This window comes from Caulobacter sp. Root343 (assembly GCF_001425745.1).
GTDB lineage: Bacteria > Pseudomonadota > Alphaproteobacteria > Caulobacterales > Caulobacteraceae > Caulobacter.
Genome location: NZ_LMDF01000009.1, coordinates 108,693 through 165,533, shown reverse-complemented (window position 1 = coordinate 165,533; position 56,841 = coordinate 108,693). Strand labels below are relative to the sequence as shown.

Annotated in this window: 48 protein-coding genes, 2 tRNA genes and 2 pseudogenes (2 of these 52 running past the window's edge); 20 read left to right on the top strand and 32 right to left on the bottom strand. The window is 68.8% G+C overall.

The features are described 5' to 3' along the window. The 4 genes from ASC70_RS24640 to ASC70_RS20790 form a co-directional block, all read right to left on the bottom strand. A protein-coding gene (locus ASC70_RS24640; RefSeq protein ID WP_047403845.1) for a DUF1328 domain-containing protein crosses the window boundary here: on the bottom strand, positions 1 to 101 show its 5' portion. Its footprint begins 76 nt before the window's first position; 101 of the gene's 177 nt are visible here — the first part of the coding sequence; its start codon is at positions 99 to 101; the stop codon falls past the left edge of the window. A 112-nt stretch (positions 102 to 213) separates the two neighbouring features. Further along, positions 214 to 834, bottom strand: a complete 621-nt coding sequence (locus ASC70_RS20800) for a superoxide dismutase (protein WP_082539564.1) — start codon at positions 832 to 834, stop codon at positions 214 to 216. Positions 835 to 1,050: 216 nt separating this feature from the next. Beyond that, positions 1,051 to 1,443 (bottom strand): hypothetical protein, encoded by a 393-nt coding sequence (locus ASC70_RS20795; RefSeq protein ID WP_047403847.1) that lies wholly within the window; start codon positions 1,441 to 1,443, stop codon positions 1,051 to 1,053. Further along, positions 1,440 to 1,790 carry a hypothetical protein gene (locus ASC70_RS20790; protein WP_047404102.1) on the bottom strand — a complete coding sequence of 117 codons (351 nt, stop codon included), beginning with the start codon at positions 1,788 to 1,790 and terminating at the stop codon, positions 1,440 to 1,442. The genes ASC70_RS20795 and ASC70_RS20790 overlap by 4 nt, the downstream gene beginning before the upstream one ends. A 200-nt stretch (positions 1,791 to 1,990) precedes the next feature. On the opposite strand from ASC70_RS20790, the gene ASC70_RS20785 reads away from it, so the two are divergent. Further along, positions 1,991 to 3,829 (top strand): HWE histidine kinase domain-containing protein, encoded by a 1,839-nt coding sequence (locus tag ASC70_RS20785; protein WP_056054045.1) that lies wholly within the window; start codon positions 1,991 to 1,993, stop codon positions 3,827 to 3,829. A gap of 138 nt (positions 3,830 to 3,967) precedes the next feature. On the opposite strand, the gene ASC70_RS20780 is transcribed toward ASC70_RS20785, so the two are convergent. Further along, positions 3,968 to 5,164, bottom strand: coding sequence for a CaiB/BaiF CoA-transferase family protein (locus ASC70_RS20780; protein WP_056054042.1), 1,197 nt, complete (start codon positions 5,162 to 5,164; stop codon positions 3,968 to 3,970). Positions 5,165 to 5,282: 118 nt separating this feature from the next. Here ASC70_RS20780 and ASC70_RS20775 point away from each other — a divergent pair, with 118 nt between their 5' ends. Then, on the top strand, positions 5,283 to 5,915 hold the full coding sequence (locus ASC70_RS20775) for a DUF4142 domain-containing protein (RefSeq protein ID WP_047403851.1): 633 nt from the start codon (positions 5,283 to 5,285) through the stop codon (positions 5,913 to 5,915). Here ASC70_RS20775 and ASC70_RS25700 read toward each other — a convergent pair. From ASC70_RS25700 to ASC70_RS20760, 4 genes and pseudogenes are all read right to left on the bottom strand, one after another. Continuing rightward, a pseudogene (locus ASC70_RS25700) lies at positions 5,912 to 6,031 on the bottom strand (hypothetical protein); the annotation flags it as partial. The gene ASC70_RS20775 and the pseudogene ASC70_RS25700 overlap by 4 nt on opposite strands. A gap of 3 nt (positions 6,032 to 6,034) precedes the next feature. Beyond that, positions 6,035 to 6,463 (bottom strand): PaaI family thioesterase, encoded by a 429-nt coding sequence (locus ASC70_RS20770; RefSeq protein WP_056054039.1) that lies wholly within the window; start codon positions 6,461 to 6,463, stop codon positions 6,035 to 6,037. After that, positions 6,460 to 10,050 carry a M1 family metallopeptidase gene (locus ASC70_RS20765; RefSeq protein WP_056054036.1) on the bottom strand — a complete coding sequence of 1,197 codons (3,591 nt, stop codon included), beginning with the start codon at positions 10,048 to 10,050 and terminating at the stop codon, positions 6,460 to 6,462. Before ASC70_RS20765 ends, ASC70_RS20770 begins: the two co-directional genes overlap by 4 nt. A gap of 14 nt (positions 10,051 to 10,064) precedes the next feature. After that, the gene (locus ASC70_RS20760; protein WP_047403855.1) at positions 10,065 to 10,943 is read right to left on the bottom strand and encodes an ABC transporter ATP-binding protein; all 879 of its coding nucleotides are present in this window, start codon (positions 10,941 to 10,943) and stop codon (positions 10,065 to 10,067) included. A 201-nt stretch (positions 10,944 to 11,144) separates the two neighbouring features. Here ASC70_RS20760 and ASC70_RS20755 point away from each other — a divergent pair, with 201 nt between their 5' ends. Genes ASC70_RS20755 through ASC70_RS20745 form a run of 3 tightly spaced genes read left to right on the top strand, consistent with a single transcriptional unit; the run spans position 11,145 to position 13,096 of the window. Beyond that, a complete protein-coding gene (locus ASC70_RS20755; protein ID WP_056054034.1) occupies positions 11,145 to 11,825 on the top strand; it encodes a fumarylacetoacetate hydrolase family protein in 681 nt (226 codons plus the stop codon). 11 nt (positions 11,826 to 11,836) lie between these two features. Next, positions 11,837 to 12,469 carry a maleylacetoacetate isomerase gene (gene maiA, locus ASC70_RS20750; protein WP_056054031.1) on the top strand — a complete coding sequence of 211 codons (633 nt, stop codon included), beginning with the start codon at positions 11,837 to 11,839 and terminating at the stop codon, positions 12,467 to 12,469. Continuing rightward, a complete protein-coding gene (locus ASC70_RS20745) occupies positions 12,470 to 13,096 on the top strand; it encodes a carbonic anhydrase (protein ID WP_056054028.1) in 627 nt (208 codons plus the stop codon). Positions 13,097 to 13,229: 133 nt separating this feature from the next. Here the strand turns inward: ASC70_RS20745 and pbpC are convergent, their stop codons facing one another. The 4 genes from pbpC to ASC70_RS20725 form a co-directional block, all read right to left on the bottom strand. Next, positions 13,230 to 15,308: a penicillin-binding protein 1C gene (gene pbpC / locus ASC70_RS20740; protein WP_056054024.1), complete on the bottom strand. Its 2,079-nt coding sequence runs from the start codon at positions 15,306 to 15,308 to the stop codon at positions 13,230 to 13,232. Between the two features lie 121 nt (positions 15,309 to 15,429). Next, positions 15,430 to 20,490, bottom strand: a complete 5,061-nt coding sequence (locus tag ASC70_RS20735; protein WP_056054021.1) for an alpha-2-macroglobulin — start codon at positions 20,488 to 20,490, stop codon at positions 15,430 to 15,432. A gap of 94 nt (positions 20,491 to 20,584) precedes the next feature. Next, on the bottom strand, positions 20,585 to 21,415 hold the full coding sequence (locus ASC70_RS20730; RefSeq protein ID WP_056054019.1) for a carbonic anhydrase: 831 nt from the start codon (positions 21,413 to 21,415) through the stop codon (positions 20,585 to 20,587). Between the two features lie 74 nt (positions 21,416 to 21,489). Next, positions 21,490 to 21,963, bottom strand: coding sequence for an Lrp/AsnC family transcriptional regulator (locus ASC70_RS20725; RefSeq protein WP_056054117.1), 474 nt, complete (start codon positions 21,961 to 21,963; stop codon positions 21,490 to 21,492). Between the two features lie 120 nt (positions 21,964 to 22,083). Between ASC70_RS20725 and ald the strand changes: the two genes are divergently transcribed. Next, positions 22,084 to 23,196, top strand: coding sequence for an alanine dehydrogenase (gene ald, locus ASC70_RS20720; protein WP_056054016.1), 1,113 nt, complete (start codon positions 22,084 to 22,086; stop codon positions 23,194 to 23,196). Positions 23,197 to 23,275: 79 nt separating this feature from the next. On the opposite strand, the gene ASC70_RS20715 is transcribed toward ald, so the two are convergent. Continuing rightward, positions 23,276 to 23,980, bottom strand: coding sequence for a glycosyltransferase family protein (locus ASC70_RS20715; protein ID WP_056054013.1), 705 nt, complete (start codon positions 23,978 to 23,980; stop codon positions 23,276 to 23,278). Between the two features lie 163 nt (positions 23,981 to 24,143). Beyond that, on the bottom strand, positions 24,144 to 25,022 hold the full coding sequence (locus tag ASC70_RS20710) for a bifunctional regulator KidO (RefSeq protein WP_047404111.1): 879 nt from the start codon (positions 25,020 to 25,022) through the stop codon (positions 24,144 to 24,146). Here ASC70_RS20710 and ASC70_RS20705 point away from each other — a divergent pair. Continuing rightward, entirely contained in the window at positions 25,015 to 26,109 is a 1,095-nt protein-coding gene (locus tag ASC70_RS20705) for an XdhC family protein (RefSeq protein ID WP_082539522.1), read from the top strand. The genes ASC70_RS20710 and ASC70_RS20705 overlap by 8 nt on opposite strands. Here ASC70_RS20705 and ASC70_RS20700 read toward each other — a convergent pair. Further along, complete coding sequence (locus ASC70_RS20700) at positions 26,106 to 26,861, bottom strand: creatininase family protein (protein ID WP_056054007.1); 756 nt, start codon at positions 26,859 to 26,861, stop codon at positions 26,106 to 26,108. The genes ASC70_RS20705 and ASC70_RS20700 overlap by 4 nt on opposite strands. A 175-nt stretch (positions 26,862 to 27,036) precedes the next feature. Between ASC70_RS20700 and acs the strand changes: the two genes are divergently transcribed. The 6 genes from acs to ASC70_RS20670 all read left to right on the top strand — a co-directional run bounded on the left by acs (position 27,037) and on the right by ASC70_RS20670 (position 35,869). Then, positions 27,037 to 28,980 carry an acetate--CoA ligase gene (gene acs, locus ASC70_RS20695; RefSeq protein ID WP_082539565.1) on the top strand — a complete coding sequence of 648 codons (1,944 nt, stop codon included), beginning with the start codon at positions 27,037 to 27,039 and terminating at the stop codon, positions 28,978 to 28,980. Between the two features lie 34 nt (positions 28,981 to 29,014). Further along, positions 29,015 to 29,572 (top strand): SRPBCC family protein, encoded by a 558-nt coding sequence (locus ASC70_RS20690; RefSeq protein WP_056054112.1) that lies wholly within the window; start codon positions 29,015 to 29,017, stop codon positions 29,570 to 29,572. After that, positions 29,569 to 29,991: a thiol-disulfide oxidoreductase DCC family protein gene (locus tag ASC70_RS20685; protein ID WP_082539523.1), complete on the top strand. Its 423-nt coding sequence runs from the start codon at positions 29,569 to 29,571 to the stop codon at positions 29,989 to 29,991. Before ASC70_RS20690 ends, ASC70_RS20685 begins: the two co-directional genes overlap by 4 nt. Further along, positions 29,988 to 31,631 (top strand): DUF4166 domain-containing protein, encoded by a 1,644-nt coding sequence (locus ASC70_RS20680; RefSeq protein WP_056054001.1) that lies wholly within the window; start codon positions 29,988 to 29,990, stop codon positions 31,629 to 31,631. The genes ASC70_RS20685 and ASC70_RS20680 overlap by 4 nt, the downstream gene beginning before the upstream one ends. Positions 31,632 to 31,732: 101 nt before the next feature. Then, the gene (locus ASC70_RS20675) at positions 31,733 to 34,600 is read left to right on the top strand and encodes a pitrilysin family protein (RefSeq protein ID WP_056053998.1); all 2,868 of its coding nucleotides are present in this window, start codon (positions 31,733 to 31,735) and stop codon (positions 34,598 to 34,600) included. Positions 34,601 to 34,642: 42 nt separating this feature from the next. Beyond that, a complete protein-coding gene (locus tag ASC70_RS20670) occupies positions 34,643 to 35,869 on the top strand; it encodes an FAD-dependent oxidoreductase (protein WP_056053995.1) in 1,227 nt (408 codons plus the stop codon). On the opposite strand, the gene mscL is transcribed toward ASC70_RS20670, so the two are convergent. The 6 genes from mscL to aroA all read right to left on the bottom strand — a co-directional run bounded on the left by mscL (position 35,866) and on the right by aroA (position 42,675). Continuing rightward, positions 35,866 to 36,282, bottom strand: coding sequence for a large-conductance mechanosensitive channel protein MscL (mscL, locus tag ASC70_RS20665; protein WP_056053993.1), 417 nt, complete (start codon positions 36,280 to 36,282; stop codon positions 35,866 to 35,868). The two genes, ASC70_RS20670 and mscL, sit on opposite strands and share 4 nt — an antisense overlap. A gap of 82 nt (positions 36,283 to 36,364) precedes the next feature. Beyond that, complete coding sequence (locus ASC70_RS20660; RefSeq protein WP_010921415.1) at positions 36,365 to 36,655, bottom strand: integration host factor subunit beta; 291 nt, start codon at positions 36,653 to 36,655, stop codon at positions 36,365 to 36,367. 117 nt (positions 36,656 to 36,772) lie between these two features. Then, a complete protein-coding gene (locus ASC70_RS20655; RefSeq protein WP_056053990.1) occupies positions 36,773 to 38,734 on the bottom strand; it encodes a DUF3857 domain-containing protein in 1,962 nt (653 codons plus the stop codon). 110 nt (positions 38,735 to 38,844) lie between these two features. After that, complete coding sequence (gene rpsA / locus ASC70_RS20650) at positions 38,845 to 40,554, bottom strand: 30S ribosomal protein S1 (RefSeq protein ID WP_056053987.1); 1,710 nt, start codon at positions 40,552 to 40,554, stop codon at positions 38,845 to 38,847. A 134-nt stretch (positions 40,555 to 40,688) separates the two neighbouring features. Continuing rightward, a complete protein-coding gene (gene cmk / locus ASC70_RS20645) occupies positions 40,689 to 41,339 on the bottom strand; it encodes a (d)CMP kinase (protein ID WP_056053984.1) in 651 nt (216 codons plus the stop codon). A gap of 4 nt (positions 41,340 to 41,343) precedes the next feature. Next, a complete protein-coding gene (gene aroA, locus ASC70_RS20640) occupies positions 41,344 to 42,675 on the bottom strand; it encodes a 3-phosphoshikimate 1-carboxyvinyltransferase (RefSeq protein ID WP_056053981.1) in 1,332 nt (443 codons plus the stop codon). Positions 42,676 to 42,793: 118 nt separating this feature from the next. Here aroA and ASC70_RS20635 point away from each other — a divergent pair, with 118 nt between their 5' ends. The 4 genes from ASC70_RS20635 to ASC70_RS20620 all read left to right on the top strand — a co-directional run bounded on the left by ASC70_RS20635 (position 42,794) and on the right by ASC70_RS20620 (position 44,513). Next, positions 42,794 to 43,261, top strand: coding sequence for a TIGR02300 family protein (locus ASC70_RS20635; RefSeq protein WP_047403884.1), 468 nt, complete (start codon positions 42,794 to 42,796; stop codon positions 43,259 to 43,261). Positions 43,262 to 43,488: 227 nt separating this feature from the next. Further along, positions 43,489 to 43,564: transfer RNA gene (locus ASC70_RS20630), tRNA-Ala, on the top strand. Positions 43,565 to 43,733: 169 nt separating this feature from the next. Beyond that, positions 43,734 to 44,159, top strand: coding sequence for an Hsp20 family protein (locus tag ASC70_RS20625; RefSeq protein WP_047404120.1), 426 nt, complete (start codon positions 43,734 to 43,736; stop codon positions 44,157 to 44,159). 84 nt (positions 44,160 to 44,243) lie between these two features. Beyond that, positions 44,244 to 44,513, top strand: a complete 270-nt coding sequence (locus tag ASC70_RS20620; protein ID WP_047404122.1) for a DUF1150 family protein — start codon at positions 44,244 to 44,246, stop codon at positions 44,511 to 44,513. Positions 44,514 to 44,561: 48 nt separating this feature from the next. Here ASC70_RS20620 and ptsN read toward each other — a convergent pair whose 3' ends face one another. The 9 genes and pseudogenes from ptsN to ASC70_RS20575 form a co-directional block, all read right to left on the bottom strand. After that, positions 44,562 to 45,026, bottom strand: coding sequence for a PTS IIA-like nitrogen regulatory protein PtsN (gene ptsN, locus ASC70_RS20615; RefSeq protein ID WP_047404124.1), 465 nt, complete (start codon positions 45,024 to 45,026; stop codon positions 44,562 to 44,564). 87 nt (positions 45,027 to 45,113) lie between these two features. Next, positions 45,114 to 45,746, bottom strand: a complete 633-nt coding sequence (gene hpf / locus ASC70_RS20610; protein WP_056053979.1) for a ribosome hibernation-promoting factor, HPF/YfiA family — start codon at positions 45,744 to 45,746, stop codon at positions 45,114 to 45,116. A gap of 62 nt (positions 45,747 to 45,808) precedes the next feature. Next, entirely contained in the window at positions 45,809 to 46,423 is a 615-nt protein-coding gene (locus ASC70_RS20605) for an exopolysaccharide biosynthesis protein (protein WP_056053976.1), read from the bottom strand. A 48-nt stretch (positions 46,424 to 46,471) separates the two neighbouring features. Next, entirely contained in the window at positions 46,472 to 47,977 is a 1,506-nt protein-coding gene (rpoN, locus tag ASC70_RS20600; RefSeq protein WP_056053973.1) for an RNA polymerase factor sigma-54, read from the bottom strand. 202 nt (positions 47,978 to 48,179) lie between these two features. Next, positions 48,180 to 48,938, bottom strand: a complete 759-nt coding sequence (gene lptB / locus ASC70_RS20595; RefSeq protein ID WP_047403892.1) for an LPS export ABC transporter ATP-binding protein — start codon at positions 48,936 to 48,938, stop codon at positions 48,180 to 48,182. Positions 48,939 to 48,947: 9 nt separating this feature from the next. After that, positions 48,948 to 49,526, bottom strand: a complete 579-nt coding sequence (locus tag ASC70_RS20590) for an LptA/OstA family protein (protein ID WP_056054109.1) — start codon at positions 49,524 to 49,526, stop codon at positions 48,948 to 48,950. 62 nt (positions 49,527 to 49,588) lie between these two features. Then, positions 49,589 to 50,253, bottom strand: a pseudogene (gene lptC / locus ASC70_RS20585) (LPS export ABC transporter periplasmic protein LptC). Continuing rightward, positions 50,220 to 50,837 (bottom strand): ribonuclease D, encoded by a 618-nt coding sequence (locus ASC70_RS20580; protein ID WP_056053970.1) that lies wholly within the window; start codon positions 50,835 to 50,837, stop codon positions 50,220 to 50,222. The pseudogene lptC and the gene ASC70_RS20580 overlap by 34 nt, the downstream one beginning before the upstream one ends. 163 nt (positions 50,838 to 51,000) lie before the next feature. Beyond that, positions 51,001 to 51,087: transfer RNA gene (locus ASC70_RS20575), tRNA-Leu, on the bottom strand. 170 nt (positions 51,088 to 51,257) lie between these two features. Between ASC70_RS20575 and ASC70_RS20570 the strand changes: the two genes are divergently transcribed. Beyond that, positions 51,258 to 52,223, top strand: coding sequence for a complex I NDUFA9 subunit family protein (locus ASC70_RS20570; protein ID WP_056054105.1), 966 nt, complete (start codon positions 51,258 to 51,260; stop codon positions 52,221 to 52,223). Positions 52,224 to 52,304: 81 nt separating this feature from the next. Here the strand turns inward: ASC70_RS20570 and ASC70_RS20565 are convergent, their stop codons facing one another. Next, the gene (locus tag ASC70_RS20565; protein WP_047403896.1) at positions 52,305 to 53,108 is read right to left on the bottom strand and encodes an undecaprenyl-diphosphate phosphatase; all 804 of its coding nucleotides are present in this window, start codon (positions 53,106 to 53,108) and stop codon (positions 52,305 to 52,307) included. Between the two features lie 228 nt (positions 53,109 to 53,336). On the opposite strand from ASC70_RS20565, the gene ASC70_RS20560 reads away from it, so the two are divergent. Together ASC70_RS20560 and gltB are read left to right on the top strand one after the other, a co-directional pair. Then, entirely contained in the window at positions 53,337 to 54,785 is a 1,449-nt protein-coding gene (locus ASC70_RS20560) for an NAD(P)-dependent oxidoreductase (protein WP_047403898.1), read from the top strand. 19 nt (positions 54,786 to 54,804) lie between these two features. Beyond that, a protein-coding gene (gene gltB / locus ASC70_RS20555; RefSeq protein WP_047403900.1) for a glutamate synthase large subunit crosses the window boundary here: on the top strand, positions 54,805 to 56,841 show its start. 2,487 nt of this gene lie beyond the right edge of the window; only the first 2,037 of its 4,524 coding nucleotides appear in the window; the start codon lies at positions 54,805 to 54,807; its stop codon lies beyond the right edge, outside the window.

The window sequence follows — 56,841 nt, the reverse complement described above, 5'->3', positions numbered from 1 at the left end:
AGGATCTTGGCGATCCCCATCGCCGTCCCCGCGATGCTGGTGAAGCCCAGCAGGGCGGCGATCAGGGCGATCACCAGGAAGGTCACGGCCCAATTCAGCATTGGCCTCTCCGGATTGGCCCCAGATGCCGGGGCGGTTGTCTCGATCGCGGCCTCACGGCCCCGCTTCGAGACAACGCACCCGACTCCCGGGCGTTCCGGAGCGTGGCAAAGCCTATTCCGGAGCCGGATAGGCCCAGCCCGGGGCGCCCGCCTTGGCGGCCGCGTACTGGCTGTCGGCCAGGGTCCAGTTCGGCAGGTTGTCGAAGAAGGCTTCCAGGAACGCCTTACGGACGTTCTGGTAGTCCAGGTAGTAGGCGTGCTCCCAGACGTCGGCGACCAGCAGGGCGGTCACGCCGTGGGTGACCGGGCTATCGGCGTCGTGGGTCGAGATGATCTTCAGGGCGCCCGAGGCGTCCGAGACTAGCCACACCCAGCCCGAGCCGAAATGGCCGATGCCTTCGGCGACGAACTTTTCCTTCAGGCCGGCGAGGCCGCCGAAGGTGGAGTCGATGGCGGCGGCCAGCTCGGCGCCCGGGGCGGTCTTGGTCGGGCTCATGCCGTCCCAGAAGAAGGCGTGGTTCCAGGCCTGGGCGGCGTTGTTGAACACCTTGCCGGGGCCGGCGCTCTTGATGACGTTTTCCAGCGAGCCCCGGTCGTCGCCGTTCAGCAGGCCGTTCAGGGCCGTGACATAGGCCGCGTGGTGCTTGTCATGGTGGAAATGGAGGGTGTTGGCGGAGATCGTCGGCTCCAGCGCGTCGTAGGCGTAGGGCAGGTCCGGCAGCTTGTACATGATCACTCCATGGGAAGGCGTTCCCATGGAGGGAGGAGGTGGGAACGCGCGGAAGGCATCTAGAACGCGCGGGGCGAAAGCGTAAGCGGTTTCGCGAGCCCGACACGCTCAACTTTAGTTGAGAAATTCCCTTTGAAACTTGGGGTTTCCAGGAAATCTGCGAACGCAAAACGCCGCCGAGAGGGCCCGGCGGCGGTCGGCGATCAGAATAACGCGCGATCAGCGCTGAGGTGGCTTCGGATCCAAAAAGGCCTTAGCGACGGCGGCGGTCAGGGTCGGGTTCTTCAGGGCGAAGATCCCGGCGGCCAGGCCAATGCCGATCGACATGATCGGCCGATCGCGGACGATCTCGACGATCTTGCCGGTCATGTCGAAGCTCTGCGGCGGGGCCTGCGGGCCGCGATGGCCCTCGACCTTGCGCGCGGCGATCATGCCGGCGACCGCGACGATCAGGGCCGCGACGGCCGCGACGATCGCGGCCGCGCCCGCGGGCGAGACCAGCGGGACCAGCACGGCGTAGATCGCGAAGGCGGCGGAGACGACGCTGACCGCGGCGGCGGCGGCGATCGCCGCGGCCGCCGCCAGCGTCATGAGGGTCTTTTCGAAGATCACCGGTTGTTGCTACGGCCGCCGGCGAGCAGGAGACCGATCAGCACGCCCACGCCCAGGCCGGCCATGGTGGCGGTGATCGGACGTTCACGGACCCGCTCGGAGACATAGCGCTGGGCGTCTTCCAGCTGCTGGCCGGCGGTGTCGGTATAGGCGCGGCTCTGGGCGCGCAGGGTCTCGAAGCCCTCGGCGACCGACTTCTCGACGCGCTTGGCGGCCTCGGTCAGCTGGGCGCGAGCGATGTCGGCGGCCTGAGCGAAGCTGCGCTCGGCGTGCTCGACGGCTTCCAGGGTGGCGCCCTTGGCCTTGTCGGCTTCCTTGGCGGCGGGATTCAGGGAATTGGCGGGCATGGTCATCTCCTGTTCGCGACGCGACCGACTGCGAGAAGAAATCTGGGCGCGGAAGCTGCGCCCCGTCAACGCCGAGCTTAGCGCCGCGGTTCCACGATACTCAAGGTCGGCGGGCCGCACCACAAGCGAATCCCGAAGGGGCGCCGGAAGCCGATCCAAAGCCGCTCGCGCCAAACGCGAAGCGGGTCTAAGGTCGAATCATGGAGGACGCCCCCATCGTCAGCGACGACCGCCAGGAAGCCGCCCGTCTCAAGGCCTTGAAGGCCTTGGACATCTTGGATGGCGCGACCAACGAACCGCAATTTCTGAGGTTCGCGCGCGTCGCCGCCAAACTGTTCGACGCCCCGAAGGCCGCGGTCGCCCTGGTCGACGCCGATCGGGTCTGGCGCAAGGCCTATGTCGGCTACGCCAGCCCCGAGAGCCCGCGCCAGGACGATCTGGCCGCCCAGGTGGTCGCCGCCAACGGTCCGGTCGGCCTGGCGGTTCCGATCCGCGACGGCGAGGGCCACGTGCTGGGCGCCCTGGTCGTCGAGGGTCCGGGCGCCAGCGGCCCCGCCTCGGACGACGACCTCCAGGCGCTGGAGGATCTGGCCGACCTCGCCGCCGCCAGCCTCGCGGCCGAGCCTTGCGCGGCTCACAACTTGGAAAGCGAGCGCCTGAACCTGGCCATCGCCGCCGCCAGCCTCGGCGAGTTCGAGTGGGACATCAAACGCGACGTCTTCAAGATCAGCCCGCGCCTCGCCGATATTTCCAACATTCCGCCCGGCGAGATTCCCGGCGAGAACGGTCAGGCGCTGTATCGCTTCCTGCATCCCGACGACCAGGAATGGGTGCGCGAGTCGATCACCGAACAGCTGCGGGAGACCGGCCGCTACGACGCCGAGTATCGCCGCCCCAACGGACCGGACGGCCGCGAGGTTTGGAACCACGGCTCCGGCGTCATCCTGCGCGGCGAGGACGGCGAGCCGGCCTATCTGATCGGCGTCGTCCAGGACGTCACCGAGCGCCGGGCCGAGGAAGAGCAGCGCGAGAACCTGGTCCTGGAGCTGGACCACCGCATCAAGAACCTGCTGGCCGTCGTCCAGTCGGTGGCGGCCCAGTCGGCGCGCAAGTCGGCCTCGCTGGACGTGTTCCTGAAAACCTTCGCCGGGCGGCTGAAGTCGATGAGCTCGGCCCATGACCTGCTGACCGCGGCCCGCTGGCGCGGCGCGACCCTGGCCCGCATCGCCGCCGCCGAGCTGGGCGGCCTGGCGCCGACCCAGACCCGCTGGGACGGGCCGGAGCTGTTCCTCACGCCCCGCGCCGCCTCCGCCCTGTCGCTGGCGCTGCACGAGCTGGCGGTCAACGCGATGCGCTACGGCTCGCTGTCCACCGAGAACGGCAAGGTCGAGGTGGTCTGGCGGCGCACGCCGGACGGCGGCTTCGCCCTGGAGTGGCTGGAGACCGGCGGTCCGCCGGCCAATCCGCCTCAGACCAAGGGCTTTGGCGCCACCTTGATCGAAGAGGTGGCCGGCCGCGAGCTCGGCGGCTCGGCCAAGATCAATTACCGGCCCAGCGGCGTCACCGCCATGATCCAGGGCGCGGCCGAGGCCCTGGCCGACGCCCCGCCGATCGAGCCGGTCAGCGCCGCCCCGGAACGCATCGTCGAGACCGTGGTCGCCGCCGACGAGACCATCCGCTCGGGCGCCATCGCCGGTCTGAAAGTGCTGATCGTCGAGGACTCGCTGCTGCTGGCGCTTGAACTGGAAGCGGGGCTCGAGGACGCCGGCGTCGAGGTGGTCGGTTGCGCGGCCGAACTCAGCGAGGCCCTGTCGATGGTCGAGCTGGACTTCGACGTCGCCGTGCTGGACGCCGACCTGAACGGCCAGTCGGTCGCCCCGGTCGCCGAGATCCTGCGCACCATGGGCCGCCCGTTCGTGTTCGCCACCGGCTATGCCGACAAGGCCGCCCCGATGGGCTTCGACGCCCCGATCGTGCGCAAGCCCTACAACGTCCACCAGATCGCGCGGGCGGTGGCCGGGGTCACGGGGCGGGTTTAGGGCGCTGAACCAGATACTCCCCCGCGCTGCGGGGGAGCTGTCGCGGAGCGACTGAGGGGGCGAGCTGGACGCTTGCCGCGCTAGCCCCCTGCGGCCCTTTGGGCCACCTCCCCCGCAACGCGGGGGAGGATCTTGAACTCACACCACCCCCTTCGTCCGCAGCCGCTCGACCGCCTCGACGCTCATCCCCGCCACCTCGGTCAGCACCGCGTCCGTATGCTCCCCGAGCGTCGGCCCCGGCCAGCGCACCCCGCCGGGCGTTTCGCTGAGCTTCGGGAAGGCGTTCTGCATCTTGATCGCGCCAAACACCGGATGCGGCACGGTCACGATCGACTCCCGCGCGACGAACTGCGGATCCTCGATCATGTCCGGCGCGCGGTAGATGCGGCCGGTGGCCAGGCCCGCCGCCTCCAGCCGGGGCAGCAGGTCCTCGATCTCGTGGTCGGCGGTCCAGGCGGCGATGCGGGCGTCGAGCTCGCCCTGGTGGGCGCCCCGAGCGGCGTGGTCGCGGTAGCGGGGATCCTCGGCCAGGTCCGGCCGACCCATCAGGTCGCACAGCCGCTTGAACAGGGTGTCCTGGTTGGCGCCGATCAGGACGAGCTCGCCGCTCTTGGTCGGATAGACGTTGGACGGCGCGATGCCCGGCAGCACCGCCCCCGAACGCTCGCGGACATAGCCGGTCAGGTCGTATTCGGTGATCAGGTTCTCCATCACCGTCAGCACGCTCTCGTAGATCGCCGCGTCGACCACCTGGCCCTGGCCGGTGCGCTGACGGGCGTGCAGGGCCATCATCACCCCAAGGGCGGCGTTCAGGCCCGACAGGCTGTCGCCGATCGAGATGCCCGCCCGGGCCGGCGGCCGGTCGGGTTCGCCGGTGATGTGGCGCAGGCCGCCCATGGCCTCGCCGACCAGGGCGTAGCCGGCCCGCTTGGCGTAGGGGCCTGTCTGGCCAAAGCCGGAGACCCGCGCCATCACCAAACCGGGATTGGTCTTGGCCAGGGCCTCGTAGCCCAGGCCCCACTTCTCCAGCGTGCCGGGGCGGAAGTTCTCGACCACCACGTCGGCCTTGGCGATCAGGGCGCGGGCGACGTCGCGGCCCTCGTCCGTCCGTAGGTCGATCGTCACCGATTTCTTGTTGCGGCCGATCACCGGCCACCAGGGCGACAGGCCCTGCGGCTTGGACCGCCCCCACTGGCGCATCGGGTCGCCGACCTTGGGATCCTCCAGCTTGATCACCTCGGCCCCGAAGTCGCCCAGCACCTGGCCGCAGAAAGGCCCGGCGATCAGCGAGCCCATCTCGATCACCCGCAATCCAGCCAGTGGCCCCTGTGTCATTTGACGATCTCCCCCCGGAACCGTTCACGGCCCCGTGATGTTTTGTCGATCACACGGCGCAGCGCGACGCCGAGTCTTCCACGACCTCTAAGAAAATCGCGCAGGGAAAGACAGAGCCATGACCCGTCACATTCTCATAGTCAGCGCCGCCGTCGCCGCCCTCAGCCTGGCCGCCTGCGGCCAGAAGGCCGACGAAACCAAGGGCGCCGCCACCCCGGCCGAGCAGGCCGCGACCCCGGACGCCAACCCCGCCGCCACCGTTCCGACCCCGTCGGACGAGACCAAGGCCGACGTCTTCGTCGCCAAGGCCGCGGCCAGCGACATGTTCGAGATCGAGGCCGCCAAGGTCGCCGCCAAGCGCTCGACCAACCCGTCGATCAAGAAGTTCGCCGCCGAGATGGAAAAGGCCCACACCAAGACCACCGAGGAGCTGAAGGCCGCCATCGCCGCCTCGGGCGCTTCGATCACGCCGCCGACCGCCCTGCCGGCCGATTTGCAGGAGGACCTGGACGACCTGAACAAGGCCGACGCCAAGGACTTCGACAAGAAGTACGCCGACAGCCAGGTCGACGCTCACCAGGCCGCCCTGAACCTGCTGCAGCGCTACGCCCAGGACGGCGACACCGCCGCCATCAAGGCTTTCGCCGCCGCCACGGCCCCCAAGGTCCAGGAACACCTGAACATGGCCGAGGGTCTGAAGAAGGGCTTCGACACCGGCGAGGACGTGGCCAAGGACAAGGCCGCGCACTAGCGCCCCTCTCCGCTGTCATCCCGGCCAAGCGCGAAGCGCGCCGAGCCGGGACCGCCGGAAGCTCCGAGTTTGCGGCGGTCCCGGCTCTCCGCTGCGCTGCGGCCGGGATGACAGCTTTTTTACGGGATGGCGTAGGCGACCGTCGCCTTGGCGGCGGCCCGCTCGCGCCCTTCCGTCCACAACAGCACGTCGGCCGTCGCGATGCGGCGGCCGAGCTTGAGCAGGGTGGCCTCCGCGAAGAGGTCGCCCGGCTTGCATCCGCGCAGGAAGTGGATGTTCAGCGAGGTCGTGACCGCCATGGCCACCTCGCCGATGTGCGCCAGGACCAGCGCATAGGCCGCCACGTCCGCCAAGGCCATCAGGGTCGGACCCGAGATCACCCCGCCTGGCCGCAGCTGCCGGCTGGCATAGGGCAGCCTGAGCAGCACGCGCCCTGGCTCGACTTCTTGGACCCGAGCCATGTTGTCGCGATCCGCCTCGGGAAAGGCCCGCCAAAGGAACGCGTTCAACGCGTCCGCGTCCATCTGGATCGCTGGCCCGTCTATCATCCGCCGACCTTGGCCGTGTTGTCGTCGCCGTTGCGGTCGATCACCGTGTTGTAGGGATCGATGCCCGCGAACTTCGGAGCCTTGGCCGTCGTGAAGGTGAAGGTCTGCACGCCCGAGCGGATCGGCCGGCGCTCGTAGGCCACCACCGCCTTGGCGTCGAAGCCCTTCTTGCCCGGTTCGGCCGTGAACAGGCCGATGTCCATGGTCTCGTTCAGGGCGGCCGGCGTCTCCTTGCCCTTGCCGTCGGCGTACTTCTTCTGGGCGTCGACCGTGACCGTGACGTCGAACCTGCCGTCGGCGCGCTTCTTGACCGACGCGCTCTTGGTCTTCAGGTCGTAGAGCGTGATTTTCTCGAATAGGTCGGTGATCAGGGCCTGCTTGTCGGCCGGCGCCTCGGCGCGGAGGATGGTCAGGAAGTCGGTGGTGATCGGATAGGGCGCGCCCTTGAAGGCGTGGTCGGCGATCAGCTTGCGCAGGGCGCGGTTGACGGTCTCCTCGCCCAGCTCGCTCTGCAGTCGGTACATGACCAGCGAGCCCTTGCGGTAATAGACGTAGGGCTGGTTCTCGACCCGGGCCAGCGGCTGTTCGTCGATGACGTCGCCGCCGCGCGCCCGCAGATAGCTGTCCAGCTCGAACTTCAGGAACTTGCGGATCTGGGCCTCGCCATAGGTTCGCTTCATCACCATCAGGGCCGAGTACTGGGCGAAGGTCTCGCTCAGCATCGCCCCGCCCTGCTGGTCGGCGCCGATCACCTGGTGGGCCCACCACTGGTGGCCGATCTCGTGGGCGCCGACATAGGTGACCATGTCGATCTTGGTCGGGTCGCGGTAGTCGGAGATGAAGAACATCCCTTCTGACCACGGGATGGTGTTGGCGAACGACTGGGCGAACTGCGCGTAATCCGGGAACTCCTGGAAGCGCAGCTGGCGGAACTGGTAGGGGCTGAAATTGGCCTGGAAATAGTCCAGCGACCGCTTCATCGCGGTCTTCATCCGCTCGATGTTCCAGGTGTGCTGGGCGTCGTAATAGACCGCCAGCTGGACACCCTTGTAAGTCTCGGTCGCCACCCGGTAGCGGGCCGACTGGATCGAGACGAATGGCATGATCGGCGCCTCGGTCACGAAGCGGGCGATCCTGCGGCCGTTCTTGACCGTGTCCGAGACCTTGTAGCCCGGCGCGACCGGCGTCTGATCAGCCTCGGTCGTCACGGTGATGTCGGAGCTGACGAAGTCGGCGTCCTTGCGCAGGCCGTTGAACTGGCGGGACGGGATGTCGCCCAGCTTGGCCATGCGCCGCTCGGGCGGCAGGCCGTACTTGCGGCGCTTGGCGCGATCTTGCAGCAGCCCGTCGCGGGCCATGCCCAGGATCGGCGCGATCTCCATGTTGTTGACGAACGTGCCGTTGTCGACGACCCGCTGCTCCTGGTCGCTGTTGGGGAAGCCGCGCTGGGCCCGCAGGGTGATGAAGCTCATCTTGCGCTGCTCGCCCGGCGCCATCGGCGTGTCGAAGGCGAAGATCCGGTAGTTGAACTTCTCGTAGGTCTTCTTGGGCCGCGCGCCCTCGATCGACAGGCCCTTCACGTCGAGGTCGCGATCGAAGCGGACGTGGATTTCCTTCAGCGCCTGACCGGTGCGGTTCTCAAGCACGTACGAGCCCTTGGTCTCGATGCTGGGCGCGTGCGGCTGCAGATCGACGTCCAGGGTCATGGCGACGATCTTGGGCTGGGGCGTGTTCTCGAACGGCAGCAGGGTCTTTTCGTAGTCGGCCTGCCACTTCTCGTTGTCGATCTTGGTGCGGTACGGATTCCAGATGTTGGTGTTCAGGTAGATGAAGCCGCCGAGCGCCACGAAGACGGCCAGGGACGAAGCCAGCAGGATCCCGGCCTTGCCGCGCAGCCGGACCGGCAGGCGACGCAGGCGCGGCAGCAGCCGGCTCTCGGTCCCGCGCCGCCACAGGCCATAGGCCAGCACCAGCAGGATCAGGGCGAAGGCGGTCCAGTAGGCGCGCAGCCACCAGGCCCCGATCCAGAACTTGCCGAGGCCATTCATGTCCGAGAATGGCGTGTCGGTTGTGGCGCCGTAGTTGTAGAGCTTGTGCTCGAAGCCCAGGTTCACGAACGTGATGGTGGTGACCATGTAGATCACCATCAGGCCCCAGCCGATGAACTTGTGCGGGCTGATCGCCTGCAGGAATACGGCCAGCACCGCCAGCAGGATGAAGTCCACCGACTGCGGCAGCACGTACCAGATCAGGTACTTGTCGAGCTCGAACTTGAAGTAGCCGTGGAACACCTGGCTGAGGATCGCCGCGATCACGCTGACCAGCAGGGTCGAGACCAGCACCAGGCCGATGGCCACGGTCTTGGGCGCCACGAAGGCCCAGTCGGGCACGGGGGTGGCGTCGATGATCTCGTGGGTCTTCCGCTCGCGCTCGCGCCAGACCAGCTCGCCCGAATAGTAGATGGCGATGATCATCGGGATCAGGCCGAACGAGCCCAACAGCGGCTGCAGCAGCACGCGGGTCACCGGATAGACGACGCCGCCGTAGCGGCCCGCCTCGGTGGCGAACCACAGCGCGCCCATGGCGTTGGCCAGGCCCAGGGCCAGCAGCACGAAATAGGCCGGGCTCTTGAACACCTGGCCCATGTCGAGGCGGGTGCGGACGACCAGTTGAGCCCAGGCGGTCTTGCGGTCGAAGTTCGGCCGCGGCAGTGGGCCGCTGGCGATCGACGGCGGAGCCTCGTCCTCGGCCCTGACCTTGCCCTTCTTGATCTTCTTCCGGCCGGACAGTTCGACCGACTGGAAGCGGAACAGGCCGTAGGCCAGGGCCAGGAAGCCGGTCGACAGGGCCAGGACGAAGACGCGGTTGAACAGCAGGGCCCCGGCCAATGGCGGGGTCAGGCTGTTGCGCTCGCTGGCGGTCCAGTACTTGGTGACCAGGCCATAGGCGGCTGTGCCCAGGGGCTCCCAATAGGCTGCGACCTTCTCGTATTCGGGTCGATCCAGCGCGATGTTGGCGATGATCCAGAGGACCATGAAGGCGATCACGCCGACATAGGTCCACATCATCGAGCGGGTGATGGTGGCCAGGGCGAAGAAGAGCGCCGAGGTCAGCAGGATCGAGGGCAGGGCCAGGGCGAAGTAGGAGAACAGATAGGCGTGGAGATCGTTGGGCCCGAGCCGCTCGGGGTCGACCCACGGCATGAACGAGCCGATCCAGATCGCCAGCGGCACGACCAGGAACGAGATCGCCGCCGCCAGGTAGGCTCCCGTGAAGCGGCCGTACAGATAGTCGAACTTGCGCACCCGGGTGGAGCGCAGGATCGGCCCAAAGCCGGTCTCGTCGTCGCGCACCACCACATTGGCCACGAAGGCCGTGGTCACGAACATGTAGAAGAGCGACAGGATCAGGTGGGTCTGGGCGATCGCGAACGGGGCGTTCTTGTGGATGTTGCCGCCGCCGCCGATGCGGATCTGATCGATCGTCGCCGCCCCGAAGGTCAGCAGGAAAAAGATGGTCGCCACCACCCAGAAGATGGGCGACTTCAGCTGGTAGCGGAGCTCGAAGCCCGCGATCTTGCGAAACATCGCGCCGCTCCCCGTCAGGCCGCCCGCCGGGTGGTCGACAGGGTGGAGAAATAGACGTCCTCCAACCCGCCCTCCACGGCTGAGAAACCGTCGCCGGGATTGTCGTCCGAGAGGATGTGGATGACGGTGCGGCCCGCCAGCAGGCGGGTGGAGATGACCTTGTGCTGGACCTTGGCGGCCTCGAGCTCGGTCTTGTCGATGATCTTCTTCCAGATCCGGCCCTTGAGCTGGCCTACCAGCTCCATCGGCGCGCCCTCGCGGACGATGCGGCCGTCGCAGATGATGGCCATGGCCGGGCAGAGGTCCGAGACGTCCTCGACGATGTGGGTCGAGAGAATCACCACCACGTTCTCGCCGATCTCGGCCAGCAGGTTCAGGAAGCGGTTGCGCTCTTCGGGATCGAGGCCCGCCGTTGGTTCGTCGACAATGATCAGGCGCGGATCGCCGATCAGGGCCTGGGCGATGCCGAAGCGCTGGCGCATGCCGCCCGAGAAGCCGGCGATGGCCTTCTTGCGCACGGTCCACAAATTGACCTGGTTCAGCAGGTTCTCGACCGTCTCCTTGCGCTCCTTGGCGCCAGCGATGCCCTTGAGCACCGCCATGTGGTCGAGCATGTCGTAGGCCGACACCCGCGGATAGACGCCGAAGTCCTGCGGTAGATAGCCCAGGGTGCGGCGCAGGTCCTCGGGGTTCTTCAACACGTCGATGTCGCCGAAGCGGATATGGCCGGAGGTCGGCGCCTGCAGGGTGGCGATGGTCCGCATCAGGGTCGACTTTCCGGCCCCGTTCGGCCCGAGCAGGCCGTACATGCCGCGCGGAATCGTCAGGCTGACCTCGTCCAGGGCGCGAACGCCGTTGCCGTAGACGTGGGTCAGATTCTCGATGATCAGCATGCGCGTCCTAATGCCCCCAATAAGCCGCCCAGAATTCCCCAGCACCGTCATGACTCGCCGGCGCCAACCGGGGCAAGTGAAAGAACGTTTAGGCCGGGCGTTCAACCGGGGGATTTCTGAACGGCGACCACTTTGAGGCCGAGACGCATCCCTGCGTGACAAGGGTTTTGGCGCGCGGCGTTTGGCGCTAAACGAGGCGCCATGACGACCTACGCCTTTCCTCCGCACACCCTTCCGACGGTTCCGGTGGAAGGATCGGATTCAGTTTTTCCGGTGCGCCGCATCCTCTGCGTCGGCCGCAACTACGCCGCCCACCGCCGCGAAATGGGCGGCGACGAGCGCGATCCGCCGTTCTTCTTCGCCAAGCCCGCCGACGCGGTCGCGCCGCTGGCGGCCGAGATTCCCTACCCGCCGGCGACCGGCGACCTGCACCACGAGATCGAACTGGTGGTGGCGCTGAAGAGCGGCGGCGCGAACCTGACGCCCGAGCAGGCCCTGGCGGCCGTATTCGGCTACGCGGTCGGCGTCGACCTGACCCGCCGCGACCTGCAAGGCGCCGCCAAGGCCAAGGGCCAGCCGTGGGAAGCCGGCAAGGCCTTCGACGCCAGCGCCCCGATCAGCGCCATCCGGGTGATGGACGCCCCTGCGCCCGAGGCCGCCGTCACCCTGTCGGTCAACGGCGCCGAGCGCCAGCGCGGCCAGGTCGGCGACATGATCTGGAACATCGGCGAGGTCATCGCCAAGGCCAGCGACCTGTGGACCCTGGCCGCCGGCGACCTGATCTTCACGGGAACCCCCGAAGGCGTCGGGGCCATCGTCCGCGGCGACAGGATCGTCGGCGAGGTCGAGGGCGTTGGCCGTCTTGAGTTCACCTTGATCTAGAGGGGCATGGGATGAAGCTCGTCCTGCACAGCGCCAAACGCGCCAGCGCGCCCTATCGGGTGCGGATCGGCCTGAACCTGAAGGGCCTGTCCTACGACCTGCGGCCCGTGGACCTGGTCGCCAACGCCCATCAGGACAAGGCCTATCGCGCCCTCAACGGCCAGGCCCTGGTCCCGACCCTGGAGGTCGACGGCCGTCCGCTGACCCAGAGCCTGGCCATCCTGGAATGGCTGGACGAGGTCGTGCCCGAGCCGCGCCTGCTGCCGACCGCCCCGTTCGAGCGGGCCATCGTGCGCGGCATGGCCGAGATCATCGCCTGCGACATCCATCCGCTGAACAACCTGCGGATCCTGCGCCAGCTGACGGCGCTGGAGATCGGCGAGACCGACCGCAACGCCTGGGTGGCCCGCTGGATCAGCGACGGCTTCCGGGCGCTGGAGCCGATGGTCGCCAAATATTCCGGCGGCTTCGCCTATGGCGACGGCCCCGGCCTGCTCGACTGCCTGCTGGTGCCTCAGGTGTTCAACGCCGGCCGCTTCAATGTCGACCTGTCCCCGTTCCCGGCGATCCAGGCGGCCGCCACCCGCGCGGCCAAGCACCCGGCCATCGCCGCCGCCCATCCCGACCATCATCCGGAGCGCTAGATGCTTGAAGATCTGAAAGCCAAGAACGCCGCCTGGTCGAAGGGAAAGACCGAGGTCGACCCCGACTTCTTCAAGCGCCTGGAGGGCCAGCAGAGCCCCGAATATCTGTGGATCGGCTGCAGCGACAGTCGCGTGCCGGCCAACGAGATCGTCGGCCTGGATCCGGGCGAGCTGTTCGTCCATCGCAATGTCGCCAACCTGGCGCCGCCGCAGGACGCCAACTACCTGTCCGTGCTGCAGTTCGCGGTCGACGTGCTGAAGGTCAAGCACATCATGGTCGTGGGCCACTACGGCTGCGGCGGCGTGGCGGCGGCCATCGACGGCCAGCGCCGGGGCCTGGTCGACCACTGGCTGCACCCGATTCGCGAGGTCCATGCCGAACACAAGCACGAGCTGGAGGCGATCCCGGAAAAGCGCGCCATGCTTGATCGCCTGACCGAGCTGAACGTCGCCCGCCAGGTGCGCAACGTCGCCGCCGACGTCTTCGTCCAGGACGCCTGGGCGCGCGGCCAGTCGCTGGCCGTGCATGGCTGGGTCTATTCGCTGAGCAACGGCCTGGTCACCGACCTGAACATTGGCATCGCCAATGTCGAGGACTACCAGCGGCTGGTCAGCCTGCCGGGGTGACGACCTGAAATTGTCATCCCGGGCGTAGCGCAGCGCAGACCCGGGACCGCAACAAGCGCAGCGCTTGCGGCGGTCCCGGATAGCCTCTGCGAGGCTTCCGGGATGACACGGTTTTTTGTGGATGATGGGGAGCCTATTCCCCCTTGATCCGCACCTTGGCCGTCACCCTGCGCCCCTGCGCATCCACCACCGACAGCCTGTAAAACCCCGGCGCGGCCGGTCTCCAGATCGCCCGGCCGCTGACCGGGTCGAGGTCCAGCGGCGCGCCCTCCACGTACCAGGTCAGGCTCTCGCCCTGGGCGGCGAGCACCAGGCCGCGCGATTTCGCGCCCAGCGCCTCGACCTGCACCGAGGCCCCGTCCGGCGGGAAGATCAGGCGCGGGCCGGCGTCGGCCGCACGGAGCTGTTGGAGGCCCAGCGGCGCGGATTTCGGCGCGATCGGGCGCGGGGCCGAGCTCGCGGTTCCGATGGCGTCGGCGACGTCGAACAGCAGCGGCAGGGCCGCGTCGCGTCCCGTCAGTCCGCCGCGCGCGCCGCCGTCGGCCCGGCCCGTCCAGACCAGGATCGCATAGCCACCGACCACTCCGGCCGCCACCGCGTCGCGGAAGCCGTACGAAGTGCCGGTCTTGAACGCCATCGACGGCCCGCCCCGCGTCAGGGCTGACGGCGCGCGGCCCCGCGGGGCCGGGGCCTCGCGCAGGATGTCCAGCACCTGCCGCGCCGCCTCGGGACGCACCAGCCGCGTGCCGCCGGAGCGTTCACGAGCCTTGGCGTCCTCTTCGGTCCAGGCCAGCGGCTTGGCGATGCCGCCGTCGCCGAGGGCGGCGTACAGCATGACCAGGTCGCGCCAGGTGATGCCCTCGCCGCCGAGCGCCAGGGCCAGGCCCGCCTCCTTCAGCTGGGCCTTGGGCCGGGCCAGGTGCGCGCCGGCGGCCTCGATGCGACCGGCGAAGGCCTCGGGTCCAAGCTTTTCCAGGGTGGCCACGGCCGGGACGTTCAGCGAATGGGCCAGGGCCTCGCGCACCGTGACCTTGTCGTGGAACACCCGGTCGAAGTTCTCGGGCTGGTAGTCGGCGAAACGGGTGGCGCTGTCGGCCAGCTGGGTGTCGGCGGCGACCAGGCCGTCGTCCATGGCCATGGCGTAGATGAACGGCTTCAGAGCCGAGCCTGGCGAGCGCAGGGCGCGGGTCATGTCGACCCACCCCCCGGCGCGGTCGCGGCCGGCCGAGCCGACGGCGGCGCGCACGGCGCGGTTCTTGATCTCGACCACCAGGATGGCGGCGGTGGCGTCCGGTCCTTGCGCGCCCGCCACGGCGGCGGCCATCGGCTCCAGGCGGGACTGCAGATCGGCGTCGAGGGTCGAGACCACGCTGGCCTGGTTGGCGGGCGCATTCCGAGCCAGTTCGCCGGCGACGTGCCAAGCCAGGGTCGGGAACGGCGACCGGCGCGGCAGGGGTTCGTTCTCGGCCTCGTAAGCGGCGGCCTGGGTAATGGCGCGGGCGCGGACCATCTTGGCCAGAACCCCGCTCCGGGCTGCCTTGGCGGCGTCGGGCCGGCGGTCGGGGCGACGGGCTTCAGGCGATTGCGGCAGAGCAATCAGCAGCGCCTGCTCGCCGTCGGTGAGGCTGGACGGCTCGTGGCCGAAGTAGCTGAGGCTGGCCGCCCGCGCGCCTTCCAGATTGCCGCCATAGGGGGCCAGGGTCAGATACAGGGCCAGGATCTCGCGCTTGGACAGCCGCGACTCCAGCTGCACGGCGCGAACCATCTCGATCAGCTTCGAGCCGAGATTGCGCGGTCGCGGCTCCAGCAGCCGCGCGGTCTGCATGGTCAGAGTCGAGGCGCCCGAGGTCGCGCGGCCATGGACCACCGCCGACCCGACGGCGCGGACCAGAGACAGCGGATCGACGCCCAGATGCAGGTAGAAGCGCGCGTCCTCGACCTTGATCAGGCGCTTTTGGAAGGTTGGGTCGGTGCGGTCGAGATCGGCCCGGATCCGCCAGCGACCGTCCTCGACCGGCAGCGCGCGCAGCCAGGCGCCGCGTCGGTCCAGGGTGACTGGCGAGGAGTGCCGAGCGCGGGTCATGTCCGGCGGGAATGCGGCGCTGAGGGCGAAGAGGGCGACCTCGACCGTTACGACGGCGATCAGGACCTTGGTCAGGCGCGGGACAGGGTCACCCTTCTTCCCCCTCCGGGGGAGGAGGATGCGCAGCATCCGGAGGGGGCGAGTAAGGAGCGGCCCACCGGCAACACGGAGAGCCATTACCGACTTGCCCCCTCCGGGCCTGCGGCCCGCCTCCCCCGGAGGGGGAAGAAGGGCGCTCGACGCGACACCCTCACGGCCCCGGCGCGATCGTCGCGCGCGAGGCTTCCGAGCGGGCCGCCACGGCCGGACGATACATGTCCTTGGCCACCGCGCCGGGCAGGAAGAACGAACCCGGCGTCACCGCCCGGGCCACATAGGCCAGGGCGAAGCTCTTGTTCCCCTCCAGGTCCAGGGCGGCGATGAAGCGGTCGTCGCGGCTTTCCTGGACGTCGGCGGCGGTCAGCTCGCCGAGGAACTTGTACGGACCGTTCTGGGCGTCGTCGGCGCCGAGCGTGGTCTCGATCTCGAAGCCGGCCGGCAGGGCGTCGTCGACGACGAGAGCCGTCGAGCGAGCCTGCATCGAGTGGCCCGAAACCAGCACGATCACCCGGTCGCCCTGGCGGATCGCGGCCGGGTCGATCGCCCCGCCGCCCATCGACAGCAGCTGCTTGGACACCGACAGGCCGGCCGCCGAGGAGCCTGGGGCCGAGGTCGGGGTGCCGCGCACGCTGACCGTCCGCCACACCACGCCCTTGCCGGTGTTGACGAAGTGGGCGTCGGCCAACTTGCCGACCGCCCAGCGCGGCGCGCCGCCGGCCGGGGGCAGCGGGTTGGCGCCCTGGGCGTCGATCGACATCGGGCCCGAGGCCTGGAGCAGGGCGTTGGCCGCGTGCAGCAGCGCCGCCTGTTCCTGGGTGTTCAGGGCGTCCGGATCCTTGACCGAGTTCTCCAGCCGGCCTTGCAGCTGGCGGGCGACGTCCATCATGCCGGACTCGGCGGCCAGAGCGGTCAGCACGGCCGTGTCACGCAGCGGCGACTGGTACCAGTCCTGTTCGTCGCGGTAGCCCAGGGCGTTGACCGCCTGGCGCATGGCCGAGCGGGCGCGGGCGTTGTCGCCCATCCGGGCGAGGCCGGCGGCGACATAGGCTTTCGCGATCGGCTGGGCCTCGTCCTTCATCTGGACGTCGTGCCACCAGCGCAGGCGAGCCAAGTCGCCCTTGCCGGCCTTGGCCATCACATAGAGGGCGTAGGCCGAGGCGCGGCGGCGCATCCGTTCGGTGGCCTTCTTGGAGGCGTCCTCGTTCGACGCCCACCAGCCCGGATATTCCATGCGGTAGGCGACCGACGAGAAGCCCTCGGGCCGGCTGACCTGGCGCATGGCCCCGACGGCCTTGTCGATGGCGTTGTCGGGGACGGCGACGCCTTGCGCCTTGGCCTCCAGCAGGAAGTCGACGACGTAGGCTCCCAGCCACGGGTCGGCCTCGCCGTCGCCGACCCGCCACAGGCCGAAGGCGCCGTCCAGGGTCTGGCGGTCCAGCAGCTTGCCGACCGCGCCCGCGAGGGCCGCAGGGGTTCGCTTCAGCTTCGGATCGTTCGAGAAGGTCTGGGCGTACAGCAGCGGATACGCCGTCGAGACCAGCTGCTCGGTGCAGCCGTACGGGTAGCGCTGCAGCGCCACGGCGATCGCCGACGGGTCGAAGCCCCGGATCGGCGAATAGCTGACCTGCATGGTCACATCGCCCGCCGCCAGGCCCGAAAGCAGGGCGTAGGACGGGGTGAAGGCCTCGCCCGGACGCTGGATCTCCGTGGTGGTGCGCACGATGTCGCCCCAGCCCAGGCGGGTCTGGATCGGATAGTCCTTGGTGGTCGTGAAGCCAGGACCCGCGACCTTGAAGCCGATCTTGCCGATGCCGGTGACGTCTGGCGCCAGGAACGGGATCTTCTCGGCGATGCGCTGGCCCAGGATCAGCTGGAACACCTTCTTGAAGGCCACCTTCAGCCCGTTGGTCGAGAACGCCTCGGCCGTATAGGCGCCCGGCTTGCCCTCGACATTGTGCAGCTCCAGCGTGGCGTAGGCCTGGTCGCCCGGGGCCAGGAAGCGCGGCAGGTTCAGGTCCGCCACCACCGGCTGGCGAACGGTCAGCGGCTTGGACGCCGAGCCCACGGCGGTGTCGGTCCAGGCCACGGCCTGGATGCGCAGCTCGCCGTTGAAGTCGGCGGCCGGCAGCTTGACCACCGCCTTGCCGTCGAGGCCGGTCTCCACGACACCGGACCACAGGGCCACCGTCTTGATCGGGGTGACGGTCAGGCCTTCGCCGCCGACCTCGTCGCCGCCGAAATTGACGTTGGCCGGCGCGCCCAGGTTCGGGTCGAGCAGGCGGCCGTAGTCGTCGCGGTAGTTCAGGGTCAGGGCCCGCTTGCCGAAGTACCACTTCACCGGGTCGGGACTGTCCTGGTGGGTCAGGCGCAGAATGCCCTCGTCCACCGCCGCGATGGTGATCCGGGCCTTCTGGCCAAAGCCCATGCCCGACACCTTCACCGGGATCTCGACCGGAGCCTTGGAGTCGATCTTGGTCGGCGTGCCCAGGTCCACGGTCAGCTTCCGACTCTTCGGGTCGAGCGGGACATAGACCAGGCCCAGGGCCCGGCGCGGCTTGGGCGAGGCGACCGGGTCGCGCGGCTGGACGACGCTGACCATCACATAGGCCCCGCCGCCCCAGGCGGCCGAGGTCTTCAGGCGCACCGTGGTCCCGTTCTCGCCGACCGTGACCGTCTTGAAGTCGATCAGGCGATCGGTGGCGACGGCCACCTGGGCCTCACCGGCATAGGGCGGTTTCAGGGTGATCTCGACCGTGTCGCCTTGCGCGTAGCTCTTCGTTCCGGCGGTGACGCGGACGACGTCCGGCGCCTCGCCTTCCTTGGCGGGCGAACCCCAGCCGGCCGAGAAGCGGGTGACGGTCTTGGCGCCGTCGGCGCCTTCGATCTCGAGGCGATAGTCGCCCCACCCCAGGCGGCGGGTGAACTTGGCGGGTTGGCCCGCGCCGATGTTGACCTGCGCCTTGGCCACGACGGCGTCGCGGCTGCTGCGCCGCCACTGCCAGCGGCCGTTCTGCTGGAACCAGTCATAGTCCCAGCGCTCGGCTACCAGGGTGTAGGTGGCGGTCGCGCCGATGCGCTGGCCGGCGGCGTTGACGGCGATCATGTCGAGGCTGACGGGCGGATCGCCCTTGCCGGCCTCGCCCTGGTCGACCTTGACGCCATAGTAGACGGCCTTGCCGCGCACCTTCAGCTCCAGGCCCTCGCGGACCGGGCGACCGCCGGGCTCGAACACCGAGGCGGTGACGGAGGCCACCAGCGGCTGGTTGGTGTCGCCGGCGTCGGTCGAGGCCACCGACAGGGTGGCGCGGCCCTCGCCGTCGGTGACCGTCGTGCCGAGGTCGAGGAACTTCTCGTCGAACGGCTTGGACTGGTCGCCCCATTCGAAGCCCTTATAGGCCGGGAACGGGTCGGCGTCGGCGCGCAGGCGGGCCTCGCCCTGGGTCTGCAGGCCGGCGCCGGGCGCGCCATAGAGGAAGCGGGCCGAGACGTCGACCTTGCGCGTTTCGCCGACGCCCAGTGGGACGGATTCCTGGCCCGTGGCGGTTACGGCCAGGCGCTGCGGGGCGAAGTCCTCGACCGAGAACGACAGCGAGCCGGTCTCGTCCTCGATGCCCTCGATGTGCAGCTCGGCGGTCCAGCGGCCGCGCGGGGCCGAACGGGGCAGGACGATGTCGGCCAGCACCGCGCCGGCGTTGGCCTGGCTGAACGGATAGCGCTTGAATTCGACGCCCGACGGCCGCTTGACCAGGATCTCGCCCTTGCGATCGGAGACGGCCTTGGCCATCCGGTCGCGGACCATGGCGGTCAGGTGGACCGTCTCGCCGGGCCGATAGATGCCGCGGTCGGCATAGAGATAGCCGTCGATGTCGGCCGCCACGCTGCGTCCGTCGACCCCGCCCTCGGTGCGGCCGCCGACGCCTTGCTTGGACAGGTCGACCGGCGAGCGGTCGAGGTCCAGCAGGGCCAGGTCGCCTTGCGACCCATAGGCCATGACCATCTTGGCGCGCTCGGCGCCCTGACCCTTCAGCAGCGGACGCAGGAAGCGCACCCGGCCGTCGGCGTCGCTCTTGGCCTCGGCCAGGTCCTCGCCGTCGGCGGCCACCAGGGCGACGCGCACGCCCGACAGGGTCTTGGCGGTCTTCAGCGAGCGGACCACCACGTCCAGGCTCTCGGAACCGTCATAGGCCAGCATGGCCATGTCGGTGAACACGATCCAGCGGCGAGCCTGGGCGGGATTGTTGTCGCCGTTGTCCTCGTCGGGGTCGCGGCCGCCCGAGGCGTCGCGCGCCTTGATGACGAAGGCGCCGGCCTTCATGTCCTTCAGCACCGCGCCCAGCGGGAAGACGGTGGTGGCCTTCTGGCCGGTCGCGCCGCCGGTGACCGGCACCGTGCCCTTCCAGACCTTGCGGCCATCGTCGCCCACGGCGTCGTCGCCATAATCGCTGGCCCAGTCGCCCTCGCCGGTCGGATCCGGCGCGCTGATCGACTTGCGGACCAGATTACGGTCCGGCACGCGCCAGACCTCGACGGCCAGGGTCTGGACGTTGATCGTCTCGATGGCGACGCCGTCGGCCTCTTCGCGCGGCAGGATCACGCCGTCGCCGGCGAAGCCGACATAGGGCGGCTTCTCGCCGAACGTGAAGTCGACGTCGGCATTGGCCGCCAGGGTCTCGCCGCCTTTACCCGGCAAGCCCTTGAGCAGGGTGATGCGATGATCGGTGAAGCCGACGCCGCCCAGGCACAGCTCGTCGCCCTTGACGCGGACCGACGGCTGACGACCCAGGTCGGGCGAGACCAGCACGAAGTCGGCATAGGACTTGGACGGGTCCAGGTCCTTGCTCATGCGAATGCAGGCCAGGGGGTCCTGGCCGGAGCTATCGACGCGGGTCTGCCAGACGGCGAAGCCTTCCGGCTTGGGGATGCCGCGACGCGGCGCATTGGCCGAGCGAGGCTTGCCGAACAGCGACCAGGCCTGGCCCTTGACGGACTCCGCCCCGGCCGGCTTGGCGCCGCCGAAGAACAGCCCGCCCTTGCCGGCCGCGAAGCCGCCGCCGAAGCCGACGATCAGCGCGCCGGCCACGGCGATGGCCACGGGGCCTTTCAGGGCTTGCGGCCAGCGTTCGGAAACGGCCCCGCGCAGGCTTTCCCAGCGCGTCTTGAGGGAAGACAGGAGGTCGCGGCCGCCCTTTGGCGGCGTCTCGTCCGTCGACATCCATTGCCTCCCCGATTTGCGCTAGTTCAGGGCGGACTTGAACCTAAGCGCGACCGGGGGTCAACGGCGCTGAAATGACACTTTCGGATCGACGCTAGGCGTCGAAGCTGACCACGCCCGTGGCCAGGTCGTAGCAGGCCGAGACGATCTTCAGGCGGCCCTCGCCCAGCTTCTCGGCCAGGACCCCGTCGGCGACCTTCAGCCGGCCGGCGATGTCGCGGACATTGCGGCGGATGGCGGCGTCCTGCAGGTCGGCCGGGTGGCTTTCCTGGGCCTCCAGCACGGCCGGAATGATCGGCAGCACCATTTCGTGCAGCGAGCCATGCAGCTCCGCGTGCTTCATCGCCACGTCGACGGCCGCGCCGACGGCGCCGCACTTGGTGTGGCCCAGCACCACGATCAGCGGCGCGCCCAGGTGCTCGACGGCGTAGACCACCGAGCCCAGGCCCTCGCGGCTGACGGTCGAGCCGGCGACGCGGATCACGAACAGTTCGCCCAGATTGCAGTCGAAGATCAGTTCCGGCGCCGTGCGGCTGTCGGCGCAGCCGATCACCACCGCGAACGGCTTCTGGCCCTTGGACAGCTCGGCCACGCGCGCCAGGGTCGGCAGCATCAGATTGGCGCCGCCGCGGGAGAAGATGGTGTTGCCCTGCTTCAGGCGGCCCAGGGCCTCGTCGGGCGTGACCTCCTGCGGCCCGGTCGCGTGGGCGTCCGGCGCGGGGGGCGGCTCGGCCTCCAGCGGCTTGACGTTGGTCAGGGCCTTGTCCAGCGCGGCCTTGTCGGTCGACTGATGCTTGAGGGCCGAGCGCGTGCGGCGGCCCTTCCGGGTCAGGACGCTGGGCGTGACGCCGTCGCCCTCGGCGAAGGCCAGGGCCGGCGCGGCGAGACCCGCCAGGGCCCCCAGCAGGATTCGTCTCGAAACCATTTCGTCCCCCGACGCGGTTTGAATGTCGGGCGAGACCCTAGGCTTCAACGGCTCAGGAAGGGTTAACTAGACTTTCACAGCGGCAATTCGGCGCGTTTGACGACCGTTCGCATGGCGATGCTGCTGCTGACGCGGACCACGCCGGGGATGCGGGTCAGCTCCTGGGCGTGAACCCGCTCCAGATCGTCGACGTCGCGCACCACCAGCCGCAGCAGATAGTCCGAGCCGCCGGTCATCAGGTAGCACTCGGCCACTTCGCGGACATTGGTTATGGCCTTCTCGAAGGCGCTGAGCGCGCTTTCGGCCTGGGACGACAGGGTGACGGTGACGAAGACGCTGAGCGGCAGGCCGACGGCCCGCTCGTCGATCACGGCGGCGTAGCGCCCGATGACCCCCGCCTCCTCCAGAGCCCGCACCCGCCGCAGGCACGCGGACTCGGAAAGATTCACCGCCTCGCCCATTTCCACATAGCTGGCGCGGCCGCGCCTTTGCAGCAGGTGGAGAAGCTTCCGGTCGAAGCTGTCGAGGTTGACGGCAGGTTTCTTCATCGACTTGACCTTATCACGCAAGAATCCTGCATAACAGGGGTCTCGCGGCATGAAATGGCCAAGGAACCTGCGGGCCACGAGGCGTAAACCGGCGTCAAATCGCTTTTGGAGGAAAGCATCATGCGCGTTGGCGTCCCTTCCGAGATCAAACCGGGCGAACACCGGGTCGGCCTCACCCCCACGGCCGTCCGTGAATATGTCGGCCATGGCCACACCGTCCTGGTCCAGTCGGGCGCCGGCCTCGGCGCCGGTTACGCCGACGACGTCTATCAAAGGGCCGGCGCGACCATCGTCGCCGACGCTAATGCGGTGTTCGCCGGCGCGGACATGATCGTGAAGGTCAAGGAGCCGCAGAAGGTCGAGTGGGAAAAGCTCGAGCCGCGCCACATCCTGTTCACCTACCTGCACCTGGCGCCCGATCCCGCCCAGACCGAGGGCCTGCTGAAGAGCGGCTGCGCGGCCATCGCCTATGAGACCGTCACCGACGCCAAGGGCGGCCTGCCGCTGCTGGCCCCGATGTCGGAAGTGGCCGGCCGGATCGCCGTGTTCTCGGCCGCCGAGACCCTGCTGAAGCACAACGGCGGCATGGGCCTGCTGCTCTGCGGCGTGCCCGGCGTGCCGCCGGCTCGCGTGGTCGTGCTGGGCGGCGGCGTGGTCGGCAGCAACGCCGCCCGCATGGCCGCCGGCCTCGGCGCCGAGGTCGTAGTGCTGGAGCGCTCGATCCCGCGCATGCGCGAGCTGGACGACCTCTATCAGGGCCGCATCCTGACCCGCTATTCGACCTTCGCCGCGGTCGAGGAAGAGATCCTCAAGGCCGACGTGATCATCGGCGCCGTGCTGACCGCCGGCGCGGCCGCGCCCAAGCTGGTCCGCCGCGAGCATCTGAAGCAGATGAAGCCGGGTTCGGTGCTGGTCGACGTCTCGATCGACCAGGGCGGTTGCTTCGAGACCAGCAAGCCGACCACCCATGCCGAGCCGACCTACACGGTCGACGGCGTCGTCCATTACTGCGTGGCCAACATGCCCGGCGCGGCTCCGCGCACCTCGTCGGAAGCCCTGGGCAACGCCACCCTGCCGTTCGGCCTGGCCTTGGCCGACAAGGGCCTGGACGCGCTGAAGACCAACGTCCACCTGGCCCGCGGCCTCAACGTCCTGAACGGCCAACTGACCCACCCCGCCGTCGCCGAGGCGCTGGGCAAGGTTTCGGTGGATCCGTACGGGGCGTGGAAGTAGGCGCGCCGCGTCCTGAACAAAAGAAGGGCGCCGAGCGGCTTTCGCTCGGCGCCCTTTCAAGTTCGGGAGAATTCAAATCTCAGGCCGCGAAACGGGCGATGTCCTGGCGGCTTTCGACCAGGTCGAGCACGTCGCCCATGCGGAACTCCGGATCGACCGGGTGCAGGGCGTCATAGACCGAGCGGGCGAAGGCCAGGTCGGCGGCGGTCTTGACCCGCCAGTCCAGCTTCGACCAGTCGCGATGGGCCTTCAGGTGCGCCTGGCTCCAGCGCTTGGGCTGATTGCGGATCGCCGCCGTCGGGGAGATGCGGGCCAGCGGGTCGCGCTCCTCGCCAGCGGCTTCGCGCAGCGCCCCGACCTTGATCACCTCGACCTCGAGGCCGACCGGATAGGTGCGGTGGACGCGGTTGGACGTGTAGTCGGCGTCGCTGGCCAGGGCCAGACGGACGGCCTCGTCGACGATGCCGGGATCCATGAACGGCGCGTCGCCCTTCAGGCGCACGACGTGGGTGACCGCGCTGATCGCCTCGGCGCAACGGGCGATGCGGGCCAGGATGTCGGCGCCGGCCCCGCGATGGACGGTGTGACCGCGCGAGACCAGGAACCCGGCCAGGGCGTCGTCGACGCTCTCGGTGCTGGTGGCGACAATGATCTTCGAAAGACAGCGCGCGCCGCGCAGGCGCTCCAGCTGGCGCACGATCATCGGCTCGCCCTGGAGCGTGGCCATAGACTTGCCCGGCAGCCGGGACGACCCCATGCGGGCTTGCAGGACAGCGAGGATCATGGCGCGGTTTCCCTTTGTTGGGAGAAAGCTAGACCAGACTCATAAAACTCAAGTGAATCAGAACCTTACAAGGCCTTAACCAGCGGGCTTAATTCGCGGATACAAAGACGTAGGCGACCAGGCGGCCGACCTCCGTACCGTCGCAGCTGATTCTAGGGATGGATCAGGCGACCCAACGTCGCGGGTCGAGCGCGACCGGATCGTCGATCGCCATCTCGTCCCAGTCGAGGTCCGGCGGCGGGCTCGAGGCGGCGGCGACCACGGCCGACAGCTCGGCGGCCGAGTTGACGCCGACCAGCACGGCCGAGCCTTCCGGGCGCGACAAAGCAAAGCCCAGGGCGGCTTGAAGCGGATCCGAGCGGCCTTCGGCGATCATGCGGCGCACGCGCGACAGACGGCCCGAGGCGCCCTTCAGCTGGGCCGGGACGCGGTCGGGCGGCAAGAACAGCAGGCCGTTCAGGAAGATCGAGCGCAGGTGCACCTCGACGCCCATGCCGGCGATGCGTTGCAGCGAGCCGTCTGCCAGCAGGCGCTGGTCCAGCAGCGAGGCCGGAGCTTGCAGGATGTCGGGCTTGAAGCGACGGGCGACGCCGACCGGATCGTCGGTGGCGTGGGCGGCGACGCCGATCTTGGCGAACAGACCCTGGTCCTTCAGGCGCTGCAGGCGGTCCCACAGGGCCGCGCCGTGCGGGCCGAACAGCTCCGAGGGCGAATGGACGACGATGGCCTCGGCGCGTTCCACGCCGATCCGGCGCAGCGTGGCGCGGGCCTCGGCCTCGACGAAATCGGGGCCGCGGTCGGCGCGGGCGGTGGCGATGGTGACGCGGAACGGAACCGGACGCGGAATCAGGTCGCCCAGCACCGTCTCGGCGCGGCCGAACAGGCCGGAGGCGTCCAGCACCGACAGGCGGGCGCGGGCGGCGATGTTCAGGATGTCGCGCGTCTCGGCTTCCGGCGAACGGCCGCGCGGCGCCGACGAGCTTCCGCCGTCGAGACCGAACTGGGCGGCCGCCAGACCGAGTTTTGAGACCGAAATGGACATCGCCATCCGTGCGCGAAAAACACCAACAGAGGGGAACGGTACGCGCCAAGGTTTGAACATCAGGTTTCTGGAAACTTGCCGAGGCGTTAACGTCGGGCCGATGACCCCTGACCGTTCAAACGACGCCGCCGCCTCCCTTTGGCCGATGCACGGCATGGCCGATGACGCCCGCCCGGCCTTGGCCGCCGCGCTTTCGAGGGGTCCCGCCGCCCTGGCCACCATTATCGCGCTGGGCGACGGCGGCCCCCGTCCGGTCGGCGCCCAGATGGTGTTCGGCGACGGCATTATTTCCGGATTTCTGTCCGGCGGCTGCATCGAGGCCGACGTCGAGGTCCACGCCCGGGCCTGCCTGGCCGATGGCCAGCCGCGCCACCTCGTCTATGGCGAAGGCAGCCCTTGGCCCGACATTCGCCTGCTGTGCGGGGCGCGGATCGAGATCCTGGTCGAGAGGATCGCGCCCGACGATCCCGCCGCGCGGACCCTGCTGGACCTGGCCGCCGCCCGCGCGCCGGCCTTCTGGGTCACCGACGGCGAGAAGCGCCTATGCGTCGAGGAGCCGCAGGCGCTGTGGCCGGGCGCCTTCGAGCGCGCCTATGACCCGACGCCACAGCTGATCGTGCTGGGCGGCGACCCGACCGCTTTGGCGGTGGCCAGCCTTGGGGCGCAGTCAGGGTTCGAGACCTTCCTGATTCGCCCCAAGGGGCCGGCCGCGCCGCCGCCCCTGACCGACGTCGCCTATCGCCGCGAGGCCGCCGGCGAGGCCCTGGCGGCGATCGGCCTGGACGCCTGGACCGCCGTCGCCGTCTGCGGCCACGACATCGAATTGGACCACGAGGCCCTGCTGGCCGCCCTGCCCTCGCCCGCGCCCTATGTCGGCCTGCTGGGCGCGCGACGACGGCTGGCCGAGCGGCTGGCGCGGCTGAAGGCGGCGGGCCTCTCCGACCGTGACCTGGCCAAGCTGCGCGCCCCGATCGGCCTGGATCTCGGCGGCAAGGCCCCGTTCGAGGTGGCCGTGGCGGTGATCGGCGAGATCATGGCCACGCGGCATGGGCAGCCGGCGCTGGCGCGGCGGGTGGTGGAGGCCTAGCCCGGCGCCGTCTCCGCCCCGAACGCCGCCAAGTCCTCGATCAGCGCCTTGGCCGCCATGTCCACGAGCTCGCCGCCCTTTTCGGGCGTCGCCTGGGCCGGGTCCGAGCCCATGCGGCCGTCGGCGTAGCGGGCGCGGAAGTCCAAGGCTTCGCGGATCGGGCCGGTCGGGGCGATCTTCGGCTCGTACGGCGTCGTCTTGATCGTTTCCGGATAGGCCCACTGGGTCACGGCGATCTCGGACGGGGTGGCGTGGCTGCCGTGGCCGGTCGGGAATTGCCGGTTGGCCAGGGCGTGGACGCCGGCCAGGTCCCACCAGTTCTTCAGCTTCAGGGCGAACGGCGCGCGCTGCTGGCGGAAGCTGTAGTCGGCGTAGATCTCCGAAAAGGCCGCCTCGATCGAGGCGACGTTGCCGCCGTGGCCGTTCAGGAAATAGATCCGCGTGAAGCCGTGGGCGCCCAGCGACCGCACCCAGTCGCCGATCGCGGCGATGAAGGTCGAGGGCCGCAGGAAGATGGTGCCCGGGAAGGCCAGGTGATGTTGGGCCATGCCGATGTTGAAAGTCGGGGCCACCAGGATCCTGTCGCCCGCCCGCTTGCTGGCCTCGTGGGCGATAATCTCCGGGCACAGCCAGTCGGTGCCCAGCAGCCCCGTCGGCCCGTGCTGCTCGTTCGAGCCAATCGGCACCACCACGCTCGTGCTGGCCTTCAGGCGGTCTTCGATCTCGGACCAGGTGGAGAGCGCGAGCAGCATGGGAAAACTCCGGACAGAACGAGGAACGACGCTTTACGCCCCTCATATGGGGTCGTCATCTTCCCACCCTATCGGATAGGCAAACCCGCCGCGCTCGCGAGAAACCGGAATGGTCTGCTTGCGTCGGGCGCCGGGCTTCGCCTATTCCGGCGACCAACGAGATATGGGAGTGCGGCTGGTGAGCGACGGACAGGTTTTCCCGGTTCCTCAAGACCTGGCGGAGGCGGCGCATATCGACGCCGCCGGCTACGCGGCCGCCGTGGCGCGAGTCGAGGCCGATCCCGAGGGCTACTGGCGGGACGTCGCCGCCCGCCTCGACTGGATCAAGCCGCCCAGCAAGATCAAGGACGTTTCGTTCGCCAAGGACGACTTCCGCATCCGCTGGTACGAGGACGGCGTGCTCAACGTCTCGGCCAACTGCCTGGACCGCCATCTGCCGGCCAAGAAAGACGAGGTCGCCCTGATCTTCGAGGGCGACGAGCCCGGAACCTCCAGCACCCTGACCTATGGCCAGCTGCACGAGGAGGTTTGCCGCATGGCCAACGTCCTCAAGAACCTGGGCGTCAAGAAGGGCGACCGGGTCACCATCTACCTGCCGATGGTTCCGATGGCGGCCGTCGCCATGCTGGCCTGCGCCCGCATCGGCGCGGTGCACTCGGTGGTGTTCGGCGGCTTCTCGCCCGACAGCATCGCCGGCCGGATCGAGGACTGCGGCTCACGCCTCGTCATCACCGCCGACCAAGGCTGCCGGGGCGGCAAGCGCGTGCCGCTGAAGGCCAATGTCGACGAAGCTCTGCTGCGTCGGCCAGAAGTCGAGAAGGTGCTGCTGATCCGCCTGACCGGCGCCGACGTGCCCATCGTGCAAGGCCGCGATGTGGTCTATGGCGACGTCCGCGACACGGTCTCGTCCGATTGTGCGCCCGAGCCGATGAACGCCGAAGACCCGCTGTTCATCCTCTACACCTCGGGCTCGACGGGAAAGCCCAAGGGCGTGCTGCACACCACCGGCGGCTACCTGGCCTGGGCGTCTTGGACCTTCTGGGCGGTGTTCGACTACAAGCCGGGCGAGGTGTTCTGGTGCACGGCCGACGTCGGCTGGGTCACCGGTCACAGCTATGTCGTCTACGGTCCGCTGGCCAATGGCGGGACCAGCCTGATCTTCGAGGGCGTGCCGAACTATCCGACCCCCAGCCGCTTCTGGGAGGTGATCGACAAGCACAAGGTCGAGATCTTCTACACCGCCCCCACGGCCCTGCGCGCCCTGATGCGTGAGGGCGACGAGCACGTGACCAAGAACGACCTCTCGTCCTTGCGCATCCTCGGCAGCGTCGGCGAGCCGATCAATCCTGAGGCCTGGCTCTGGTATCATCGCGTGGTCGGCAAGGAGAAGCTGCCGATCGTCGACACCTGGTGGCAGACCGAAACCGGCGGCATGCTGATCACCCCGCTGCCGGGCGCCACCGACTTGAAGCCGGGTTCGGCCTCCAAGCCGCTGCCGGGCGTCAAGCCGCAGCTGGTCGACGCCGAGGGCCAGGTGCTGGACGGCGCGACCGAGGGCAACCTCGTCATCACCGACAGCTGGCCGGGCCAGATGCGCACGGTCTATGGCGACCACCAGCGCTTCTTCGAGACCTACTTCTCGACCTATCCCGGCAAGTATTTCACCGGCGACGGCTGCCGCCGCGACGCCGACGGCTATTACTGGATCACCGGCCGGGTCGACGACGTGATCAACGTCTCGGGTCACCGCCTGGGCACGGCCGAGATCGAGAGCGCCCTGGTGGCCCACGAGGCGGTCGCCGAGGCCGCCGTGGTCGGCTATCCGCACGACATCAAGGGCCAGGGCGTCTACGCCTATGTCACCCTGAAGGCTGGCGTCGAGGCCACCGACCAGCTGCGCAAGGACCTGATCCTGTGGGTGCGCCACGAGATCGGCCCGTTCGCCGCCCCCGACATCCTGCAATGGGCGCCCGGCCTGCCCAAAACCCGGTCAGGCAAGATCATGCGCCGCATCCTGCGCAAGATCGCGGAGAACGAATTGGGCAGCTTGGGGGACATATCCACGTTGGCCGATCCTTCGGTGGTCGACGATCTCGTCAAAAACCGAGCCGGAACGTAACGAAGGACGGGCCGGCCGCGTTGGCTTCAGCATGATGCGCCGGCTTGTCCTCCTCCTCGCTCTGCTCGCCCTCGCCAGCCCCGCGCACGCCGCGGCCGAATGGGAGACGCGCGACGGCGGCATCGCGGTCGAGGCTCGCGCCGACGACCACGGCCGGGGCATGGTCTGGGCCAGTGTCGACATCGCCGCCCCGCCGGCGGTGGTCTTCCGCGTCATCCTCGACTGCGACCTGGCGGCCCGCATGAGCCCCGGCGTCAAGAGCTGCCGTGTCGTGTCCCGCGCCCCCGACGGGACCGAGATCCGCGAGCACACGGTCAAGTGGGGCTTCTTCCTGCCGACCCTGCGCTCGACCTCGCGCGTCACCCTGGAGCCCGACCGCCTGATCCGCTTCAGCTGCATCGGCGGCGACATCCGCGCCTGTGAAGGGTCCTGGAAGCTGGAGCCCTTGGACGGCGGACAGCGCACCCGCGTCACCTACGACATGTGGGCCGCCTCGCCATTCGCCGTGCCCGCGAGCTTGGTCAGCGGCATGATGCGCCGCGACGTGCCACAGTCGCTGAGGGCGCTGCGGCGCGAGTGCGAGGACCGATGAGCGATATCGATCGGGAACGGCCCGACGGCCTCTGGCTGTTCGACGGCGTCTGCAATTTCTGCACGGGCTCGGTCCAGACCGTCCTGCGCCTGGACCGCGAGGGCGTGATTCGCTTCACGCCCATCCAGTCTGCCTACGGTCGGGCGCTCGCCCGCGCCCACGGCCTGGATCCCGACACGCCCGAAAGTTTCCTGTTTCTCGACCACGGCCGGCCCCTGGCCAAGACCGCCGCGATCGGGGCGCTGCTGCGCCGCCTCCGCGCGCCCTGGCGCTGGCTGGCCTTCGTGGATCGACTGCCAAAAAGGCCGGCGGACGCGGCCTATGACTGGATCGCCCGGAACCGCTACCGCCTGATGGGCAAGAAGGACCGCTGCATGGTCCCGAGCCCGGCCCAGCGCGAGCGGTTCATCCTGGAATGATCCCCCGTCGCATCGTCCTGGTCGGGGCCAGCGGCGTCTTCGGCGCGCGACTGGCCGCCATGATCGCCCGCTGGCCCGACGTCGTGCTGGTGCTGGCCGCCCGGCGGCAGGAACCGCTGGCGGCATTGCGGGCCCGCCTCGAGGGCCCGGCGATGACCGAGGTCGTCACGTTCGATCGTAACGCGCCGGATGGTCTTGCCGCGCTCGCGCCGTTCGCCGTGGTCGACGCAGCCGGCCCGTTCCAGACCAGCGACCTGCGCTTGCCCAAGGCGGCGCTGGCGGCCGGCGCGCACTATGTCGACCTGGCGGACGGCCGCGCGTTCGTCGCGGCTTTCCCCGAAGCTCTAGAACCCGCGGTCGCCGCATCCGGCCGTTGGGCGATCACCGGCGCCAGTTCAACTCCCGCCTTGAGCACGGCCGCTCTGGATCGCCTCACCGCCGGTTGGAGTCGGATCGACGTGGTGACCACCGCCATCTCGCCCGGCGCCGACGCCCCTCGTGGCCCGTCGGTCGTCAAGGCCATCTTCTCTTGGGTCGGCCAGCCGGTTCGCGTGTTCGAACGCGGCGCCTGGACCTCGCGTCCGGGCTGGAGCGGCTCGCGACGGGAACTCTTCCCGGGCCTGGGCCGCCGCTGGGTCGCCTTGGCCGAGACCCCGGACCTCGATGCCCTGCCAAGTCGCTATGCGCCGCGCCTTGTCGGCCGCTTCCAAGCCGGTCTGGAACTGCCCCTGGCGCATCACGGCCTGGCGCTGCTGGGCTGGGCGTGCGGGGTGGGGCTGGTCTGCGATCTCGCGCCCTTTGCCCGTCCCTTGGGATTCCTGGCCGATCGGCTGGCTCGCTTCGGGACCGATCGCGGCGGCATGGTCGTCGAGGCCGTCGGCGAGGACGAGACCCGGCACGCCGTTCGCGCCCGCTGGGGGCTGTGGGCGGACGCCGGCGCGGGACCCAACACCCCTGCCGCGCCCGCCGCCGCCGTTCTGCGGGCGTTGCTGGACGAGCGCTTGGAAGGCCCGCCTCGCGCCACCGCCTGTATCGGCCTGCTGCCGCTGGAGGACCTGCTGGCGCCGCTAGCGCCCTTTCCGATCCGCACCCGTGTCGACACGGCCTCTCCCAATGCGAAGGGCGTCTTCGCCCGCGCGCTTGGCCCGCGCTTCGCCGCCCTGCCCGAGGTCGTCCGCCGAGCCCATGGCGGCGCCCCCCAAACCCTGGTTGGATGGGCGCGCGGGCGCGGCGCAACCGGCGGGGCCCATCTCGTTCGTTGGCTGCAAGGCTTGCCCGAACGCGGCCGTCACGAGACCTCGGTCGGGATCGCTTCGGACGATCTGGGCGAGACCTGGACCCGCCAATTCGGCGCCCGCCGCTTCCGCTCGCGCATCGTCCCGGTCCGCGAAGACGCCTACGCCTTCGAGGAGACAGCCGGCCCGTTGACCTTCCGCTTCCACGCCGCCGACTATCCGGGCGGGTTCTCGTGGATGTTCGAGGGCTGGCGGATCGGCCCGCTGCCTCTTCCCGCCGCCTGGGCGCCGCGCATGCGGGCCCGGACCTTCGCTCGCGACGGCGTCTACCGTTTCCGCGTGCTGGTCGCCCATCCGTGGATCGGGGTGATCTTCGGCTATGCGGGACGGCTGAGCCTGACCTAGCCCTGGGACAGCGCTGCTTCCCCGCACATGACAGCACGGTAAGGTTTACCGCGCGAGGGGCGGTGCTAGGGTCGCGCGGACTGTTCAGGAGACCTTCGCGCATGATCCGCACCGCCAGGCTGGCCCTCGTGGCCGCCGCCCTCTCCACCACGGCGCTTTCACCCCTGGCCATGGCGGCGACGCAGGCCAAGGCGAAGCCCAGGACGGCGGCGGTCGCGCCCGTGGCGTCGGCGATCAAGGTTCCGCCGATCGTCTACCAGCAGCGCGTGCTGGCCAACAGCCTGAAGGTGTTCACCTCGCGCGACACCACCACGCCGAACGTCACGGTGCAGGTCTGGTACGGCGTCGGCTCCAAGGACGACCCGCACGGCCGCTCGGGCTTCGCGCACCTGTTCGAACACCTGATGTTCAAGGCCACGCGCAACATGCCCAGCGAGACGCTGGACCGCCTGACCGAGGATGTGGGCGGCTTCAACAACGCCTCCACCTGGGACGACTTCACCAACTATTACGAGGTCGCCCCGGCCAATCACCTGGAGCGCCTGATCTGGGCCGAGAGCGATCGCCTGAAGTCGCTGGTCATCGACGACGCCGTATTCGCCTCCGAGCGCGACGTCGTGAAGGAAGAGCTGCGCCAGCGCGTGCTGGCCGATCCGTATGGCCGCTTCTTCGCCCTCTCGATCCCGCAGCAGTCGTTCGCGACCCACCCCTACCAGCGCCCCGGCATCGGCTCGATCGAGGAGCTGGACGCGGCCACGGTCGACGACGTCCGCGCCTTCCACGCCACCTACTACCGCCCGGACAACGCCGCCCTGATCGTCGTCGGCAATTTCGACCAGGCCAAGCTGGACGCGATGATCGACCAGTATTTCGGCCCACTGACCACGCCGGCCGGCGCGATCCCGAAAGTCACCGCGGTCGAGCCGGCCCGCACGGGACCCAAGACCGTCACCACCTACGGTCCCAACGTGCCGCTGCCCGCCCTGGCCATCACCTGGCTGGCCCCGGCGGCGGCCAACAAGGACACGCCGGCCCTGGCGGTGCTGGACGCGGTGCTGACGGCCGGCAAGTCCTCGCGCCTCTATGACAGCCTGGTCTACGACCAGAAGATCGCCCAGTCGGTGTTCTCCGACGCCCCGAACAACGCCCAGCCGGGCCTGTTCTACGTCGGGGCCATCATGGCCGGCGGCAAGACGGTGCAGCAGGGCGAGACGGCCCTGCGCGCCCAGGTCGCCCGGATCCGCGACGGCCTCGTCACCCCGGCCGAACTGGCCGAGGCCAAGACCGGCCTGCTGGCCGACGCCGTCCGCCGCCGCGAGGAGATCGACGGCCGCGGCTTCGCGATCGGCTACGCTCTGGAGACCGAGGGCGACGCCGCCAGCGCCAACACCAACCTGGCCAAGCTGCAGGCCGTCACCGCCGCCGATATTCAACGCGTCGCCAGGAAGTACCTGGCGGACGACCGCCGCACGGTGATCCGCTACCTGCCGGAAAAGGACCGCCCGGCCGGCGAGAAGGACGTCACCCCGCCCATCCCGAAAGTCGCCTCGGTCAAGTTCGACGGCCCCGTCACCACCCTGGCCCCCGAGGGCGAGCGCCAGAAGCCGCCGGCCGTCGCCCCGCCGGTTCCGGCCGTCCTGCCCACTCCGGCCGAGAAGACCCTGGCCAACGGCCTGCGGGTCATCGTCGCCAAGTCGAGCGACCTGCCGCTGATCACCGCCGACCTGACCGTGCGCGGCGGGGCCAGCTCCGATCCCGCCGGCCTGGCGGGCGCGTCCAACCTGACCGCCGAGCTGCTGACCGAAGGCACAACCACCCGCTCGGCCACCCAGGTCGCCCGCGAGACCGAGGCCTTGGGCGCCAACCTCGAGGCCGGCTCGGGCTGGGAGGCCGCCTCCCTGACGCTTAGCGTCACGGCCAACAACGCGTCACCAGCCATGGCGATCATGGCCGACGTCGCCCAGCATCCGGCCTTCTCGGCCGAGGAGCTGGACCGGGTCCGCACCGAGACCCTGGACGGCCTGTCGGTCTCGTACCAGCGCCCCGGCAGCCTGGCCGGCTTCGCCACCGCCCCGGTGCTGTACGCCGGCTCGGCCTATGGTCACGTGGCCGGCGGCACGCCCGGCTCGCTGCCCAAGATCAAGCGCACCGACCTGGCCAAGGCCCACGCCGCCTATTGGCGTCCCGACAACGCCGTGCTGGTCCTGACCGGCAATCTGACGCCCGCGGCCGGCTTCGCCCTGGCCGAGAAGGCGTTCGGCGCCTGGAAGAAGCCCGTGGCCCCGCCGCCGGCCCCGCCGGCCGCCCCGACCGGCTACCAGCCGCGCAACGTCGTCATCGACCTGCCAGGCACCGGCCAGGCGGCCGTGGTGCTGGCCAAGCCGGCCATCACCCGCGCCGACCCGAACTACTACCAGGGCATCGTCGCCAATACGGTGCTGGGCGTCGGCTACTCGTCGCGCCTGAATCAGGAGATCCGCATCAAGCGCGGCCTCTCGTACGGCGCCGGCTCCAGCCTGACGCCGCAGGGTCGCTTCGGCGGCTTCTCGGCCCGGGTGCAGACCAAGAACCCCTCGGCCGGCGAAGTGGTGACCCTGACCCGCGCCGAGCTGAGCCGCTTGGCGGCCGAGCCCGCCTCGGCCACCGAGCTGACCGCCCGCAAGTCGGTTCTGGTCGGCAATTTCGGACGCGACCTCGGCACCTCGGAAGGCCTGGCCAACATCCTGGGCAACCTGGCCGTCTACGGCGTGCCGCTGACCGAGATCCAGAGCTACGCCGCCAAGGTCGAGGCCGTGTCGCCGGAGGAGGTCCAGGCCTTCGCCAAGGCCAAGCTGGACCCGGCCCAGATGAGCGTCATCGTCGCCGGCGACGCCAAGGCCATGGGCGAGGACCTGATCAAGGCCGCGCCGAACGCCACGGTGATCCCGGCCGCCAAGCTCGACCTCGACAGCCCGACCCTGACCAAGTGAGGGAGCACGGAACCGGCGCGCGCGATTCCGATTGAGGTCTCCATGAACGAGGTCGACATCGCGATCGTCGGCGCCGGCGCCGCCGGCCTGGCCGCCGCCGAAGCCGTGGCCGCCAGCGGGCGCTCGGGCGTCCTGCTGGAGGCCCGCGACCGGCTGGGCGGGCGGGGCCACACGATCGCCTCGCCCGTCGGCCCGCTGGACCTGGGCTGCGAGTGGCTGCACTCGGCCGACCACAACCCGCTCGTGGCGCGGTTTCAGGCCCTGGGCCTGACCATCGACAAGACCCCGCCCCCGTGGGCCAACCTCGCCGACAGTCCGACCTTCAGCCGCGAGGAGCGCGCCCAGTTCGGCGAGGCCTTCCTGGCGCTGGACGGGCGGCTGGAGGCGGCGGCCCACGACGGCGGCCCCGACCGCCCGGCAGCCGAACTGCTGGATCCGACCTCGCGCTGGAACCCGCTGCTGAACGCCTTCAGCGCTTTCTACAACGGCGCCGAGTTCGACCAGGTCTCGCTGCACGACTACGTCGCCTACGAAGACACCGAGGTGAACTGGCGGGTCGCGGAGGGGTACGGGGCCGGCCTGGTGCGGCTGGCGCCGGCCCTGCCCACGCGTCTGGCCTGCCCCGTGACCACGATCCGCCACGACGGCTCGCGCCTGGTGCTGGAGACGCCGCTAGGGGCGGTCTCGGCGCGGGCGGCGGTCATCTGCGTCCCGACCGCGATCCTGGCCTCGGACGCCCTGCGCTTTTGGCCGGAGCTGCCCGACAAGCAGGACGCCGCGGCCGGCCTGCCGCTGGGGCTGGCCGACAAAGTCTTCCTGCGGGTCGACGAGCCCGAGGCCTTCGCGCCGGAGGCCCAGGCCTATGGCGATCCCCGGCGCACCGCCACCGGGGCCTACCACCTGCGGCCGCTGCATCGGCCGATGATCGAGGTGTTCCTGGGCGGCGCCCATGCGCGGGCGCTGGAGGGCGAGGGCCCCGGCGCGGCGACGGCGTTCGCGATCGAGGAGCTGGTCGGCATCTACGGCAGCGGCGTGCGCTCGCGGGTGCATGTCCTGGCCGAGACGGCCTGGGCGGCCGATCCGTTCGCGGGCGGTTCGTATTCCCATGCGCTGCCGGGACGGGCCGGGGACCGGGCGCGGCTGGCGGCGCCCGTGGACCAGCGCCTGTTCTTCGCGGGCGAGGCTTGCAGCGCTACGGCCTTCTCGACCGCCCACGGGGCCTGGCTGACCGGTCAGGCGGCGGCGCGGGCGGCGATCGAGGCGCTTTAGGCCTTCTTGCTCGCCAGCAGGTCGCGAATCTCGGTCAGCAGCTTTTCCTGCGGCGTCGGCGCGGGCGGCGCTTCCGGGTCGGCGGCGTCGGCGCGGCGGATGCCGTTGACCACCTTGACCAGCAGGAACACCACGAACGCGACGATGAAGAACTGGATCAGGGTGTTGATGAAGGCGCCGTACTGGACGGCCACCTTTTCGACCGCTTCCGTCGCCGGGTTCTCGGGACGCAACACCCATTCCAGCTTCGAGAAGTCGAGGCCGCCGGTCAGCAGGCCGATCGGCGGCATGATCACCTGGTCGACCAGGCTCTTGACGATGCCGTTGAACGCCGCGCCGATGATCACCCCGACGGCCAGGTCGATGACGTTGCCGCGAGCGATGAACTCGCGGAATTCCTTGACGACGCTCATGACAAATCCCTCGCCACCTCAAACTAGCGCGAGAGGCTGACGGCGTTCGCGCCCCGGGGTCAAGCCCGGCGCAGCCTTGTTGCTATTCGTCGCCGTCCGCGTTCAGCCGGGCGCGCAGCTCCTTGCCGCTCTTGAAGAACGGCACGTGCTTGGCGCGGACATCAACCGCCTCGCCGGTGCGCGGATTGCGGCCGGTGCGGGCGGGACGCGAGCGGACCGACAAGGCGCCGAAGCCGCGCAGCTCGACACGGCCGCCGTCCTCCAGCGCACCGATCATACGCTCCAGGATCACGCCGACTACGCGTTCGACGTCTTTCTGCGTCAGGTGCGGATTTTCATTCGCGAGCCTGGCGATGAGTTCAGACTTGATCATCGATATCCCCGGAACGCCCCTGGGAGGAAAAGGCGCGACCGGACCTTTGCCCAACGATGGCTGAGTCTTCAAGGGGTTGCGTGCGATTCTCGAACGAGGTTCGGTTAACGCGCCCGCTCATGAACCTTTCGGCGCCCGGATGATCTCGGCGTCTCCCGCCAGGCGGCGGAGGATCTTGTTGGCTTCCTCGACCTCGCTGAACGGCAGTTCGCGCCCGACGCTGCGCGTGGACTGCGAGAAGCGCGCCACGCCGTCGCGGAGTTCGGCCGTCCGGACGATCTCGCTGTTGGCCACGCGCCCCGACCAGATCGGGCCCTTCACCGAGTAGCCGTCGCCCTTGTTCGGCAGGACCACCTCGGTCACGGAGGTCGCATAGGCCGGGAACGTCGTCGCGAACGGCGCGTCGGTGTTGGGCCCCGGCTCGCGCCGGGGAAAGGTGGTGGCCTTGCCCGACCCGGACCCTGGAAACTTGAACTCGCGCGCGCCGACGTCGTCGTTCATCCGCCAGTCCATCTCGACCGTACCGGTGATCATCACCTTGCCGATGCCTTCGGGGGTGACGTCGAAGTCGATCTTCTCGAGCGTCATCCAGCTGTTGCTGGCCGAGAACTGTTGCTTGAGACCGCGCTCGATGTCGGCGCGGGGCGTGGTCCGCAGCGCCCGGGCCAGGGCGAGGCCGGCGTCGCCCCGGAAGATCATCGACATCGTCAGCGGCGCGGGCTTGTCGAACCCGCCCGTGGCGTCGATCCGGATCTGACCTTCAGTGTCGGGCTTGGCCAGCGAGGGCTGCACAATCTCCTCGAGCGTCGCGCCCGCCGTCCGAAGCGGCAGCGCCCAGCGGAACGGCGGCGGCCGCAGGCTGTCCAGATCGCCCAGGTCGCCCGAGCGCGTGCCATCCAGCCAGTAGCTCTTGCCGTCGATGCGGGCGCGGACGATCACGTGATTGAACAGGGCCGCCGACGGCGTCCGCTCGTTCAAGCCGTCGCCGCCGGTGGTGGAGACCAGCACCGGTTCGGCCTCGACGCCCAGCTCGCGCAGAACGGCCAGCAGCAGCACCGTCTTGGCCTTGCAGTCGCCGAAACGCCGCGACCAGGTCTCGTCGACGGACGCCGGCTTGTAGCCGCCGTCGCCCATGCCCAGGAACAGATAACGGGTCTTGTCCTCGACCAGCTGCAGGGCCTTGAAGGCGCGGACCTTGGGATCGGAACCGGCGGCGGCGATCGTGGCGATCTCGGCCCGCAGCGGGGAGTCGGCCGACAGTTCACCGGCCTTCACGTACAGCGGCGCCATGCGGCGGGAGATATCGTCCCAGCCGCTGTAGGTGGTGGCCTCGATCCCGCCCAGGCGCTGGAAGCGAAGCGGGGCCGCGGCCGGCGGCTTGGGTGTCTTGACCCCTGTCACATCGACCAGCAGCTCGTTGAGCTTGCCCGATCGGCTGACCTTGGGCGTTGGAAAGGCCGGCAAGGCCCGCCAGGTCAGGGGCGTACCGTCCGCCCACAGCATCCGGACGCGATAACGGCCGGCGACGCCGCTCCAGGCCATGCGCTCGAAGTCGTTGGTGCGGCCGCCGACCAGCGGGTCGCGATGCTCGTAGCTGTAGGACCAGTCGATCAGATCGCCGACCTGCAGGTCCTTGATCTGGATAGACGCGGTCATGCGGCCGTCCAGCATGGCGCGTTCGAGGTTCTTCTCGCGGCGCAGGACCAGTACGTCCTGGCCGTTCTTCAGGAGATCGATGCGCTGGCCGTCGCGGACGATGGCTAGGGCGTGGATCGTGACCTTGTCGCGGATTGGATCCCAGGTGACCGAGCGCGAACCGCCCTGCAGGGCCTCGGGCTTCAGGACCTTGACGATCCGGCGGTTGTAGTAGGTCGACCCGGTGTTGTCGTGCTGGGCTTGGTTGTCGTCCAGCAGCACCTGGGTCGAGGGCGCCTGGTCGTCGACGGGCGGGGCGGGGATCTCGGCCACCTGCACCCATTTGGCCGGCGGGCCATAGCTGGGCTTCTCGTCAGCCCGGGCGGCGCCCGCCAGGACCACCATCGACACCGCGGTCAAGACCGCCACCTTCCAAACCCGCACGCCACGCCTCCCCAACACAACCTCAGGAGTTGTGACAGGCTTTCGCGCAAAAGAAAACGGCGGCGGGATTGCTCCCGCCGCCGCTACTTCAGCTCCGATGGAGACGAAGCCTATTCCTTGACGGCGCGCTCGCGCAGAGCCGCGCCCAGGATGTCGCCCAGCGAAGCGCCGGAGTCCGACGAGCCGAACTGCTCGATAGCTTCCTTCTCTTCGGCCATTTCCAGCGACTTGATCGACAGCGACACACGGCGCGCGGCCTTGTCGATGTTGGTGATCTGAGCGTCGACGCGGTCACCCACGGCGAAGCGCTCGGGGCGCTGTTCCTGACGATCGCGCGACAGGTCCGACTTGCGGATGAAGGCCGACATCGGCGCGTCGTCTTCACCGAAGCGGACTTCGATGCCGCCCGTGGTGACTTCCGTCACGGTCACGGTCACGGTCTGGTTCTTGCGGTAGGTGTCGCCCGACATCGGATCGCCGCCCAGCTGCTTGATGCCCAGCGAGATGCGTTCCTTCTCGATGTCGACGTCGAGAACCTTCGCCTTGACCATGTCGCCCTTCTTGTAGCGGGCCATGGCTTCTTCGCCCGGGGCGCTCCAGTCGATGTCCGACAGGTGCACCATGCCGTCGATGTCGTTGTCGAGGCCGACGAACAGACCGAATTCGGTCGCGTTCTTGACTTCGCCTTCGACGGTCGAACCGACCGGGTGAGCTTCCAGGAAGGCTTCCCACGGGTTGGCCAGGGCTTGCTTCAGGCCCAGCGACACGCGGCGCTTCGACGGATCGACGTCCAGCACGACCACGTCGACTTCTTGCGAGGTCGAGACGATCTTGCCGGGGTGGACGTTCTTCTTGGTCCACGACATTTCCGAGACGTGCACCAGACCTTCGACACCAGCTTCCAGCTCCACGAAGGCGCCGTAGTCGGTGATGTTGGTGATGCGGCCCGTGAACTTGGCGCCGACCGGGTACTTGGCTTCGACGCCATCCCACGGATCCGACTGCAGCTGCTTCATGCCGAGGCTGATGCGCTGGGTGTCCGGGTTGATCTTGACGATCTGGACCTTCACGGTGTCGCCCACGGCGAGCACTTGGCTCGGGTGGTTGACGCGCTTCCAGCTCATGTCGGTGACGTGCAGCAGGCCGTCGATGCCGCCCAGGTCGACGAACGCACCGTAGTCGGTGATGTTCTTGACGACGCCTTCGCGGATTTCACCCTCTTGCAGCTGCGACACCAGTTCGGTGCGCTGCTCGGCGCGGGCTTCTTCCAGGATGGCGCGACGCGAGACGACGATGTTGCCGCGCGGACGGTCCATCTTGAGGATGGCGAAGGGCTGTTCCTTGCCCATCAGCGGGCCGACGTCGCGGACCGGACGGATGTCGACTTGCGAGCCCGGCAGGAAGGCCGAGGCGCCGCCCAGGTCGACGGTGAAGCCACCCTTCACGCGGCCGACGATGGCGCCCATGACGGGTTCGTTCTTGGCGTAGACGCCTTCCAGACGGGTCCAGGCCTCTTCGCGCTTGGCCTTTTCGCGGCTGATGACCGCTTCGCCGAGAGCGTTTTCCAGGCGTTCCAGGAACACCTCGACCGAGTCGCCCACCTTGATGATGGCCTTGCCGGCTTCGTCGACGCCGAATTCCTTCAGCAGAATACGACCTTCGGTCTTCAGACCGACGTCGATGATGGCGAAGTCCTTTTCGATCCCGACGACCAGACCCTTGACGACGGTGCCTTCCGCGAAATCGCGGCCGCCCATCGAGTCGTTAAGCAGCGCTTCGAAATCGTCGCGCGTCGGGTTGAAGCTCATATCGTCAGCCATGCTGATGTTTAGTCTCTAGGTTGGGGGAAGCCCTATGGTGAGCGCCGCCGGAAAGCGGTTCTCGGGATTCCGGATGAAGTGGTTTTTCTGCGGTCCCGCGCGCGTTCCTAGCGGGCGGCGAGGCGGGCGGTGGATTAGCCCGGGAGGTTTCCCGACCGGGCGCGCGCCGTCTCGACGATACGGCGGGCCGCATCGAAGGCCTGCTCTATAGTCATTTTCGACGTATCGAGCAAGACGGCGTCAGCCGCCTGTGTCATCGGCGCGTCCTTGCGGCCGCCGTCGCGTTCGTCGCGTTTGCGGATATCGGCCAGAATCTCGTCGAAGGTGACACTTTCGCCCTGGCCGAGCAGCTGTTTCCAGCGACGGTCGGCGCGCACCTCGGGGCTGGCGGTCACGTACAGCTTGGCCGGGGCCTCGGGGGCGATGACCGTGCCGATGTCGCGGCCGTCCAGCACCGCGCCGGGCTCGCGGGCGGCGAAGGCGCGCTGCAGGTCGAACAGGGCCGCGCGGACGCCGGGGTGCACGGCGCAGCGGCTGGCGGCCTCGCCGGCGGCGCGGGTGCGGACCTCGGGCTTCTCCAGCTCGGCTAGGTCGAGGCCGCGCGCCGAGGCCTCGGCGGTCGTCGGGTCGTCCAGATCGCCGCCGGCCGCCAGGATGCGCACGCCGACGGCGCGGTACAGCAGGCCGGTGTCCAGCATCGGCAGGCCATAGGCCGCCGCCAGGCGCGCGGCGATGGTGCCCTTGCCCGAGGCGGCCGGTCCGTCGACGGCGATCACGAAACCCATGATCTCAGGCCTCGGTCAGGGTCGCGCCCAGGCCGCGCATCAGGTCGGGAAAGCCCGGGAAGCTGGTGGCGATCATGCCCGGCTCGTCCACGGCCACCGCGTTCTCGGCGGCCATGCCCAGGATCAGGTGGCTCATGGCGATCCGGTGGTCGCCGTGCGTCTCGACTGTCGCCCCGCCGCGCGGCGGCTGGCCCGTCCCGTGGACGATGAAGCCTTCCGGCTCCTCCTCGACGTCGACGCCGCAGGCCTCGAGCCCGGCCGCCGTCAGGGCGATCCGGTCGCTTTCCTTGACGCGCATCTCGCCGATGCCGCGCATCACCGTGTCGCCCTGCGCGAAAGCGGCCGCGACGGCCAGGATCGGATATTCGTCAATCATCGACGGCGCCCGCTCGGGCGGCACGACCACGCCCTTGAGCTTCGAATAGCGAGCGGTGATGTCGCCGACCTCCTCGCCGCTGGCCACCCGGCGGTTCGAGATGACCAGATCCGCGCCCATCTCCTGCAAGGTCGTGAACAGGCCGGTGCGCAGGTCGTTGAGCATCACGCCCTCGACCGTGACCTCGGATCCGGGGACCAGCAGGCCGGCCACCAGCGGGAACGCCGCCGAGGACGGGTCGCCAGGCACGGCGACGTGCGTGCCCGTCAGCTTCTGGCCCTCGGGCAGCCGCACGTGGCGGACGGTCTTGTCGCCGACCTTGCGGTCTTCGACCAGCACCTCGGCCCCGAAGGCGCGCAGCATGCGCTCGGTGTGGTCGCGGGTGGCTTCCGGTTCGATCACCTCGACGCCGCCCTCGGCGTGCAGGCCGGCCAGCAGCACGGCCGACTTCACCTGGGCCGAGGCCATCGGCAGGGTGTAGTTCAGGCCGCGCAGATTGCCGCCCTTCAGGGTCAGGGGCAGGCGGCCCCGGTCGCGGCCCATCCAGGTCGCGCCCATCTTGGCCAGCGGCTCCAGCACCCGGCCCATCGGGCGGCCGCGCAGCGAGGCGTCGCCGGTGAAGGTCGAGCACATGGCGAAACCCGCCGCCGCGCCCATGATCAGGCGCACGCCGGTGCCGGCGTTGCCGCAGTCGATCACGTCGGCCGGCTCGGAGAAGCCGCCCTGGCCCTCGATCCGCCAGCGTCCGCCGCCCTCCTGCTCGACCCGCGCGCCAAAGGCCCGCATGGCCCGCGCGGTGGCGAGAACGTCGTCGCCCTCGAGAAGGCCCTCGACCGTCGTCGTCCCGGTCGCCAGCGCGCCCAGGATCATCGATCGGTGTGAAATGGATTTGTCGCCCGGAGCGCGAACAGTCCCTCGCAGAGCGCCTCCGGGGGCGCTCCTCAATCCAGCCGCCGTCATGCCGAAACCGGCTCCTCAAAGATACAGGTGGTTGCGCGAAGGGGATTGCTTTTGACAGCGGGCTCTCGCCATGGCAAGTGACCCGCCGCTTTTCCCATCCGGATCAAAGGGTCGCCAATTGGCCAATCCCGAATTGGGCGCAAAACAAATTTGCCCCAACTGCCAATCCAAATTCTACGATCTCGGCCGTCGTCCGGCCGTGTGCCCCAAGTGCGGTGAGTCTTTCGACCCGGAAGAGGCGCTGAAGTCGCGCCGCGTCCGGGCTCGCTCGATCACGCCGGACTATGACGCCGAGGACGAGAAGCCCGCCCCCGCTCCCAAGGACGAGGACGGCTTCGAGGACGAGGTCGATGAAACGCCGGAAATCGACAAGGTCGAGCCGGACGTCATCGAAACCGAGGACGAAGACGTCGATCCCGGCGCGCCGACCCCCGCGGGCGGCGACGACCTGGGTGTCGACTTCGCCGAGGACGAAGACCTCGCCGAGGACGAAGCCGACGACGTTCCGTTCCTGGAGGACGAGGACGACGACGACATTCTCGAGGACGAGATCGAAGGTCTGCCCGGCGAGGGCGAAGAAGACTGATCCATTGGATCCGTCTCTGTGACGACCGGTTTCGGGCTTGCCGGAACCGGTCGTCCACAGGGGTTTTTCGGGGTGCGACATTTTTCTCGAAAAAACTTCGAGAAGAGGCTTGATCCCAAAAAAATCCCGGACTAGGTTCCGCGCCTCTTCGGGGAGCGACACCAGTCGAAACGCCGAAGAGACCAAGGATTTCCGAGAGTTACCGTAAGGTTCCCTTCGAAAAATTTGGGGCTATAGCTCAGCTGGTAGAGCGCTTGAATGGCATTCAAGAGGTCAGCGGTTCGACTCCGCTTAGCTCCACCATCAAGGCCCGGACGGAAACGTCCGGGCCTTGTCCATTTCTGGACCTTAGCTTCCCCCTCCTCTTGAACCGATTGGCCGCGGTCGCCATTTCTGGATCCGTGTCGTGGGGACCTTCGCCGATCCTCGGGTTTGTCTCCACGAACGAAGTCGCTTGAGCGAGGACTTCGCGATGACCCGGACGATCCTGTTCGACAGCCCCTTCCTGCTGGGCTTCGAACACACCCGAGACCTGATCGAGCGCGCCGCCAAGGCCGCCTCGGAAAGCTATCCGCCTTACAATGTCGAGCAGTCCGACACCGGCGGCGTGCGCATCACCTTGGCCGTAGCCGGCTTCTCGCCCGACCAGTTGCAGGTGACCATCGAGGGCGGCCAGCTGATCGTGGCGGGCAAGCGCGACGCCGACGGCCGTTCGGAGGCCGAGCGCGCCTTCCTGCACCGAGGCATCGCCGCCAGGGGTTTCGTGCGCACCTTCGTCCTCGCCGAGGGCATGGAGGTGACCGCCGCGACCCTGGAGCACGGCCTCCTGCACATCGACCTGGCGCGCCCCGAACCTGAGCGCCTGATTAAAAAGATTCCCATTCGTAGCGCGGGCTGAACGGCCGCGCGGAACTCGTCCCTTCCCGCCCGGCGCTGAACCGGCCGGGAAACGGCGCGTTCCCTCACCAAGGAGGTGGTCATCATGACGCCCAACACCCACCACAACCCGCTCTTCACGAGCGAAGCGTTCGCGGCCCTCGGCGCGCCAGACCTCGTCTATGTCCGCCCGATCAAGGCGGCCGAGATCCTCGCCGACGTTCCGGAAGGCGTGGAGGACTTCAGCCTGTCGCCGGATCAGACACTGTACGCCGTGTGCCGCGCCGACGGGGCCCGCCTGGCCGTCATGATCGACCGTGACACGGCGATCGCCGCCGCCCTCGCCCACGAACTGGCGCCGGTGTCTGTCCACTAGCTAAGAGCAACGCGGGCCCTAGGCGGCCCTCCAGAGCCCCCGGAAGGGCTAAGCCGCCGTGCTGGTCGCTTCGTGCGTCAGCAGGACGTGGATGGCGTCGGCTGAACGCGCCTGGCGCAGGGCCGACCGCGTCTCGGGCTGGCGCATCATCCGCGCCACCCGGGCCAGGGCCCGCAAATGTTGCGCATTGGCCTCGCGCGGCGCGAACAGCGCCACCAGAAGGTCCACGGGTTTGTCGTCGAGGGCGTCGAACGCCACCGGCGTGTCCAGGCGCACCAGCACCGCGCGGACGCGATCCAGGCCGTCCAGGCGCGCGTGCGGCAGGGCCACGCCCTCGCCCACGCCGGTCGAGCCGGCGGCCTCGCGCTCGACGAGACCCTCCAGCGCGGCGTCGGCGTCGACGCCCAGAACCCGGGCGGCGACGTCGGCGACCATGGAAAGAGCCTGGCGCTTACCGGGCGCGGAGACGCGTAGCGCCACCGCTCCCGGGTCGAGAAGATCGCCGATGGTCATGGACTTCCAACGCTCGCTCATTGTCGACCGCCTTGGCGCCGTCGCCGCGGATCCGCCGACGACGCCACCCACCATGCCATGGTCAGGTTAGCTCGCGGTTGACCCGTGCCCGTTCAGCGACTTCGTGCGTTCGGGGTCGATCCAGCCGATATTTCCGTCTGGACGCCGGTAGACCACGGACAATCCGCCGTGGGCGGCGTTCCTAAACACGATTGCCGGGTACGCGGTCAAGTCCAGTTCCATGACCGCCATGGAAACAGTCATGGTCTTCACCGCCGCCTGGGTCTCCGCGATGACCATCGCCGCGGGTGCGCCCGTCGGGTGGTCGGCGTCGGCTTCCCAGTCGTGTTCCTCGCCTTCGTCTATCTCCGGCGCCCGGAGGACGAACATGGCGGCGTTTTCGACCTGCTTGGCCGTGGCCGCCGCCGAGTGGCTCTTCAGCCGCCTCTTGTATCGTCGAATCCGGGTGTCGATCTTGGACAACGCCGAGTCGAACGCCGCGTGCGCGTCGCCTCCCGATCCATGGCTGATGAGTTGCTGACCCGAAGCCAGCTTTACCGAGCAATCGACACGGAAGGCATAGCCGTCCTTGCTGACCACGACCTCGGCTGCTCCACCTCGGTCGAAGTATTTCCCAATGCTCAGGGCGATTTCGTCGGAGACTCGCGCTCGCAGAGCCTCGCCAACGTCGACATGCTTGCCGGAAACTTGGACTTGCATGACCTAACAACGCGCCTGTCCGAGACGGGTGTCAAGCGGCGCCATCGGTCCTTGCGAAGTCGTCAGACGAGGCCCGAAAAAACGCTCAAAAGCTTGCGAACGGCCATGATCACGACATGGGCGCTGACGAACAATAGGGCCCCGCTTCCGAGCGCCATCAGGTAGCCCAGGAGGGCCAGGACGCCGTCTCGCTGAAGCAGCGCCAGGGCCAGGACGGCGACCGTCGCGCCGGGCGCCAGATTGCCGAGCGGGATGGGCAGGACCAGCACCAGGGCCAGCAAGGTGCAGACCACGCCGATCGCCCGCTCGCCCAGCGGTGCGAACATTGGCCGCAGCCTGGGACGGGTGATCAGCTCCATGCTGCGGACGATCGGCGCCAGGCGTCGGAACAGGCCGCGCAGGTCGTCGCGCTTCAGGGGCTTCTCGATCAGGCCGCGGGGCAGCCACGGCGTGTCGGCGCCCATGGCGATCTGTGGGGCCAGGAACAGGATCGGCAGCGACAGCACCGTCGAGGAGCCCGGCGGCAAGGGCAGGGTGTTGAGCAGGCCGAAGACCAGCAGCATGGCCCCGAAGGCCCGGCTGTCGAACGCCTCCAGCATCTCGCCGACGGTCAGGACGGGGCTGGCGTCCTCGCCGAACCCCTCGATCACGTCCGCCAGACTTTTCTCGATCATCAAAACCTCGTCACGGCCCGCTCAGGAACGCGCGAGGGGCGCTTTTGGCGCTCAGACCGCTTCCTTCATCAAGCGGCGACGCTCGACCGAGGAGGGGATCCGCATGGCCTCCCGGTACTTGGCCACGGTCCGGCGGGCGATGTCGACCCCGGCGGCCTTGAGAATTTCGACGATGGCGTCGTCGGAGTGGACGTCGGCCTCGGTCCGCTCGGCGTCGACCAGGCCCTTGATCTTGTGCCGGACGCTGGCGGCCGAGTGCGCCTCGCCGCCTTCCGACGACTGGATGGCCGAGGTGAAGAAGAATTTCAGCTCGAACACGCCGCGCGGCGTGGCGATGTACTTGTTCGAGGTGACCCGGCTGACCGTGCTCTCGTGCATGCCGATGGCGTCGGCCACCGTCTTCAGGTTCAGCGGCCTCAGGTGCTCGACACCGAACGCCAAGAAGCCGTCCTGCTGGCGCACGATCTCGCTGGAGACCTTCAGGATGGTCTTGGCGCGCTGGTCCAGGCTCTTCACCAGCCAGTTGGCCGTGGCCATGCAGTCCGAAACAAAGGTCTTTTCCTGATCGGTGCGCGCGCCCTTGGAAATCCGCGCGTGATAGCGCTGGTCGACCAGCACGCGCGGCAGGGTGTCGGTGTTCAGCTCGACATGCCACATGCCGCCCAGGCCTTCACGGACCATGACGTCGGGCACCAGGGTCTCGGCCGGTTCGGTATGATAGGCCGCGCCTGGGCGGGGCGACAGCGAACGGATCTCGGCGACCATGTCGCGCAGATCCTCGTCGTCCACGCCACAGAGGCGGCGCAGGGCGGCCATGTCACGCTTGGCCAGCAGCTCGAGATTGTCGAGCAGGGCGGCCATGCACGGATCGTAGCGGTTCAGGTCCTGCAGCTGCAGCGCCAGGCACTCGCGGACGTCGCGGGCGAAGACGCCGGCCGGCTCGAAGCCCCGCAGGACCGTGAGGGTTTCCTCGACCATCTCCAGCTTGCAGCCCAGGCGGGCGGCCAGCTCGACTACGTCGAGGCGCAGGTAGCCGCCGTCGTCGACGGCGTCGATCAGGATCTCGGCGATGGCGTTGCGCGCCGGCGAAAGCGCGGCTTGGACCAGCTGAGCGCGCAGGTGCGCGGCCAGGGTCGGGGTGTCGGTCAGGGCGCGTTCGTAGCTGTCATCGCCCTCGAACGAACCGCCGCCGCCGGCCCGCGACCAGTCGATCTGTCCGCCGGCGTGTTCGGCGCCCTGGTCGGGTTCGGCGCCGTCGCCGGTGGCGCGCTCGCCGGGCGATACGTCTTCGGCCGGCGCGTCCATTTCGCGGCCCGCCGTGGTGTCGGCCACCGCGTCGAGCTGGGTCTGGCTGGCGGCGCGTTCGGCTTCGACCTCACCGGCGGGCTCGGACTCGCCTTCGTCACGGTGCAGGAGCGGGTTGCGCTCCAGCTCCGCCTCGACGAAGGCGTCCAGCTCGATGTTCGACAACTGCAGCAGCTTGATAGCCTGCTGCAGCTGCGGGGTGATGACGAGGCCCTGGCCCTGCCGGAGCTCTAGTCGGTGGCTGAGCGCCAATGCGCCCTCCTGACAAATCGAACAACTTCGATCGCCATTGAAGGGCGGTTCTGGTTAACGGGAGGCGAACGCTTGCAATTATCGGGCCGGTGCGACCGAGTGTCCCGAAAAACCGCGTTCCGATCCGGCAAGCCCTTGCAGAACAAGGGGTTGGCGCGCGCGGAAGCTGGCGAAAGGCCCTTCGGCCTCCCGCCGAACATGCTTAACCGCCGAGACGCGGCTCCGAGAAGCTATCGCCAAGGTAGACGCGCTTGACCTCAGGGTTGTCGACGATCTCGCGCGGCGAGCCCTCGAACAGCACTTCGCCGGCGTGGATGATCGAGGCGCGGTCGATGATGTCCAGCGTCTCGCGCACGTTGTGGTCGGTGATCAGGATGCCGATGCCGCGGCTCTTGAGATAGCCGACCACCTCGCGGATGTCGGCGATCGCCAGGGGGTCGATGCCGGCGAACGGTTCGTCCAGCAGCATGAACGACGGTTCGCTGGCCAGGGCGCGGGCGATTTCCACGCGACGCCGCTCGCCGCCCGACAGGGCCACGGCCGGCGACTTGCGGATGTGGGTGATGCGCAGCTCCTCGAGGATGCTGGTCACCTGCTCGCGGGCCTTGCGCGGGTCTTTCTGGCGCATCTCGACCACGGCCATGACGTTCTGCTCGACCGTCATGCCCCGGAAGATCGAGGCTTCCTGCGGCAGGTAGCCGACGCCAAGGCGGGCGCGCTGGAACATCGGCTGGGCGGTGATGTTCTCGCCGTCCAGATAGATCGCGCCGTAGTCGGCGGCGATCAGGCCGGTGATCATGTAGAAGCAGGTCGTCTTGCCGGCGCCGTTCGGGCCGAGCAGGCCGGCGACTTCGCCGCGCTTCAGCCGCAGCGAGACGTTCTTGACGACCGGACGGTCGCCGAACGACTTGCCCACGGAATCGACGAACAAGCCGTCCATGTCGTTGGGGGTCAGGGTCATGAAGGGGTCCTAGCGCTGGGCGGGCTGTTCGGCCGCGGCCGGCGCGTCGGAGGTCTTCTTGTTGTCGTCCTGATAGAACACCGCGCGCACCCGACGCGGCGCGGTCCGCCCGGGCGTGCTGGATTCCAGCTTGGCGTCGTTGGTCTTGGTGTTGACGGTCAGGCGGTCGCCCCGCGCCACGTCCTTGCCCTTGACCAGCACCACGTCGCCCGTGACGACGGCGATGTTGTTGTCGAAGGTGTAGACCGCGCGATCGCCTCGGGCCTGCTGCTGGTCGCTGACCAGGTACACATTGCCTTCGGCTTCCATCCGCTGGGCGTTGCCGCACGCGTTGGCGTTGTCGGCCGCGGCCCCGGCCTTGCGGGCGCTGTACACCGTCACCTGCTTGGCCCGCATCCGCGAGCGGTTCTGCAGGATCTCCACGTTGCCGCGGAAGATCGTGATGCACTTGCTGTTGATCGTTTCCTGCTGGTCAGCGGACACGTCGATCGGCGCGCTCGAGTCGCCTTGTTGGGCGAAGGCCGCGCCGCCGGCCCCCATCCCTGACAGGATCAACGCGGTCGCCGCCGCAGCCGTCCATCGCTTCATCAGAACCATGTCCTCATCCGTCGCCGCTCGCGGCTTACGCGAACCTGCGCCATTTGTCTTCACTACTGCCGTTCGAACCGCGCGCGAACCCCGCCGCGGAAGACGATGCGATCGCCCTTGTCATATACGGAGTAAGCGCGAGATTGCACCTGTCCGCTGGGACCTTCGCCATTCATCGTGCTTTCGCCCGAGACGTTTCCGGTCTTGGTGTCCACGAAGGACTCCTCCGACGCGAAGCGGTAACCGGTGCCATCGTCCAGCCGAACGTCGTCCTTCAGGTTCAGGCCGAAGTTGTCCTGGCGATAGACGCCGTGCTTGGCGGTCATCCGTGTGGGCGTCGGCGAGCCGAGATCCAGGGTCAGGGCCGGGTCGTCCAGGATGATGCGGCGCGGATCATTGTCGTCGCGGATCGCCGACCGCGCGGTGATCATGAAGCTGCGGCCGTCGGTCGACTGGCCGTAGAAGCGCGGCGTGATCAGGCGGATCTCGGTCTTGGCCTCGGCCGGCGGATGGGTGGCGGACATGTAGGTGCGCCAGCCGACCTGCGAGGCCACGATCAGCAGCAGGATCGCGATCGCGGCCGGCAGGACGATGCGCGCGGCCAGCACCCGGCGCGAGCGGCGGCGCCAGCGCGCGAGGTCGGCGCTTATCGCTCGTCCGGTCATGACCGCGGTGGGGTGCATCCGCCTTCCGTCAGGTGTGCGCGAAGATGTCGACCTCCTCCCAGCCGGCCAGGTCGAGCGAGGCGCGGTGGGGGAGGTAGTCGAAGGCGGCCTGGGCGTGGGCCATGCGGCCTTCACGTTCCAGCATGATGTTCAGCTTTTCGCGCAAAGCGTGCAGATGCAGCACGTCCGAGGCGGCGTAGGCCACCTGCTCGGCGCTCAGGGCGGCCGCGCCCCAGTCCGACGACTGCTGGGCCTTGGACAGCTCAACGCTCAGCAGCTCGCGCGTCACGTCCTTCAGGCCGTGGCGGTCGGTATAGGTGCGGGCCAGCTTCGAGGCGATCTTGGTGCAGTAGACAGGTGCGGTCACGACTCCCAGATGGAGTTCGAACATGGCGATATCAAAGCGGCCGAAGTGAAAAAGCTTCAGCACGTTCGCATCGGTCAGCAGGGCCTTGAGATTGGGGCAGTCGTAGGCCGGACGCTTCAGACGCACCACGTGGGCGTCGCCGTCGCCCGACGACAGCTGGACCACGCACAGCGGGTCGCGACCCAGGCGCAGGCCCATGGTCTCGGAATCGATCGCGATGATGCTCGCCCCGGCGAACGCGCCGTCGGGCAGGTCGCCCTCGTGAACAAAATTGGCCAAGTCTCAGAAATCTCCGGCTCGGGTCCGCCCGCAACGCGTCGAACCACGCGCCTGTTATAGGCGCGCGTCACTTATACTCACGATGAACGGGATATCTATCCGTTGGAAGTTTGGCCGTTTGAGAAGTTCGGCGCCACCCTGCTTCCTAGAAGCTCTGTAAGGGTGGTGCCCAGGAGAGGACTCGAACCTCCACGACCTTTCGGTCACTGGCACCTGAAGCCAGCGCGTCTACCAATTCCGCCACCTGGGCCCGCGGTAGCAACCGGTTAGGTCGCCGCGAGGCCGGGACGTTTAGGGAAAGCCTCTGGCCGCGTCAACAGCCAAAAATCGACAAATCGTGATTTCGTTGCGAACAAGGCCGTGGTCGTCTAATCCCCGCGTTTATCGCGGTGGCGTCATCGCATGCGACGAGGAATGAAGATGCAGGGTCTGGTCACGGTGTTCGGCGGCACGGGTTTCGTGGGCGGCCAGGTCGTGCGCGCTCTGGCCAAGGCGGGCCATCGGGTGCGAGTGGCCGTGCGCCAGCCCAACCTGGCCTATCGCATGCGCATGATGGGCGACGTCGGCCAGATCGAGGTGGTCCAGGCCAATGTCCGCAATCCCGCTTCGGTCGCCCGCGCCCTGGACGGGGCCGAGGCCTGCGTGAACCTGGTCGGCGTGCTCTGGGAGAGCGGCCGCCAGAAGTTCCAGTCGCTGCACGTCATGGGCGCCAAGACCGTGGCCGAGACAGCCGCCCAGCTTGGCGTCAAGCATCTGGTCCATGTCAGCGCCCTGGGCGCCAAAACGACCTCGGAGTCGAAATATTTCCGCACCAAGGCCGAGGGTGAGGCCGCCGTGCGCGCCGCCTTCCCGGGCGCGACGATCGTGCGGCCCTCGCTGGTGTTCGGCGTCGACGACAAGTTCTTCAACAAGTTTGCCCAGATGGCGGCCCTGGCCCCGGTCGTGCCGCTGGTCGGCGGCGACAGCCGCGTCCAGCCGGTGTTCGTCGGCGACGTCGCCGCGGTGATCGCCAAGGCCGTCGCCAGCCCCGCCGCCGTCGGCGTCACCTACGAGCTGGGCGGCCCGACCGTCTATACGATGCGCGCGATCCTTCAGCTGGTGCTGACCGAGACCGGCCGCGACCGGCCGCTGGCCCCGCTGCCGTGGCCGATCGCCTCGCTGCTCGGCTCGGTGGGCGACATCCTGGCCGGGATCGTCCCGCTGGCCCCGCCGGTGACCTCCGACCAAGTCGAGATGCTGAAGAGCGACAACGTCGCCGACGGCGGCCTGCCCGGCCTGGCCGAGGCCGGCGTGATCCCGACCGCCGTCGAGGCCGTTGTCCCGACCTATCTCTACCGCTTCCGCAAGGGCGGCCAGTACGCCGAGACCCCGGCGGGGGCGTTCTAGGCCTTTCAGCCAAGGCCAAACGACAAAGGGCGGACGCCGCGAGGCGCCCGCCCTTTTTGCTTCAGCGGCCTCGCCGCTGGCTCAGTGGCGCAGGTACAGCACCGCCAGGCCGCCGATGCCGACGGCGATCCGCCACCAGGCGAACGGGGCGAAGCCGCGCTTGCCGACGAAGTCGAGCATGTACTTGACCACCACCAGGCCCGACAGGAACGACACGACGAAGCCGATCGCCACGATGCCGACATGGCCGGCGTCCAGGGCGTCGCGGTTCTTGTAGACGTCCAGGGCGAAGGCCCCGACCATGATCGGGATGGCCATGAAAAAGCTGAACTCGGCCGCGGCCCGGCGCTCGATGCCGAACAGCATGGAGCCGACGATGGTGGAGCCCGAGCGCGACACGCCGGGCACTAGCGACAGGCACTGGAACAGGCCGACGATCAGCGCCTTGTGCAGCGGCAGGTCCATGGCGTCGTGATCGACGGCCGGCGGAGCCTTCTTGTCGATGGCCAACAGGATGATCCCGCCGATCAGCAGCGACCAGCAGATGATCAACGGGCTCTCGAACAGGAACTTCTTGATCACGTCGTGCAGCAGCAGGCCGGCCACGAAGGCCGGAATGACCGCGACGATGACGCTCAGGGCGAACCGCCGCGCCTCGGGGCGGGTCGGCAGGCCGATCAGCACCTTCCACAGCTTCTGGAAATAGAGCGCCACCACCGCCAGGATCGCGCCCAGCTGGATCAGCACGATGAAGGTGTCCCAGGAGGGGTCCTTCAGCCCCATCAGCTCTTTGGTCAGCAACAGGTGGCCGGTCGAGGAGACGGGAATGAACTCCGTCAGCCCCTCGACCAGACCCAGAATGATAGCGCTCAACCAGTCAGGCATTGTTCGGCTCCAAACCCCGCCTTGGCGTGCGCCCGATAGGGTAAATAGGCGGTAAATCCACAAAGTGGACTAATTCGCTCGGATGTTGCGAGTCGATCTCAATGACCACACCCCCGGCAGGGCGATATAAGTCTATATTTTTGACCACCACATTCTTATTGCCCCAAAGAGTCCGTATTAGGCCCGCCTGAGCAATTTTTCTCCCGTGACGGGGGCGAGGGAAGTCGCATGGCCGAGCGCATGCTGAAATTCACGACGGTGGCCCGCAAGACGCCTGAAAAGCGTGCGGCGGCCGAGCGTTCTGGCGACTTCCACGAAATCTATGCGGACTTCATCGACGCCAAGGCCAACGAGCAGGCCTCGCGTTGCTCGCAGTGCGGCGTGCCGTTCTGTCAGACCCACTGCCCGCTGCACAACAACATTCCCGACTGGTTACGGATGACGGCCGAAGGCCGCCTGGAAGAAGCCTACGCCCTGTCGCAGGCGACCAATTCCATGCCGGAAGTCTGCGGCAGGATCTGCCCCCAGGATCGTCTGTGCGAAGGCAACTGCGTCATAGAGCAATCGGGTCACGGCACCGTGACGATCGGCTCGGTCGAACGCTATCTGACCGACAAGGCTTGGGAGATGGGCTGGGTAAAGCCGCTGGTCGCCGGTGCGGCGCGCGGTCAATCGGTCGGCGTGATCGGCGCCGGCCCCGCCGGCTTGGCCGCCGCCGAGAAGCTGCGCGAGGACGGCTATGACGTCACCGTCTACGACCGTCACGACCGCGCCGGCGGCCTGCTGATCTACGGCATCCCCGGCTTCAAGCTGGAAAAGGACGTCGTCGAGCGCCGCACCCGGCGCCTGGCCGACGGCGGCGTCGCGTTCAAGCTGGGCTTCGAGGTCGGCAAGGACGCCACCCTGGAAGACCTGCGCGCCAAGCACGACGCGGTGCTGATCGCCGTCGGCGTCTATGCCGCCCGTGACCTGACCGTGCCCGGCGGCGGCAGCAAGGGCGTCGCGCCCGCGCTGGACTATCTGATCGCCTCCAACCGCGTGGGCCTGGGCGACGCCGTGCCGGCCTACGAGTCGGGCGAGCTGAACGCCGAGGGCAAGGACGTCGTCGTGGTCGGCGGCGGCGACACCGCCATGGACTGCGTGCGCACCGCCATCCGCCAGGGCGCGGCCTCGGTCACCTGCCTCTATCGCCGCGACAAGGCCAACATGCCCGGCTCGATGCGCGAAGTGGCCAATGCCGAGGAAGAAGGCGTCACCTTCGAATGGCTGGCCGCCCCCCGCGCCCTGTCCGGCGAGGCCGAGGCCGTCACCGGCGTGCGCGCCATCCGCATGCGCCTGGGCGCGCCTGACGCCTCGGGCCGCCAGAGCCCCGAGGAAATCCCCGGCGGCGACTTCGACCGTCCGGCCCAGCTGGTGCTGAAGGCCCTGGGCTTCGAGCCCGAGAACCTGCCGGAAGCCTGGTCGGCCCCCGACCTGAAGGTCACCCGCTGGGGCACGGTCAAGGCCGACGTCCGCAACCAGATGACCAATCTCGACGGCGTGTTCGCCGCCGGCGACATCGTCCGCGGCGCCTCGCTGGTCGTCTGGGCGATCAAGGATGGCCGCGACGCCGCCGACGCCATCCACCGCTACCTGCAGGCCAAGGTCGGCGCGCCCGCGCTGATCGCGGCGGAATAAGAGAGAGGACCTGAAGACCATGGACCAGATGGACCTCTATCTGAAGAACCGCCAGGCCCTGATCGACGGCCACGCCTACGACCCGTCGACCGAGCGCGACGCGTGCGGTGTCGGCCTGATCTGCGCCATCGACGGCCAGCCGCGCCGCGAGGTCGTCGAGCTGGCGATCAAGGCCCTGAAGGCCCTCTGGCACCGGGGCGCGGTGGACGCCGACGGCCGCACCGGCGACGGCGCCGGGGTGCTGGTCAGCGTCCCGCAAGACTTCTTCGTCGACCAGGTGCGCCGTACGGGCCACGCCCTGCGCTCGGGCCCGGTCGCCGTCGGCCAGATCTTCCTGCCGCGCACCGACCTGGGCGCCCAGGAAGCCTGCCGCACGATCGTGGAGGCCGAAGCCCTTCGGTTCGGCTTCTACATTTACGGCTGGCGCCAGGTGCCGGTCGACACCTCGGTGATCGGCGAGAAGGCCAACGCCACGCGTCCGGAAATCGAGCAGATCATGCTGGCCGGTCCCGCCGGCCTGGAAGGCGAGGCGCTGGAGCGCGCCCTGTTCCTGTGCCGCAAGCGCATCGAAAAGCGCGTCCACGCCCAGAACATCTCGGATTTCTACATCTGCTCGTTCTCGGCCAAGTCGCTGATCTACAAGGGCATGTTCCTCGCCGAGCATATCGACGAGTTCTATCCCGACCTGAAGGACGACCGCTTCGCCGCCGCGGTGGCGATCTTCCACCAGCGCTATTCGACCAACACCTTCCCGCAATGGCGCCTGGCCCAGCCCTTCCGGATGCTCGCCCACAACGGCGAGATCAACACCATCAAGGGCAACGTCAACTGGATGAAGTCCCACGAGATCAAGATGGCCGCCCAGGCCTTCGGTGAGTTCGGGGACGACGTGAAGCCGGTGATCCAGCCGGGCGGTTCGGACAGCGCCAACCTCGACAACACCTTCGAGGTGCTCGTGCGCGCCGGCCGCGACGCGCCGATGGCCAAGGCCCTGCTGGTGCCGGAAGCCTCCAACCCGAAGATGAAGGACGCCCACAAGGCGCTCTATTCGTACTGCAACGCCGTGATGGAGCCGTGGGACGGTCCGGCCGCCCTGTGCGCCACCGACGGCCGCTGGGTCGTGGCCGGCAAGGACCGCTCGGGTCTGCGTCCGCTGCGCGTGGCCTATACCGACGACGGCCTGGTGATCATGGGCTCGGAAGCCGGCATGTGCGGCGTCGACGAGGCCCGCATCACCCGCAAGCTGGCCATCTCGCCCGGCCGGATGATCGCCATCGACCTCGCCGAGGGGCGCCTCTACGGCGAGAACGAGATCATCGACGAACTGGCCGACCGCCACCCCTACACCGAGTGGCTGGGCAACATGGTCGATCTCGAAAAGGAGATCGGTCCGGGCCCCGAGCCGCGCAAGTTCGGCCGTGAGGAGCTGACGCGTCGCCAGGCCGCCGCTGGCTACAGCCTCGAGGACATCGAGATGGTCCTCGCCCCGATGGTCGAGGAAGGCAAGGAAGCCGTCGGCTCGATGGGCGACGACACGCCGCTGGCGGTGCTGTCGGAGAAGTACCGGCCGCTGTCGCACTACTTCCGCCAGAACTTCAGCCAGGTGACCAACCCGCCGATCGACCCCCTGCGGGAGACTGGCGTCATGAGCTTGAAGACCCGCTTCAAGAACCTGGGCAACATCCTGGCCCAGGACGCCGCGCAAGCGGATGTCTACGTGCTGGAAAGCCCCGTGCTGACCACCGGCATGTACGGGCGGATCCACGGCCTGCTGGGCGAGAAGAACGTCGCGGTCATCGACTGCACCATGCCCCTGCCCGCGCCCGAGGCCCGGGGCGGCGACGCCCTGCGCGCCAACCTCGACCGCATCCGGGCCGAGGCCGAGGACGCCGTGCTGCGCGGCTGCGGCGCCATCGTCTTGACCGACGAGGCCAGCGCGCAAGACCGCGTCGGCCTGCCGATGATCCTGGCCACCGGCGGCGTCCATGCCCACCTGGTCGCCAAGGGCCTGCGCTCGTACGTGTCGATCATCGTCCGCTCGGCCGAGTGCCTGGAC

Bases quoted from the DNA above. Each gene is read 5' to 3' on its own strand.
- ASC70_RS20790 (WP_047404102.1), bottom strand. From the start codon at position 1,790: ATGCCCGCCAATTCCCTGAATCCCGCCGCCAAGGAAGCCGACAAGGCC.
- ASC70_RS20785 (WP_056054045.1), top strand. From the start codon at position 1,991: ATGGAGGACGCCCCCATCGTCAGCGACGACCGCCAGGAAGCCGCCCGT.
- ASC70_RS20780 (WP_056054042.1), bottom strand. From the start codon at position 5,164: ATGACACAGGGGCCACTGGCTGGATTGCGGGTGATCGAGATGGGCTCG.
- ASC70_RS20775 (WP_047403851.1), top strand. From the start codon at position 5,283: ATGACCCGTCACATTCTCATAGTCAGCGCCGCCGTCGCCGCCCTCAGC.
- ASC70_RS20770 (WP_056054039.1), bottom strand. From the start codon at position 6,463: ATGATAGACGGGCCAGCGATCCAGATGGACGCGGACGCGTTGAACGCG.
- ASC70_RS20765 (WP_056054036.1), bottom strand. From the start codon at position 10,050: ATGTTTCGCAAGATCGCGGGCTTCGAGCTCCGCTACCAGCTGAAGTCG.
- ASC70_RS20760 (WP_047403855.1), bottom strand. From the start codon at position 10,943: ATGCTGATCATCGAGAATCTGACCCACGTCTACGGCAACGGCGTTCGC.
- ASC70_RS20755 (WP_056054034.1), top strand. From the start codon at position 11,145: ATGACGACCTACGCCTTTCCTCCGCACACCCTTCCGACGGTTCCGGTG.
- maiA (WP_056054031.1), top strand. From the start codon at position 11,837: ATGAAGCTCGTCCTGCACAGCGCCAAACGCGCCAGCGCGCCCTATCGG.
- ASC70_RS20745 (WP_056054028.1), top strand. From the start codon at position 12,470: ATGCTTGAAGATCTGAAAGCCAAGAACGCCGCCTGGTCGAAGGGAAAG.
- pbpC (WP_056054024.1), bottom strand. From the start codon at position 15,308: ATGCTGCGCATCCTCCTCCCCCGGAGGGGGAAGAAGGGTGACCCTGTC.
- ASC70_RS20735 (WP_056054021.1), bottom strand. From the start codon at position 20,490: ATGTCGACGGACGAGACGCCGCCAAAGGGCGGCCGCGACCTCCTGTCT.
- ASC70_RS20730 (WP_056054019.1), bottom strand. From the start codon at position 21,415: ATGGTTTCGAGACGAATCCTGCTGGGGGCCCTGGCGGGTCTCGCCGCG.
- ASC70_RS20725 (WP_056054117.1), bottom strand. From the start codon at position 21,963: ATGAAGAAACCTGCCGTCAACCTCGACAGCTTCGACCGGAAGCTTCTC.
- ald (WP_056054016.1), top strand. From the start codon at position 22,084: ATGCGCGTTGGCGTCCCTTCCGAGATCAAACCGGGCGAACACCGGGTC.
- ASC70_RS20715 (WP_056054013.1), bottom strand. From the start codon at position 23,980: ATGATCCTCGCTGTCCTGCAAGCCCGCATGGGGTCGTCCCGGCTGCCG.
- ASC70_RS20705 (WP_082539522.1), top strand. From the start codon at position 25,015: ATGGACATCGCCATCCGTGCGCGAAAAACACCAACAGAGGGGAACGGT.
- ASC70_RS20710 (WP_047404111.1), bottom strand. From the start codon at position 25,022: ATGTCCATTTCGGTCTCAAAACTCGGTCTGGCGGCCGCCCAGTTCGGT.
- ASC70_RS20700 (WP_056054007.1), bottom strand. From the start codon at position 26,861: ATGCTGCTCGCGCTCTCCACCTGGTCCGAGATCGAAGACCGCCTGAAG.
- ASC70_RS20690 (WP_056054112.1), top strand. From the start codon at position 29,015: ATGCGCCGGCTTGTCCTCCTCCTCGCTCTGCTCGCCCTCGCCAGCCCC.
- ASC70_RS20685 (WP_082539523.1), top strand. From the start codon at position 29,569: ATGAGCGATATCGATCGGGAACGGCCCGACGGCCTCTGGCTGTTCGAC.
- ASC70_RS20680 (WP_056054001.1), top strand. From the start codon at position 29,988: ATGATCCCCCGTCGCATCGTCCTGGTCGGGGCCAGCGGCGTCTTCGGC.
- ASC70_RS20675 (WP_056053998.1), top strand. From the start codon at position 31,733: ATGATCCGCACCGCCAGGCTGGCCCTCGTGGCCGCCGCCCTCTCCACC.
- ASC70_RS20670 (WP_056053995.1), top strand. From the start codon at position 34,643: ATGAACGAGGTCGACATCGCGATCGTCGGCGCCGGCGCCGCCGGCCTG.
- mscL (WP_056053993.1), bottom strand. From the start codon at position 36,282: ATGAGCGTCGTCAAGGAATTCCGCGAGTTCATCGCTCGCGGCAACGTC.
- ASC70_RS20660 (WP_010921415.1), bottom strand. From the start codon at position 36,655: ATGATCAAGTCTGAACTCATCGCCAGGCTCGCGAATGAAAATCCGCAC.
- rpsA (WP_056053987.1), bottom strand. From the start codon at position 40,554: ATGGCTGACGATATGAGCTTCAACCCGACGCGCGACGATTTCGAAGCG.
- cmk (WP_056053984.1), bottom strand. From the start codon at position 41,339: ATGGGTTTCGTGATCGCCGTCGACGGACCGGCCGCCTCGGGCAAGGGC.
- aroA (WP_056053981.1), bottom strand. From the start codon at position 42,675: ATGACGGCGGCTGGATTGAGGAGCGCCCCCGGAGGCGCTCTGCGAGGG.
- ASC70_RS20625 (WP_047404120.1), top strand. From the start codon at position 43,734: ATGACCCGGACGATCCTGTTCGACAGCCCCTTCCTGCTGGGCTTCGAA.
- ASC70_RS20620 (WP_047404122.1), top strand. From the start codon at position 44,244: ATGACGCCCAACACCCACCACAACCCGCTCTTCACGAGCGAAGCGTTC.
- ptsN (WP_047404124.1), bottom strand. From the start codon at position 45,026: ATGACCATCGGCGATCTTCTCGACCCGGGAGCGGTGGCGCTACGCGTC.
- hpf (WP_056053979.1), bottom strand. From the start codon at position 45,746: ATGCAAGTCCAAGTTTCCGGCAAGCATGTCGACGTTGGCGAGGCTCTG.
- lptB (WP_047403892.1), bottom strand. From the start codon at position 48,938: ATGACCCTGACCCCCAACGACATGGACGGCTTGTTCGTCGATTCCGTG.
- ASC70_RS20590 (WP_056054109.1), bottom strand. From the start codon at position 49,526: ATGAAGCGATGGACGGCTGCGGCGGCGACCGCGTTGATCCTGTCAGGG.
- ASC70_RS20570 (WP_056054105.1), top strand. From the start codon at position 51,258: ATGCAGGGTCTGGTCACGGTGTTCGGCGGCACGGGTTTCGTGGGCGGC.
- ASC70_RS20565 (WP_047403896.1), bottom strand. From the start codon at position 53,108: ATGCCTGACTGGTTGAGCGCTATCATTCTGGGTCTGGTCGAGGGGCTG.
- ASC70_RS20560 (WP_047403898.1), top strand. From the start codon at position 53,337: ATGGCCGAGCGCATGCTGAAATTCACGACGGTGGCCCGCAAGACGCCT.